Here is a 55546-nt window from a genome sequence, read left to right as displayed (position 1 = left end):
TCGCCACCGAACATCTGTGGCGCATGGGGCGGGTGCAGTTGTTCGGCATTGATGTTGCGTTCCTGGCCTTTACGGATCCCGGCCTGCGAGGCCATTGCCGGCACTGACCAACCTCCCGGATAACGTGGCTCTCCCTCCGCGCGCGTGAGGTCTGGTTGTGGCGCCTTGCCGACCAGCACCGGCTCACTGTCGCGCAGGCGCCTGGTCCACAGGCGCTGGTAAAAACCCATGGATTGCAACGTGGTCATGGCCGGCTCGCCATTGGGCAGCGCGTCCGGCACGCCGTAAGTGCCGATACCTTGCACATCATCCAGCGCCACGGTGGTGTCGTCCGGGCAGAAATACAGGTAGACCTTGCCGCGATTATCTCGCTCGGGAAACACCACGGTCTTACCGTCTGCACCCAAACGCTGGCCTTGTTCGGGTGACCAGCGCGGGCCGGTACGACCACCATACCCCGGCACGCCACAGCGTGCGGCGTCGAGGGGTGGTTGCGTATGGGGTGATTGGGTGATGTGTTGGACGATGTCGATCAGGGTTTGCAGTGTCCGCAAATGTTTCGGTGTTGCGCCGGGCAGTACCGAATAGGGCGAGGCGACCATGATTGCGCAGTCGGCGCAGCGCTCGCCGCGATCCACCAGCATGGCCTGGGCGAGCAAGGTAATCAGCGTGCCCTGGCTGTGCCCCATGATGGTGATGGTTTCATTGGGGGAGACGCGGCGAATCTCGCTGACCAGCATCGCCAGTCGGGTCGCGGCCAGTACAAAATAGCGCCGGTTCGGCGCCTTGCCCATGTACAACGAGCTATGCATCGTCGGCTGAACCAAATGACGCAGCCATTTGGCGAAGCCCTCTTCGTACATCTCCAGCAGATTGTTGGTGGCGTTGGCGAAAAAACCGCCGCCCTTGGCGAAGTGACGGTCCAGACGATTGCCGAACGTATCCTGGAATTGATCGCGCAGCCTGGCAGGGTCGCCATTCTCATCCCGCTTTATTTCTCCGGGTTCGGCGCTGTAGCCCCAATAGAACGGGATTAAAAGACTGCGCGTTTTGGGGTCGTCGGTATCGCGTTGATAAAGGTAGGTATCGGGATCGTCGAGTATTCGCCCCTCCTTGTCTTTCCACGCTTCCTTGGGCGTGCTTTTAGCCTCGTTGTACTTGGCCCCATACCGACCCGCCCTCAAATCCGGCCGATCCAGCCGCTCATTAACCCCCTGACACAACCCCGTTTCCACCGACTCATACGCCGCCCCCGGATCATTGACACCGTGCAGGAAAATCACCACACCGGGCAAGTCACCAGGCACTTCCATCTTGCGATCGGTGTTGCAGTTGGGAATCAAGCGGGTGGTGCGCTGTGCCACCGTGTAAAAGCTGGAGTCGCTCATTGGTTGTCTCCCCCCGGGCGCTTGGCGGTTGCCCGAGCCTGATGCATCACCTCTCGCTCCACCCTCTGCGTTGAACCGGTCGCATCCGTTAAACCCTGCACCACACTGCCATCCTCAAGTTCGATCCGGTACGGATGGTCCGCGGCCCTTCGAGAGCCCTCGGCTTCGTCGCCCGGGTAGTGAAAGGCCAGGCGTTGCGCCGCTGGGTCACGGCTGAAGGTGGGTACGGAAACACTGTCGGTTTTCGGCCCGACCCAGTCATGATCGCTGGCATGCACAATGGCCTTGCCTTGCGTGCCCATCTCGATACCGCCCCCGATCTTGATGTAGCTGCCATCGTCGGCCACCAGGCGGATGGTAGGGGCGGTCACGATCAGTTCGCCTTCGCCGGCTGACAGGTGCAGGTTCTTAAGCGCATTGAGTACAAGGTCATCGTTCTGTGCTTGCACCAGCACCTTGCCGCGATTGGCGATAGCACAGATGCCTTCATCCTGGGCGAAGGCCGAGATCCCCTTACCGGCGTTCATTCGCAGGGCCGCACCGCTGGTCAAATGCAGATGATCCTGAGCGGTGGTGTCATGATTCTCACCGGCGTAGTGCACCTGCGAACGTGGGGTGGCACTGACGATGCCCGCCTCGGCGGCCACCGCGACAACAGGCTGACCCGAACTGTCACTGGCGGGGGCAGGCCATTGATTCAACGCCTGGCGCAGCGCTTCAATGCCTTGGGTATCGACCTGCTGGCCGCCACGAGAGGCGGCAGTCTGACCAAGCGATTGAAACAGCTCGCCGCACTCCGCCAGCAACCTGAGCAATTCGTCGCGATCCAGCTGCGAGCCCTGCGCGCCGTGGCGAGCGTAGGTGGTCAATAACATGCCCTGGGCTGCCCGAAGGGCAATCGCGGCATCGGTACGCAGTTCTGCGCCATCGCCTCGTGCCTGGGCTTGCCCATCGGTTCTCGGGGTGGTCAGCTTTCCCAGGTTCAGCGCTGTGGCGTGATGACTCGTGGCCAGGCGGGCGCGCAATGCACCGGGTGTATCGTCGAAAAGCAACTCGTTGAAGCCGTTGCCCTTGTGTTCCCGGGTCTGGATCCCCGACAACGTTCGATTGCCCGGCAACCCCGTCGCATGGCTGAAGCGTGGCGGAAAGTGATTCGCGTTATAGATCACCGAGGTGACAAGAGGGCGGTCGATGTCGCCCCCAAGAAAGGTCACCAGGACTTCCTGGCCGATGCGCGGTAAAAATTGATGACCAAAACCTTCGCCGGCGCTGGGCATGGCGACCCTCAGCCAGGTGGTGCCTTGGGCAGGATCCTGCTCGCGCTGCCAATGAAAGCGGACTTGCACACGCGCCAACGCATCGGTAAAGACTTCTTCACCTTCAGGGCCGACCACAATGGCGGTGAGCGGGCCGGAAATCGTCGGGCGCGGCGTAACGATCGGGGGGCGATACGCAATCTTGTGGCGGATGCACACAAAACGATTGTCGTAATCCGCCGGTTGATCAGACAGATAGTTGTTGCAGCCACGGTGCTCCACTGTCAGCAACAGAAAATGGCGATCTGCAATGGGGTCACGGTCGTGATCGAAGTGCTGAGTCAACTCGAAGGTGTAACCCGGCAGCATGGCGCGACAGTTGCTGGTGCCCTGAAAGGTCTTGCCCTGTACCTCCATGGCTTCCAGGCGATGACGGACCAGCGTTTCGCCCTCCTCAGGCATACCGTGGCTGTAATGACCGGGAAAGTCGTAGATCTCGTAGGACGGGACTTCACCCTGGACGTTGAGGCTAGGCATGCTGACCCGTAGTGGATTGTTCGGTTGCTTGTAGTCGAATGTCTGAATGGCCATGCGGCCGGGCTGCAGGGTTCTGTTGCTGCTCCATTGCGTAATCGAGTCGGCTGCTTCGGTGACCGACGCGCTGTGGTAGCGGATCTGCGGTTGCTGCGCCAGCGGCTCGAGCTTGCGGGAGTGATCGGTGATGATCAGTTGGTGTCCTTCCTTCGTGTGATCGAAGTAGAAGAACAATCCATCGCCTTCCAGCAGACGCAAGACGAAATCCAGATCGCTTTCGCGGTATTGCGTGATGTAGCTGTAGGACTTGAGCGACTGGCTCAGACGGAACTCAAAACGGGGCAGTGCTTCATAGTGGGCAAACACCGCGCGAATGATGTCTTCGATCGTTTGCTCTTGAAATATCCGTGAGTCATGGCGTCGCGATAGCATCCACAGCCAGGGACTTAATGTCGCCGAATAGTGCGCCAGGCCACCGTCACTTTTTTGCAGGCTGAAACGGCTGATGTAGCCGTGAACGTAACGAGCACCGCCGGTCGCCAGTTCAATGTCGAGTAACGCGGGTTGCCCCATCAGTGACTTGAGTTCGAGTCGCGCATCCTGGCTGATCAGCGACAACTCGAAACTGAACAGTGTCGACAAACCCTCGACACCGGAAAATCGTTCAAGCAGTAGCTCTTGCTGGTTTTCGAGCGGGGAGGTGAACTTCACCAGTCGTCGGTTCTGTGGCGAGATTTTTTTTGTTAGTTCCATTAACAAGTTTCCTACGGCATAAGCGACAGGCGATGGACCCAAAAGCGGTGCATGTCCGTACCTGCCCATGGCGAAAATGAGCAGGCGAATTAAGTCGCATATGAAATAGCTTGTATGTAGGACGCTTCTTGTTTTACAAAAAAACGGGAATGAATTGCAGGTGGCATTAACCTGTGAAACAGGATTGCCCCTCGTTCACAGGCAGGCAGGAGTTGCGGGCGCACGCCGCAGGGAGGCTTGTTCGGGATGGGGCTGGCATGGAATCCATGCACGATCAAGGCAAATAACGGACAAACAAAAACGCCCGGCATAAGCCGGGCGTCTTGTATTGACTTGATTAACGAGCGCGGTAAGTGATGCGCCCTTTGCTCAAGTCATAGGGCGTCAGCTCGACGCGCACTTTGTCACCGGTAAGAATACGGATGTAGTTCTTGCGCATCTTGCCGGAAATATGCGCGGTTACGACGTGCCCATTTTCCAACTCCACACGAAACATGGTGTTGGGCAGGGTGTCGACGACAGTGCCTTCCATTTCGAAGCTGTCTTCTTTCGACATGCAGTAAAGCCCTCGGTGTCCAATGAATGGCCCGGTGCAACTGCGCCAGGCAAAAGCGGCGTGCATTGTGCCCGAAAAATGGGGTTTAAGCCAAGGGGTTTAGGGCTTGCTCTAGTTCAGGATGACCCAGCGCTGATTAATCAGCAGTTCGATGGGGCGATATTGCGTCTTGTAGCTCATTTTTTTGCAGTTTTTGATCCAATAGCCCAGATAGACCGCTTCCAGCCGCAGGCGCCGGGCCTCGGCGATTTGCCAGAGGATTGCGTAACGTCCCAGGCTGCGGCGTTCTTCCGCGGGTTCGTAGAAGGTGTAGACCGCCGACAGACCGTTCGGCAGCAAGTCGGTCACGGCCACGGCCAGCAGCCGTCCGTCGAGGCGGAATTCGTAGAAGCGCGAAAACGGCAGATCACGCACCAGGAAAGTGGCGAACTGATCGCGACTCGGCGGGTACATGTCGCCATCGGCGTGACGCTGCTCGATGTAGCGCTGGTACAGGTCGAAATATTCTTCACTGAACCCGGGTTTGGCCGGGCGCACTTGCAAGTCAACGTTGCGCTTGAAGATGCGTTTCTGCTGACGATTGGGCGTAAATTGCGCCACAGGGATACGGGCCGGCACGCACGCATTGCAGTTCTGGCAATGCGGCCGGTAGAGATGGTCGCCACTGCGACGAAAACCCATCTCTGACAGGTCTGCATAGACATGCACATCCATGGGCTGACTAGGGTCGAGGAACAGGGTAGTGGCCTGCTCCTCGGGCAGATAACTGCAAGAGTGCGGCTGAGTGGCATAGAACTTCAAACGCGCCAACTCGGTCATGATCAACCCTCGGGGGTAAACTTTAAATAAGTGTAAGCCAAGCGCGCGAAAGTCGCTCAGCAAACCCAGGTTGCGCGACTGGGTTGGTCCAGATGCTGAGCAAGGTAGCGGGCAAATTCGCGGCGCGGAATGGCCCGGGCGCCGAGACTGTGCAAATGGTCAGTGGGCATCTGACAGTCGATCAGCACAAAGCCTGAGTCTTTCAGATGTCGGACCAGTGTGGCAAAGCCATATTTGGAGGCGTTGTCGGCGCGGCTGAACATCGACTCGCCGAAAAACAGCTGCCCCATGGCCAGGCCATACAGCCCGCCGACCAGCTCGCCCTGGTCCCAGACTTCCACCGAGTGCGCGTAACCCCGCCGGTGCAGTTCGAGGTAGGCGTTCTGCATCGCTTCGGTGATCCAGGTGCCGTCGGCGTAGTCCCGCGGCGCGGCGCAGGCGCGAATGACCGCGGCAAAATCCTGATCGAAGGTCACTTGATAACGTTGTTGGCGCAGCAACTTGTTCAGGCTGCGCGAGACATGCAGTTCGTCGGGAAATAGCACCGTGCGCGGATCCGGCGACCACCAGAGAATCGGCTGGCCTTCCGAAAACCATGGAAAACAACCGTGGCGATAGGCTTGAACCAGACGATCGGCGGAAAGATCCCCGCCCGCAGCCAGCAGTCCGTTGGGATCGCGCATGGCTTTTTCCAGCGGCGGGAAGGTCAAGGTGTTGCGTTGTAACCAAGTCAGCATGGCATCCGGGCTTGCAGAAGGGGAGGGCGGTGGCGGGCTGGTCGGCCCGCCGTGAAGTGTGCCGTCATACGGTCGGAATGTCGTCGAGGTATTTTTCGGCGTCCAGGGCGGCCATGCAACCGGCGCCGGCAGACGTGACGGCCTGGCGGTAAACGTGGTCGGCCACATCGCCGGCGGCAAACACGCCTTCAATGGCGGTGGCGGTGGCATCGCCTTCGCTGCCGCCCTTGACCAGCAGATAGCCGTCACGCATCTCCAGTTGGCCCTGAAACAGGTCGGTGTTGGGCTTGTGGCCGATGGCGATGAACACGCCGGTCAGCGGCAATTCCGTGGTTTCACCCGTGTGGCTGTCACGCAGGCGGGCGCCGGTCACGCCGCTGGCATCGCCCAGCACTTCGTCGAGGTTCTGGTTCCAGTGCAGGCGGATATTGCCGTTGGCGGCTCTTTCGAAGAGTTTGTCCTGAAGGATTTTCTCCGAACGCAACTTGTCGCGCCGGTGGACGAGGTGGACTTCCTTGGCGATATTCGACAGGTACAGGGCTTCTTCAACCGCCGTGTTGCCGCCACCGATCACCGCGACCACCTGATTGCGATAGAAGAAGCCGTCGCACGTGGCGCAGGCCGAAACCCCTTTGCCGGCAAACGTCTCTTCCGAGGGCAGGCCCAGGTATTGCGCCGAGGCGCCGGTGGCGATAATCAGCGCATCACAGGTGTAGGTGCCGCTGTCGCCGGTGAGTTCGAACGGGCGCTGCTGCAACTTGGCGGTGTGGATATGGTCGTAGACGATCTCTGTGTCAAAGCGCTCGGCGTGTTTTTGCATGCGTTCCATCAGCACCGGGCCGGTGAGGCCTTCGACGTCGCCGGGCCAGTTATCGACTTCAACGGTGGTGGTCAACTGGCCACCTGCCTGTATGCCGGTAATGACAACGGGTTTGAGGTTGGCGCGGGCGGCATAAACGGCTGCGCTGTAACCGGCAGGGCCGGAACCCAGAATGATCAGGCGGGAATGCTTCGCGTCGCTCATAAAAACACCTCATAAGCCTTTGTCACAAAAGAGAATGCATGCTCAAATTGAACCGCGCGCAATGGGCTTTTGGCTATGCTACACCCAAGGGTCACAAGCATGGCATCGGACGAACAAACCCGTACAATGCCTGTCTGTAACTGTGCTTGTAACAAAATAAGCAGTACGCGCCATGTTTATAAAAACCGGGGTGCAGTGTTAAAAGTAGTCCCAGTTGCGCCTGTTAACTTTTTTACCTGCCTGGATTGGGCAGTTTTTTATAGTCATTCAACAGATGGACGCGCCACTGGCGCAGGAAAAGAAGCGTTTTGAAGAAATCCACCGCAGCACCTAAACCAGCCGTCGTTCCGCTCTGGCGCCAGCATTTGCACTACCGACTCAAGGAAGGTGCATTGATCGCCATCGGCGCCTTGTGCCTGTTCCTGATGATGGCCTTGTTGACCTATGGCAAGGACGATCCGGGCTGGAGCCATAACAGCAAGATCGACGATGTACAGAACTTCGGCGGGCCGGCCGGCTCCTACAGCGCCGATATCCTGTTCATGGTGCTGGGTTACTTCGCCTACATCTTCCCGCTGTTGCTGGCGGTCAAGACTTACCAGATCTTTCGCCAACGCCATGAGCCGTGGCAGTGGAGCGGCTGGCTGTTTTCCTGGCGCCTGATCGGTCTGGTGTTCCTGGTGCTGTCGGGCGCGGCCTTGGCGCATATCCATTTTCATGCGGCGACCGGTTTGCCGGCCGGCGCTGGCGGTGCCTTGGGCGAAAGCCTCGGTGACCTGGCCAAGAATGCCCTGAACATCCAGGGCAGCACGCTGCTGTTCATCGCGCTGTTCCTGTTCGGCCTGACGGTGTTCACCGACCTGTCGTGGTTCAAGGTGATGGACCTCACCGGCAAAATCACCCTCGACCTGTTCGAACTGTTCCAGGGCGCGGCCAATCGCTGGTGGGCCGCCCGTGTCGAGCGCAAGCAGCTGGTTGCGCAGTTGCGTGAAGTCGATGACCGCGTGCATGACGTGGTGGCGCCGACCGTCACCGACAAGCGCGAACAGGCCAAGGTCAAGGAACGCCTGATCGAACGTGAGCAGGCCCTGAGCAAGCACATGTCCGAACGCGAGAAGCAGGTGCCGCCGGTGATTGCCCCGGCACCGCCGAAACCGGCAGCGCCGAGCAAACGCGTGGAAAAAGAGAAACAGGCGCATTTGTTCGTCGACAGCGCCGTCGAAGGCACCTTGCCGCCGATCTCGATTCTCGACCCGGCGGAAAAGAAACAACTCAATTACTCGCCTGAATCTTTGGCTGCGGTTGGCCACTTGCTGGAAATCAAGCTCAAGGAATTCGGTGTCGAAGTCTCGGTGGATTCGATTCACCCGGGCCCGGTGATTACCCGTTACGAAATCCAGCCCGCTGCCGGCGTCAAAGTCAGCCGCATCTCCAACCTGGCGAAAGACCTCGCGCGCTCCCTGGCCGTGACCAGCGTACGCGTTGTGGAAGTGATTCCGGGCAAGACCACCGTCGGTATCGAGATCCCGAACGAAGACCGCCAGATCGTGCGGTTCTCGGAAGTGCTGTCGACCCCTGAGTACGACAACTTCAAGTCGCCGGTCACGCTGGCGTTGGGCCACGACATCGGCGGCAAGCCGGTCATCACCGACCTGGCGAAAATGCCGCACTTGCTGGTGGCCGGTACGACCGGTTCCGGTAAGTCGGTGGGCGTGAACGCCATGATCCTGTCGATCCTGTTCAAGTCCGGCCCGGAAGACGCCAAGCTGATCATGATCGACCCGAAAATGCTTGAACTGTCGATCTACGAAGGCATTCCGCACTTGCTGTGCCCGGTCGTCACCGACATGAAAGACGCGGCCAACGCCCTGCGCTGGAGCGTGGCGGAGATGGAGCGTCGCTACAAACTGATGGCGAAGATGGGCGTGCGAAACCTGTCGGGCTTCAACGCCAAGGTCAAGGAAGCCCAGGACGCTGGTGAGCCGTTGACCGATCCGCTGTACAAGCGCGAAAGCATTCACGACGAAGCGCCGCTGCTGACCAAGCTGCCGACCATCGTCGTGGTGGTCGACGAATTCGCCGACATGATGATGATCGTCGGCAAGAAGGTTGAAGAACTGATCGCCCGTATCGCCCAGAAGGCCCGTGCTGCCGGTATCCACTTGATCCTCGCGACCCAGCGTCCGTCGGTAGACGTGATCACCGGTCTGATCAAGGCCAACATTCCAACGCGTATGGCCTTCCAGGTATCGAGCAAGATCGATTCGCGGACCATCATCGACCAGGGCGGCGCCGAACAATTGCTCGGCCACGGTGACATGCTCTACATGCCGCCGGGCACCAGCCTGCCGATCCGTGTTCACGGTGCCTTTGTTTCCGATGACGAAGTTCACCGGGTGGTTGAAGCCTGGAAACTGCGTGGCGCGCCGGAATACAACGACGAGATTCTCGCCGGTGTCGAAGAGCCCGGTAGCGGCTTTGACGGCGGCAGCGGCGGTGGCGACGATGATGCTGAAACCGACGCGCTCTACGACGAAGCGGTGCAGTTCGTTCTGGAAAGCCGTCGCGCGTCCATCTCCGCGGTTCAGCGCAAGCTGAAAATCGGCTACAACCGCGCCGCGCGCATGATCGAAGCCATGGAAATGGCCGGAGTCGTGACGTCCATGAATACCAACGGTTCGCGTGAAGTCCTGGCGCCTGGCCCGGTGCGCGACTGATTTGAATTGAACAGCGGTGGCGCAGTGATGCGCCGCCACTCTCCCCACGAATGTTATGAGGACTCCCATGCGTCTTATCCGCATGCTGTTGCTGCCGGTACTGGCTTTGACCACGCTTTCGGCCCACGCCGATGACAAGGACGTGGCGCGTCTGACCCAATTGCTGGAAAAATCCCAGACCCTGACCGCACGTTTCTCCCAGCTGACCCTCGATGGCAGCGGCACCCAGTTGCAGGAAACCGCCGGTCAAATGTCCCTGCAGCGTCCTGGCCTGTTCTACTGGCACACCGATGCGCCGCAAGAGCAGTTGATGGTGTCCGATGGCAAGAAGGTTTCCCTGTGGGACCCGGACCTGGAACAAGTCACCATCAAGAACCTCGACCAGCGCCTGACCCAGACCCCGGCACTGTTGCTGTCCGGTGACGTATCGAAGATCAGCCAGAGCTTCGACATCAGCGCCAAGGAAGCCGGCGGCGTGATCGACTTCACCTTGAAGCCGAAAACCAAGGACACCCTGTTCGACAGCCTGCGCCTGTCGTTCCGCAATGGCCTGGTCAATGACATGCAACTGATTGACAGCGTCGGTCAGCGCACCAATATCCTGTTCACCGGCGTGAAGGCCAACGAGCCAATCCCGGCCTCCAAGTTCAAGTTCGACATCCCCAAGGGTGCTGATGTGATCCAGGAATAAAACGCAGAACCTCTGTAGGAGCGAGCCTGCTCGCGATGAACTCAAGGACACCGCTGGGTGTCAGGCAGCCAGCGTTATCGTTAACGTCCATCGCGAGCAGGCTCGCTCCTACAGGGGATAGAGAATCAGTGAGGTTTGATAAGCAGTGATGGACCTGTTTCGCAGTGCCCCGATAGCTCAGCCCTTGGCCGCGCGTTTGCGTGCGGCCAATCTGGACGAGTACGTCGGTCAGGAACACCTGCTCGCTCGCGGCAAGCCGTTGCGCGAAGCCCTGGAGCAGGGCGCCCTGCATTCGATGATTTTCTGGGGCCCGCCGGGCGTGGGCAAAACCACCCTGGCGCGACTGCTGGCGGAAGTCTCGGATGCGCACTTCGAAACGGTCTCGGCAGTCTTGGCCGGCGTGAAGGAAATCCGTCAGGCGGTGGAAATCGCCAAGCAACAGGCCGGGCAGTACGGCAAGCGCACCATCCTGTTCGTCGATGAAGTGCACCGTTTCAACAAGTCCCAGCAGGATGCGTTCCTGCCCTACGTTGAAGACGGCACGCTGATTTTCATCGGCGCGACCACCGAAAACCCTTCGTTCGAACTCAACAATGCGCTGCTGTCCCGGGCCCGCGTCTACGTGCTCAAAAGCCTCGACGAAGCGGCCCTGCGCAAACTGGTGCATCGCGCACTGACCGAAGAGCGTGGCCTGGGCAAACGGCAACTGACCCTCAATGATGAAGGCTTTCAGATGCTGCTGTCCGCCGCCGATGGCGATGGCCGGCGTTTGCTCAACCTGCTGGAAAACGCCTCGGACCTGGCCGAGGACAACAGCGAGATCGGCGTCGATCTGCTGCAAAGCCTGCTCGGCGATACCCGGCGGCGTTTCGACAAGGGCGGCGAAGCGTTCTACGACCAGATTTCCGCGCTGCATAAATCGGTGCGCGGCTCCAACCCCGACGGCGCGTTGTACTGGTTTGCGCGCATGATCGATGGCGGTTGCGATCCGCTGTACCTGGCCCGGCGCGTGGTGCGCATGGCCAGCGAAGACATTGGCAACGCTGACCCGCGCGCGCTGAGCCTGTGCCTGGCGGCGTGGGAAGTGCAGGAGCGTCTCGGCAGCCCCGAAGGCGAATTGGCGGTGGCCCAGGCCATTACGTACCTGGCCTGTGCGCCGAAAAGCAACGCGGTGTACATGGGCTTCAAAGCGGCGATGCGCAGTGCCACCGAACACGGTTCGCTGGAAGTGCCGCTGCACTTGCGTAACGCGCCGACCAAGCTGATGAAGCAGCTGGGTTATGGCGACGAATACCGTTATGCCCACGATGAGCCGGACGCCTACGCCGCCGGCGAAGACTACTTCCCGGAAGAACTCGAGCCACAACCGTTCTATCAGCCGGTGCCACGCGGCCTGGAGCTGAAGATCGGCGAGAAGCTCAATCACCTCGCACAACTTGACCGTCTCAGCCCCCGGCAGCGGAGAAAAAAATAGTGATTCCCTTGATCGTTGCTGTCTCTGTCGGTGGTATCGCCGGCACGCTACTGCGCTTCGCCACCGGCAACTGGATCAACGCTAATTGGCCGCGGCACTTCTATACCGCGACGCTGGCCGTTAATATCGTCGGCTGTTTGCTGATCGGCGTTCTATACGGTCTGTTTTTGATACGCCCGGAGGTGCCGATTGAGGTACGCGCCGGGTTGATGGTTGGCTTCCTCGGGGGGCTGACGACTTTTTCATCCTTTTCACTGGATACGGTGCGCCTGCTGGAAACCGGGCAAATGCCGCTGGCCGTGGGCTATGCTGCCATCAGCGTATTCGGCGGGCTGCTCGCCACCTGGGCAGGCCTGTCCTTGACCAAACTTTGATAACGAGAGACCGACATGCTCGATTCCAAACTGTTACGTAGCAACCTTCAGGACGTAGCGGACCGCTTGGCATCCCGTGGCTTTGCCCTGGATGTTGCGCGCATCGAAGCGCTGGAAGAACAGCGCAAGACCGTCCAGACCCGCACCGAAGCACTGCAGGCTGACCGTAATGCGCGCTCCAAATCCATCGGCCAGGCCAAGCAGCGCGGTGAAGACATCGCGCCACTGATGGCGGACGTCGAGCGCATGGCGAGCGAATTGAGCGCCGGTAAAGTCGAACTGGACGCGATCCAGACCGATCTGGACTCGATCCTGCTCGGCATTCCGAACCTGCCACACGAATCCGTGCCGGTCGGTAAGGACGAAGAAGACAACGTCGAAGTGCGCCGCTGGGGCACCCCGAAGGCATTCGATTTCCCGGTTCAGGACCACGTCGCCCTGGGTGAGAAGTTCGGCTGGCTGGACTTCGAAACCGCCGCCAAGCTGTCCGGCGCCCGTTTTTCCCTGTTGCGCGGCCCGATCGCCCGTCTGCACCGCGCCCTCGCGCAGTTCATGATCAACCTGCACACCAGCGAACACGGTTACGAAGAGGCTTACACGCCTTATCTGGTTCAAGCCCCGGCGCTGCAAGGCACCGGCCAGTTGCCGAAGTTCGAAGAAGACCTGTTCAAGATCGCGCGCGAAGGCGAAGCCGATCTGTACCTGATCCCGACCGCCGAAGTGTCGCTGACCAACATCGTGGCCGGCGAGATCGTCGATTCGAAACTGTTGCCGATCAAGTTCGTCGCCCACACGCCGTGCTTCCGCAGTGAGGCCGGTGCGTCGGGTCGCGACACCCGCGGCATGATCCGCCAGCACCAGTTCGACAAGGTCGAGATGGTCCAGATCGTTGAACCGTCGACGTCGATGGAAGCGCTGGAAGGCCTGACCGCCAACGCCGAGAAAGTCCTGCAATTGCTCGAACTGCCTTACCGCACCATCGCGCTGTGCACCGGCGACATGGGCTTCAGCGCGGTCAAGACCTACGACCTGGAAGTGTGGATCCCGAGCCAGGACAAGTACCGCGAGATTTCGTCGTGCTCCAACTGCGGCGACTTCCAGGCCCGTCGTATGCAAGCGCGTTTCCGCAACGCGGAAACCGGCAAGCCTGAACTGGTTCACACCCTCAACGGTTCCGGCCTGGCGGTCGGTCGTACGTTGGTGGCGGTGCTGGAAAACTACCAGCAGGCCGACGGTTCGATCCGTGTGCCTGACGTATTGAAACCGTACATGGGTGGCCTTGAGGTCATCGGCTAAATGGACTATCTGCCGCTGTTCCATAACCTGCGCGGCAGTCGAGTATTGGTCGTCGGCGGCGGGGAAATTGCCTTGCGCAAATCCCGCCTGCTGGCCGATGCCGGTGCGCTGCTGCGGGTGGTCGCACCTGAAATCGAACCGCAACTGCGCGAACTGGTTGCCGGCAGCGGTGGCGAGTGCCTGTTGCGTGGCTACGTCGAAGCGGATCTGGACGGTTGCGGGCTGATCATTGCCGCCACCGACGACGAACCGCTGAACGCGCAAGTCTCCGCCGATGCCCATCGGCGTTGTGTGCCGGTCAATGTGGTGGACGCGCCTTCGTTGTGCAGCGTGATCTTTCCGGCGATCGTCGACCGTTCGCCGCTGATCATCGCAGTCTCCAGCGGCGGCGATGCGCCGGTGCTGGCCCGCTTGATCCGTGCCAAGATCGAAACCTGGATTCCGTCCACCTACGGTCAACTGGCCGGTCTGGCGGCGCGTTTCCGCAGCCAGGTCAAGCGCCTGTTTCCGGACGTGCAGCAACGCCGGGCATTCTGGGAAGACGTGTTCCAGGGCCCGATTGCCGATCGGCAACTGGCCGGGCAGGGTGCTGAAGCCGAGCGTCTGCTGCAAGCGAAAATCGATGGTGAAGCGCCCGTGGCCACCGGCGAAGTGTATCTGGTGGGTGCAGGGCCGGGTGATCCCGACCTGCTGACCTTCCGCGCATTGCGCCTGATGCAGCAAGCCGATGTGGTGCTGTATGACCGCTTGGTAGCACCGGCGATTCTGGAATTGTGCCGTCGCGATGCCGAGCGGATTTACGTCGGCAAGCGTCGCGCCGATCACGCCGTGCCGCAGGATCAGATCAACCAGCAATTGGTCGATCTGGCCAGGCAAGGCAAGCGTGTGGTGCGGTTGAAGGGCGGTGATCCGTTTATCTTCGGCCGTGGCGGTGAAGAGATCGAAGAACTGGCGGCTCAAGGCATTCCGTTCCAGGTGGTGCCGGGTATTACGGCGGCCAGTGGTTGCGCGGCGTATGCCGGGATTCCGCTGACGCACCGTGATTACGCGCAGTCGGTGCGTTTTGTCACCGGGCACTTGAAGGATGGTTCCACCGATTTGCCGTGGGCGGATCTGGTCGCGCCGGCGCAAACCCTGGTGTTTTACATGGGGCTGGTGGGATTGCCGATCATCTGCGAGCAGTTGATCAAGTACGGTCGCGCGGCGGATACCCCGGCGGCGTTGATTCAGCAGGGCACGACGGTTAATCAGCGGGTGTTTACTGGCACGTTGGCGGACCTTCCGCAACTGGTGGCGGAGCATGAAGTGCATGCGCCGACGCTGGTGATTGTCGGGGAAGTGGTGCAGCTGCGCGAGAAACTGGCGTGGTTTGAAGGGGCTCAGGCGCAAGTCTGAACACCGAGTCGCCTTAATCGCTAGCAGGCTAGCTCCCACATTGGATCTCTGTTGTTCACAAATCCCTTGTGGGAGCTAGCCTGCTAGCGATGGGGCCCTCAAAAACTAAACAACATCAACCCCTGCGCCAAACCCCTTTCCCACTCAACCGCTCCCGATCATGGGCGGCGGTGAAGTCCTGCGCCGGCCCCTTCGGCACAATCGCCGTCGGATTGATGGTCTTGTGGCTTCCGTAGTAATGATTTTTGATGTGCTCAAAACTCACCGTCTCGGCAATCCCCGGCCACTGATAAATCTCCCGCAGCCAGTTCGACAGATTCGGATAGTCGGCAATCCGCCGCAGGTTGCATTTGAAGTGCCCGTAGTACACCGCATCAAAGCGAATCAACGTCGTAAACAACCGGATATCCGCTTCGGTCAGGTATTCGCCGGTCAGGTAGCGATTCGCGCCAAGCAACAACTCCAGCCGATCCAATTCGCCAAACACATCATCGAACGCTTCTTCATAAGCCTTCTGCGACGTAGCAAACCCGGCGCGGTACACGCCGTTGTTCACTGCCGGATAAATCCGCTCGTTCAGCGCATCGATCTCACTGCGAAGCGGCGCCGGGTAGAAATCCAGCTCATTGCCGGTCAATTCATCGAACGCACTGTTGAACATGCGGATGATCTCCGCCGATTCATTGTTGACGATACGATTCTGCTGTTTGTCCCAGAGCACCGGCACGGTGACGCGGCCGGTGTAGTCGGCGGCATCGGCGGTGTAGCGCTGGTGCATGAAGGTGAAGTGGTCGAGTTTGTCGCCCGTCGAACCCAGGTTCTGGTCGAAGGTCCAGCCGTTTTCCAGCATCAGCCAACTGACCACTGACACGTCGATCAGGCTGTCGAGGCTTTTGAGTTTGCGCAGGATCAGCGTGCGATGAGCCCACGGACAGGCCAGCGATACGTAGAGATGATAGCGACCGGCCTCGGCGGCAAAGCCACCGACACCGCTCGGACCGGGCTTGCCATCGACGGTCACCCAGTTGCGACGTTGCGCCTGTTCACGCTGGAATGCACCGTCCTTGCTGCTTTCGTACCACTGATCATGCCAGCGACCTTCGACTAACAAACCCATGTTCAAGACTCCTCAATCCGATAAGCGTTGGAGAGGAGTCTATGCCCATGAGTTCGAACAAATAGCGCAAAGGTTGAAGGGTTATGATCGGTTAAATCGATCTGTCCCGCGCATCCCAATACTGCTGGGCGGTTTCGAAGGCTTGCTCACGCGTCTGGCCGAGGCCGCGCAAGGCCAGGGCCATGGTCGAAATCAGCGCCATTTGCGGGTAGCTGTCGACCACGTCGCCGCGCCACACGGCTTTCATATGCTCAGGTTCAAGCGAGGCGGGTTTGACGTGACGTTGGCTCGACAGTTGCGGCCATTCCTCGTCCCAGCTTTCGCCGCCGGTGGTGCCGTACAGGTGACTGTCGGCGTCGGGGTTGATCTCGATCTCGCCGCCATCGCCCTTGACCACAATCGCGGTGTCGCCAAGCAGGCCGCTGGCATCGCGATGCACCGCCTGGTAGCCAGGATGGAAAATGCTTTGCAGGCCGCAGCGCGCGCCCAGGGGATTGAGAATCCGCGTCAGGGAGTGGATCGGCGAGCGCAGACCGAGGGTGTTGCGCAGGTCGATCATTCGTTGCAACTGCGGCGCCCAGTCCACCAGCGGCATGAACGCCAGGCCGCCGTTATCCAGCGCCTCGCCGACCTGTTGCCAGTTGCGGCACAGCGGGATGTTCAACGCGTCCAACAGTTGTTCGCTGTACAGGCGACCGGCCGTGTGGGCGCCGCCGCCGTGCATGAAGACGCGCACGCCGTTCTGCGCCAGGCACTTGGCCGCCAGCAAGTACCACGGCAAATGACGCTTCTTGCCGGCATAGGTTGGCCAGTCGAGATCAACGGCCATTGCAGGAGGATTCAACCGTTCACGCAAGGCTTCGGTAAACCCGGCCATTTCCTCGGCGCTTTCTTCCTTATGGCGCAACAGCATCAGGAACGCGCCGAGCTGGGTGTCCTCGACCTTGTCGTCGAGCACCATGCCCATGGCTTCGCGGGCTTCGACCCGGGTCAGGTCGCGGGCACCGCGTTTGCCTTTGCCGAGTATCCGCACGAATTGGGCGAACGGGTGCTCGGCGGGCGTTTCGAGGGTCAGCGCTGGGAAATCGGTCATAAGCAATTCGTCGGTTTGGGCAGGCCCGCCAGTTTTGCGGCGAGTTTGGCAGGGGTGCCTTTGAACAGTCGGTTCAGGTGCAGGCTGTTGCCCTTGTCCGGGCCCAGCTTCAATGCGGTGTACTTGATCAGCGGACGGGTGGCCGGCGACAACTGGAACTCGTCGTAGAAGCTGCGCAACAGTTCGAGGATCTCCCAGTGTTCGGGGCTCAACTCGATGTCTTCGGCGGCGGCCAGGGCGCTGGCCACGTCGGCAGACCAGTCGCTCAGTTCGACCAGAAAACCGTCCTTGTCCAACTCGATGGCGCGGGCGCCGACAGTCAGGGAATTCATAGCCAGCTGTTGACCTTGTCATAGTGAATCGACAGCTCGACGAAGGCCGGGTAATCGATGGCGCTGGCCCAGTCCGGAACGACCAGCGCCCGGGCCTGAGCGTCTTCGACCAGCACGAACAGCTTTAAGCTGCGTGCATTCAGGGTACTGAACGGCGCGGTGCCCGGCTGCAAGGCATACGCCGCGTCGCCGGACAGCAGCAGCGCATCGTCAGCGCCGATCACGCGCAGGCAACTGGTCAGGCGATCGTCGCCGAACGGGGAATGAGACAACACATGCAAAGTCGACATCAGAGGGTGATCACCTGGTCGTAACGGTCAATAAGTGCGGTGATTTCGTCGGCGGCCAGCACTTGGGCTTCTTCCAGCGCTAGACCGGCCGGGTCCAGACCGCGTTGTGCAGCGCTGTCACCACAGACGAACAGGTCTTCGACACCGAACATCGGCAGAGCTTGCAGGTTGGCGCTCAGGTCTTTCTGTTGCAGGGCCTTGGCGTCCTGTCTGGCGGCAAGCTGGAACACCCCGTCATCGAGAAACAGCAGGCCGATCGGCAGATCGAAGGCGCCGCCCGCCAGGACGATGTCCAGGGCTTCCCGCGCGTTCGGCCCGGACCAGGGCGCCTGACGGCTGATAATCAGCAAGGATTTGGGCATCTCACGCGCCTCCGAAACAGATCAGGCGGTCGGCATCCTGCACCGCGTCATGCAACTGGCCGAGGCCGGACAATTCCCACGGTGCGCCGACGGCCACGGCTTCACGCTGATAGCGTTTGGCTTCTTCTTCGTTCAACACCCCGCGACGCAGGGCGGCGGCGATGCAGACGACGCCATCGAGTCGATGCTCGGACACAAAGGCGCGCCATTGCTTGGGCACGTCCTGTTCATCCTGAGGCGTGACCACGCTGCCGGAGGCGTTATAGACGCCGTCCTGATAGAAAAACAGCCGGACAATCTCATGCCCACCGGCCAACGCAGCCTGGGCAAACAGCAAGGCGCGGCGCGAGGAGGGCGCATGAGCGGCGGAAAACAGCGCGATGGCGAACTTCATGACGGACTCGATCAGCGAAACTGCGGCCATGATAAAGCTTTATCGGCGAGGCGGCTAAATCGATGTTGTCTGTGCGGGCCTCATCGCGGGCAAGCCCGCTCCCACAGGGATTTGTGCGATACCCAAGATCGTAGCTTCACAGTAAAACCTGTGGGAGCGGGCTTGCCCGCGATGAGGCCCGAGCAGGCCACACAAGATTCAGCGAGGCATATACCCCAACTGCCAACGCCGCGGAATCTTCAGCGACAGCACCCCCAGCGCTCCGGCCAGCAGCCCGCTGACAAACAGCGCCTTGAGCCCAAGGTGATGTTCCAGCACGGCGCCGAGCACCGCGCCGGCAAACATGCCGGTCCAGGGGATCAGTTGCACGCGCCAGCCATTGCGCCGCTCGCCGAGCATCCAGCGCCCCAGGCCACGGCCGAAGCGCGACAGGGCGCCGGTGACGTAGGTCAGGCCGACCGGCAAGCCATTCACTTCTTCCACGGCGGCATTGAGCATGCCCATGGCAATGATCGCCGCCAGCAGCGCCGGCAATTGTTCGTCATAGGGCCACGCGGCGGAACCACAGAGCAGCGTGGCGATGCACAGCAGCAAGGGCAGCGCCCGACGTCCGCCAAGGCGGCTGACGACGATGCCCAAGGCATTGCCGATGATAAACGTGGCGACGAGGATCAGCAGGCGCAGGGTCAGCCCCAGATCGCCATCGCTGATGGCCACCGCGAGGCGGGTGGTGTTGCCGCTCATGAACGAAACGAAATCGCCGCTGGCCATGAAGCCGATAGCGTCGGTCATGCCGGCGAGCACCGAGAGACTGGCCACCATCGACATGCCGATGCGTCCCCGCCATTTGCGGGCATGCAGATGGCCCGGGCTGGCGCGATCAGTTGAGAGGGATGGCAACATCGGCGAAGGTCTTCCTCAGGTAGCGACTAAAACAGTCACTTACTCAATCCATATAACTCGCAATACTCCAGCCAGTCCATACCGGCCATCTCGGCGACTTCCTTGTGCACTTCCATACGCTGGGCCTGGTAGTCCTCAGGCGTCGCGGCCGTCAGTTGCAGCGTCAGCTCCCAGGCGAACAACCCCAGGCGCTCGGCTTCAGCCTCGAAGGCTTCATGCAGGCGCTCATCGCGAAACTGTGCGGCGGTCTCGCCCTTGGCCTGGGCCAGCAGCGGGTTGAGGTGGTCGAGTTCGTCGCGCAGTTCAGGGCGCTCATCGAGAAACCGCTTTAGCGCTTGCTCGTGTTGCTGTTCGGTTGCCGCCATGGTCGCTCCTTGAGAATGGGTTACGAAGACTGCTTTTTGCTGGCCTTGGCCGCGGCGGCCAGGCATTCGAGGGCAAACTGCTCGGGGTAGGTCATCTGGATCGGCGTGGTTTCGCCTTTGACGGTTCTTTCGCCGTCGAGGATGTAGCGAATCCGCTTGTCGGTGACGCCGATGCGCTTGGCGATCCAGGAAGGCGTCTGACCGATCTGGCTGATCAGCTTGTCGGCATATTCAGCGGTCGGTTTGTAGTATTCGGCGTTAGGTGTCATGTGCGTTCCAAAAAAATGCGTGTTGCGCTGTGAATGGCGCGACAGGGTGCGCGAATCGTCACGCGGTGTCGCGGTATAAATGAAGTAAAGCAGAACGATACGCCGTGCCACGGTGATACAGTCCGCTTTTTCTTGATGAGCGAACGCAATGCGAATTCTGATGGTGGCGCTGGCCGTGACGTTGCTGGCGGGATGTGCCGGTTCGGCGATGAACGATGCGCGCGGCAAAGCCCCGTATAAAACCCTGAACTCGGACAAACCGGAAAAAGTCGTCGCCCAGTGCGTGCAGTTTTCCTGGCAGGACGAGGCGGTGTTCGGTGTTGATGCCGGGGCCTACCTGCAAGCAGGTGAAAAGAGTGGAACCACCGTTTACACGCGCTCGGCGGAATCCTTTGTGGACGTGACCACCGATGCCTCTGGAACCGTGTTGAGTTATTACGCGCAGCAGGACGATTTTGTCGCCAAGCGCCGGTTGGCGGCGCTCGCGACCTGCCTCTGAATTGATGAGGAATTCTCCCCTGTGGGAGCGAGCCTGCTCGCGATGGAGTGTCAGTCGACGTCAATGTGGCTGACACACCATCGCGAGCAGGCTCGCTCCCACAGGGTTATGCGTCGTTCATCAGGCGCTTCTGGAAGAAGAAGCGCTTGTGCCCCGGCGGGTAGTCAGCGATCTGACCCAACTCGCTGTAGCCCAGCTTCTGGTAGAACCCCGGCGCCTGGAAATCGAAGGTGTCGAGCCAGACGCCGATGCATCCCTTCTCCCGCGCCAGGTCTTCGGCCATGTGCATCAGCTTCGAGCCCATGCCCTGGCCCCGGGCCTGTTCCGGCACCGAGAGCAACTCGACGTACAGCCATTGATAAAAAACCCGGCCATACAGACCGCCGAGAATTTCGTCGTGTTCGTCGCGGATCAGCAAGGCAATCGGCTCCGGCGTCGTGGCACCAGCCTTCGAGGCGTTATAGGCACGCAACGGCAGCACGATGGCATGTTCCTCGGCATCCGTGGGGTTTAGCGACAGTTCGATTCGCAGGGTCATCAGCTATTTCCTTATGGCTTGAGTGGCAACAGTCCCAAGCCTATCGCGGTCAGCGGTCGATGTTCCAGCCCCGCGGGTGGAACCGTCGATCGCGCGCAGGTGTCTAGCCTAAACAGCGTCATTCCAGAACGCGGCCGATGAGGACACCCCGTGAATATTTTTGAAGCACTGCGCGAAAGCCACGACCGCCAACGCACCTATGCCGATGCGCTGATCCAGACCAGCGGCGACACCCCGGAGCGGGTCGAGGCTTACAAGCAACTCAAGTCTGAACTCCAGGCCCACGAAACCGCTGAAGAGCGGCACTTCTACATCCCGCTGATGGAGTTCGACAACGGCGTCGACCTTAGCCGTCACGCAATTTCCGAGCATCATGAGATGGACGAAATGATGGAGGAACTGGACGAGACCGAGATGTCCAGCCCGGCCTGGCTGGCGACCGCGAAGAAGCTCGCCGAGAAAGTCCATCACCACCTCAAGGAAGAAGAGCAGAAGTTCTTCCAGATGGCCGGCAAGTTGCTCGACGACGAACAGAAAGAGACGCTGGCCGGGCAGTATGTGAAGGAGTACAAGGCCCAGCTTCAGTGAGCGTGTTTTCGTCTACGATGTGAGCCCTCTGACGAAAAAAGGATGGATTGTCATGTCGAACACCGCCGAGCGGGTCAACATCATCGAGTCTCAGGTGTTGTCCCATGACTGGTACCTGCTGAAGAAAATCACCTTCGATTACCAGCGCAACAACGGCGAATGGCAACGCCAGACCCGTGAAGTCTACGACCGTGGCAATGGTGCGGCGATCCTGCTTTACAACCGGGAAAAGAAAACCGTCGTATTGACCCGGCAATTCAGGTTGCCGGTGTTCGTCAACGGACACGATGGCTTGCTGATCGAAGTGGCGGCGGGGCTGCTCGAAGGAGTGGCGCCTGAAGAGCGCATCCGCGAAGAAGCTGAGGAAGAAACCGGTTATCGCGTGCACCATGTGCAGAAGGTGTTCGAGGCCTACATGAGCCCCGGTTCGGTGACTGAAAAGCTGCACTTTTTCATCGCCGAATACGACGCTTCATCGAAGGTCAGCGAGGGCGGCGGGCTGGAGGAAGAGACTGAGGAACTGGAAGTGCTGGAGTGGACATTCGACGACGCGCTGGCGGCGTTTGAACGTGGCGAGATCTGCGACGCAAAGACCATCATGCTGTTGCAATATGCAGCGATGAAAAACATCTTCTAAACCACGAAACAAATCCCTGTGTAGCCGCTGGCGCAGCCGAACGCAGGCTGCGCCAGCTGCTACAGGTCCCCGTCAACTTGGAAATAAATCATCCATCCTGCTGGCGCCCGACCATTCGCAGCCTTCCAGCGTCAGCAGCAATTCCTTCGCTTCAAGCCCCCCTGCAAACCCCGTCAATTTCCCCGATGCACCAATCACCCGATGACACGGCGCAATAATCGAAATCGGATTCTTGCCATTCGCCGCACCCACCGCCCGAACCGCGCTGGGATTGCCGATCTGCTCGGCAATCTGGCTATAGCTGCGCGTCTCGCCGAATGGAATGGTCAGCAGCGCCGCCCAGACTTTCTTCTGAAATGCTGTCCCGGAAAAATCCAGCTCCAGCTCGAAGTGATCGCGGGTGCCGGCGAAGTATTCCCGTAACTGCTGCGCGGTGCGCACAAGGATCGGATTATCCGGCGCCGCACTCATCGGTCCTAGCCGCACCCGGCCGGGTTTGTCGTTTTCCCAGAGGATGGCCGCCAGTCGCGTGCCGTTCGCGACCAGCGTCAACTCGCCGACCGGGGACGCCAGGGTGGTGCAGGTGTACGTCATGCCGGCGAACTCCGCGGATGGGCTGGACAAGCGGCAAGCATACTGCCTCGGCGGGGAGGCGCAAAACGTAATCCCAGCCATACTTGCCTCTGCTCTTGAAGCGCGTTCCTCTGTTTATGTGCAGAGCCTAAAAACAATAAAGAGACCGACTCATGAAGTTCGAACCTTTTGCCAAATCGCTGATGGCGACCTCATTGGCGCTCAGCTGCCTCAGTGCTTACGCAGCCTCCGTGGCCCCGGTCGCGGCCGAAAACGGCATGGTGGTCACGGCCCAGCATCTGGCCAGTCACGTCGGCGTCGATGTGCTCAAGAACGGTGGCAACGCCGTCGATGCCGCGGTCGCGGTGGGTTATGCGCTGGCGGTGGTGTATCCCGCGGCGGGCAACCTGGGTGGCGGCGGTTTCATGACCATTCAACTGGCGGACGGGCGCAAGACCTTCCTCGACTTCCGCGAAAAAGCCCCGCTGGCGGCCACGGCCAACATGTACCTCGACAAAGAGGGCAATGTCGTTCCGGACCTGAGTACCCGTGGCCACCTGGCGGTCGGCGTGCCCGGGACGGTCTCCGGCATGGAGTTGGCACTGTCGAAATACGGCACCAAGCCGCGCAAGGAAGTGATCGCCCCGGCGATCAAGCTCGCCGAAGACGGTTTTGTGCTGGAGCAGGGCGATGTCGATTTGCTGGACTACGCCACCGACGTGTTCAAGAAGGACATCAAGGACTCGGGCGCGATCTTCCTGAGCAACGGCGAACCGATGCAAGTCGGCCAGACGCTGGTGCAAAAAGACCTCGGCAAAACCCTGCGGGAAATTTCCGAAAAGGGTGCCGACGGCTTCTATAAAGGCTGGGTGGCCGACGCCATCGTCACCTCCAGCCAGGCCAACAAGGGCATCATCACCCAGGCCGACCTGGACAAATACAAGACCCGCGAACTGGCCCCGATCGAGTGCGACTACCGTGGCTACCACGTGGTCTCGGCACCGCCGCCAAGCTCCGGAGGCGTGGTGATCTGCGAGATCATGAACATCCTCGACGGCTACCCGATGAAAGACCTCGGTTACCACTCGGCCCAGGGCATGCACTATCAGATCGAAGCGATGCGCCACGCTTATGTGGACCGCAACAGCTACCTCGGTGATCCGGACTTCGTGAAAAACCCGATCGCCCATTTGCTGGACAAAAACTACGCGACCAAAATCCGCGCCGCCATCGACCCGAAAAAGGCTGGCGTGTCCCGCGAGCTCAAACCCGGCGTAGCGCCGCACGAAGGCAGCAACACCACGCACTACTCCATTGTCGATAAATGGGGCAACGCGGTGTCGGTGACTTACACCCTGAACGACTGGTTCGGCGCCGGGGTCATGGCCAGTAAAACCGGGGTCATCCTCAACGATGAAATGGACGACTTCACCTCGAAAATCGGCGTGCCGAACATGTACGGTCTGGTGCAGGGCGAAGCCAACGCCATCGCGCCCGGCAAGGCGCCGCTGTCGTCCATGAGCCCGACCATCGTCACCAAGGACGGCAAAGTGGTGATGGTGGTGGGTACGCCTGGCGGCAGCCGCATCATCACCGCGACCTTGTTGACCATGCTGAACGTGATCGATTACGGCATGAACATCCAGGAAGCGGTCGATGCGCCGCGTTTCCACCAGCAGTGGTTGCCGGAAGAGACCAACCTGGAAGCCTTCACCACCAGTCCGGATACGGTAAAGCTGCTCGAAAGCTGGGGCCACAAGTTTGCAGGTCCCCAGGACGCCAACCACCTGGCCGCAATTCTCGTCGGCGCGCCGTCGCTTGGGGGTAAACCGGTGGGCAAGAACCGCTTCTACGGCGCGAACGACCCGCGCCGCAATACCGGGTTGTCACTCGGTTACTGAGGCCCGAGGCCATCCCGCTTTACCGGGATGGCCCCGATTTTGTAGCCGCTGTCGAGCTTGCGAGGCTGCGTTCGGCTGCGAAGCAGTCGTGAATTCAAACGCTGCGGTGTTTCAGGAAAACCGCATGCACAGGATTGACGACTGCTGCGCAGCCGAACGCAGCCTCGCAGGCTCGACAGCTGCTACAAGCTGCTACACGTTGAAGGGGGAGCGGATTCGAGTCCGTTTCCGATCTATCGACCGATCAAGGAAGGAACTCCATGACCACCGCACTGTTAGTCATCGACGTCCAACGCGCTTTGTGCAGCGGCGAATATGAGTGCTTCGATATCCAACGCGTCATTGAAAACATCAATGGCCTGACCGCGAAGGCCCGTGATGCCGGCATTCCCGTCATTTTCATACAGCACGAAGAGGGCGACCTGCTGAAACACGGTTCCGAAGGCTGGCAACTGGCCGAAGGGCTGGAAACATCACCGCATGACTCACGTGTACGCAAAACCACCCCGGATTCGTTCTACCGGACCAACCTGCAAAAGCTGTTGCCGAAGGAGGATTTCGAACGCCTGATCATCTGTGGCCTGCAAACCGACTATTGCATCAATGCCACCGTGCGTGAGGCGCTGAAACAGGGGTATGACGTAGTCCTTGCTGCCGACGCCCATTCCACCATCGACAACGGTAATCTCACCGCCGAAGACATCATTGCAGAGCACAATAAGGACCTGGCGCACCTGACCGGTTCGGTCGCACGGATCGACGTCATCCCGAGCAGCAAAGTCAGCGTTTAAGAAGCGAAAATCTCGATCAGCTCAGTCAGGAACGCACTGACCAGATCCCGTTGCCGCGCCGAGTGCCGAACCGCCGCGTGAAAGCCGACCTCATAGCGCAGCAGCTCGGGATTCAATGGGTGCAGCTGCCCAAGCTGTTCATGCTTGTCCGCGTAGTGCTGCGGCAGAAAGCCCAGGTGCTGGCCGGACAGGATGAGCAGGGCGGCGCCGTCCATGCTGTCGGTGAGCACGGTCAAACGCTCGATCGAGGCGGGTGCCGGCATTTCCGGCAACGGGTGGCTGGGCCATACCCAGTCGTATTCGCTGACATCCTCCCGGGTCAGCGCGCCGACGTGCTCGAACAGCGGGTGCGAGGGCGCGCAATAGGCGATCTGGGTTTCCGGGAACAACGGGAAGTAATCGATGTTGGGCAAGCGGTGCCAGAAATAACCGATCGCCAGATCGATATGGCTGTTGATGATTTTCTCTTCCAGCAGCGATGACGACAGCTCGGTGAAGTGAAAATACAGCCCCTCATGCCGGGAGCGTAAGCGCGCAATGGCCAGGGCGATTTTCTTGTTGGCCACGGGGTCGATTTGACCGAGCAGGCCGATGTTGATGTTGCCCGAGACCTTGCGATTGATGTGCTGGACTTCAACCCGGAAGCCTTCGGCAGCCGCCAGCAACCGGCGCGCGGCCTCGACAAACTGGCCACCCTTGGGGGTCACCGAAAATCCGCCGCGCCCGCGTTCGCACAGTCGAAACCCCACTCGCGCTTCCAGCGTTGCCAACTGCGCGCTGATGGTCGGTTGCGTGGTGTTGAGGGCGGTTTGCGCCGCCGAGATCCCGCCCGCCTCAACAACGGTCAAAAATACCCGGATCAAGCGCAGATCCAGCTCCGATACAGTCCCCAGCATGCCTTTCCCCATTTCTCATTCACATAGACGCTAATCTATGTAAACAGTGTGCCTGCGATATTTTATAGGCCTGAACAACGCCATACATTGCAGTGAAACCGGCGATCTGCCCATAAAAACAACAATTCACTGCATAGGAACAATCATATGTCAGGGTCCCCACAGTCTGCCCACGCCATCGAGGCGAATAGCGGGTTGGCCATCGAAGGCCACTCGATCGATTACATTCCGCAAAACGAACGTCACGCCAAGCTCAGCAGCCAGGGACCTTTCTGGTTTTTGGGCAACTTCCACTTCTTCACCATCTCCATCGGTTTTGTCGGCCCGAGCCTCGGCTTGTCAGCGCTGTGGACCATGCTGGCCGGTGCGCTGGGCATTATGTTCGGCACCATTTTCATGGCGTTTCACGGTTCGCAAGGGCCTGAAATGGGCCTGCCGCAAATGATCCAGTCCCGTGCGCAATTTGGTTATCGCGGGGTGATCCTGGCGCTGATGGCGACGATGTTTGTGTTCGTCGGCTTCAACGTGGTGAACATCTCGCTGATCATGAACGGCCTGGAGCATGTGTTCGGCATCGACCCGACCATTGTCGCCGTGGCCGTGGTGTTGATCGGCGCGCTGCTGTCGATCTACGGCCATGACCTGATGCACAAAGCCTTCAAATGGGCGTTGCTGGCCACGTTGCCGCTGTACGCGCTGGTCACCATCGCCTTGATGTTCGGCGCGGGGCAGGAGGGCGTCACCCCGGCGACCGACCTGGGTTTCAACTGGGTGGCCTTTGCCACGCTGTTTGCCATCGGCGCGAGCTACAACATTTCCTATGCGCCGTATGTCTCCGACTATTCCCGTTACCTGCCGAAAAATACCAGCCGGCCAAAACTGATCGCCGCGGTGTTCATCGGCGCCTCGTTGTCCGGTAGCTGGATGATCGGACTCGGTGCCTGGTTGGCCCAGCAGTTGAAAGCGGCGGATGCGCTGGTCGCGCTGAACCAGGTCGGCTCATCGATGATTCCAGGCTTGGGCAACGTGTTGGTGATCGTCTCGGTCGCGGGCTTCCTGCCGATCATTGCGCTCAACACTTACAGTGCGATGCTGACGTTGTTGACCGGCGTCGACTCGATCAAAAAAATCTCCCCGACACCCCGCGCCCGAGTGCTGTCGATTTCGGTGATCAGCGTCATTCTGTTGACCTGTGTGCTGTCGATCAAAGGTGACGGCATTGCGCTGTTGAACACCTTCCTGGTGTTGCTCCTGTACTTCCTCGTGCCTTGGACCGCGGTCAATCTGGTGGACTACTTTTTCGTGCGCAAGGGCCGCTACGCGATCCCGCATTTCTTCACGCCCAAGGGCATCTACGGCGCCTGGCAATTTCGCGGCATCGTCGCCTACCTGATCGGCTTCGCCGCGATGGTGCCGTTTTTCTACATCTACGATGCCGCCGCGGGCAAAGAAGTGTTCGTAGGGCCGCTGGCGCGCATGCTCGAAGGCGTGGACATCGCCTGGCTGGTGGGCCTGGTGGTGTCGGGCCTGACGTATTACCTCCTCAGTCGGTCGATCGACCTGGCGTACGAAGGCCGGATCATCGACGCGATTACCGAGAGCGACATTGTCGCCATGGCCCATCAATCCGTGGAGGAGGGGCGTTGAACAGCGCAAAAAATACCGTGGTTGCCTGCTGCCAACTGGCACCGAAAATAGGCGACCTCGCTTACAACCGCACACTCACCGAACGGGCGATTCGCTCGGCGGCGTATCAGGGCGCGCAGGTGGTGGTGCTGCCCGAATTGGTGCAGAGCGGCTACCTGTTTACCGATCGAGACGAGGCGTTGTCCTTGTCCGAAACGGTCGACGGGCCAATCGTGCGGCTGTGGATGACGTTGGCGAAGGAACTGAACATCGTCGTGGTCGGCGGTTTCTGCGAGCGGCTGACCGGTGATCAACTGGCCAACAGCGCAGCGATGATCGATGCCCGAGGGCTGCGCGCCGTGTACCGCAAGGCGCACCTGTGGGATGGCGAGAATGAAATTTTCAGCGCCGGCAATGACGCGCCACCAGTGATAGACACGGTGCATGGACGCATCGGCATGCTGATTTGCTACGACCTGGAATTCCCCGAATGGGTGCGCCTGCCGGCACTGGCCGGCGCCGATCTGCTCTGCGCGCCGGTCAATTGGCCCGATGGACCCCGGCCGCTGACCGAGCGTCCGGCGGAAGTGGTACGAGTCCAGGCCAATGCGTCAGTGAACCGGATGTTCATTGCCGCGTGTGACCGACATGGTCATGAGCGCGGCGTCGGTTGGGTACAGGGTTCGGTCATTGTCGATGCCGATGGCTATCCGTTGGCCGGGCCGGCAGAGCAGGGCGGCGAGCAGATTTTGCTGGCGACGTTGAATCTGGCTGAGGCGCAGAACAAACGCATCAGTGCGCGCAACGACTTGCATCGGGATCGCCGGCCGCCGTTGTATGGGTTGAGTCGTCAAGAACCCAATGTGGGAGCGAGCCTGCTCGAGAAGGCGAACTGACAGTCGACATCATCGTTGAATGTGAAACCGCTATCGCGAGCAGGCTCGCTCCCACACTAAGGTGTGGTTATCGAACTGGACGCCGTCGCTGCGCCTATGGCATGGTCAAAAAAATAATACGTCATGTAGTCGCGAACAGGATCAGCACAATGGAGGAGGGTGATGAGGTTGGCGCCGAGGCGTCGATGGCCACGCTAAAGGCGTTCAATCAGTGCGTGTTGCACTTGGGACGTCTGGCTCGGGATCGTGGCGCGTCTCAGTTCATCGCCGACGGCTTGCAGGCCTTTAGCCCATTGGTGCCTTTCACATCGGCGTGGTGGGGCGAAATGTCCCCGTCGCCCGTTCAAAGCTGGATGCACGGGCGGATCAACCTGCCCGAGTCGTTTGCCGTCGAGTGGCACAAGGTTGCCGTCAGCGACCGATTTTCCCAGGAGACCTTGAGTCAGCCCGGGGAAGTCGTGCGCGACAGTGGCTTTACCGACCCTTGCGAGGACGTGAACGACTTTGCGCGGCGTCACGACCTCTACCACCTGATGTGCATCACCTTCGAATTGCCCGAAAGCGGGTTGGTGTTTTTTGTGTGTTTGTACCGTGGCCAACAGGCATCGGCTTTCAACGAGCGTGAAGCCGGTTTGTTTTCGGCCTTCTGCGATCACCTGTTGCAGCTGTGGCGATTCCAGGTGCAGGACATGATCCGTGTCGACACGGGCAATGCCGCGAGCGACTTCGGGGTCGCGCGTCTGGACGGCAGTCTGCTTTATGTGGGGGCAAGTCTGTGCGCTGCCATTCAGCGAGAGTTGCCTGGGTGGAGCGGCTCGATGCTTCCGCCCGAGGTGATCGAGCAACTGCAAAAAGCGCCCTGCGTCATACGCCTGGGTCGCTGTGCATTGACCCTGAGTCCTAACGCCGAGCATGTGATCCTGTCGCTTGAAACACAGTCCCGCGGGGCCGTGCTCGCACCTCGCGAGCGGACCGCAGCGATGCTGTTCGCTGCCGGCCACTCCTACAAGGAAATCGCCAAAATTCTGGTGCTGAGTCCTGCAACCGTGCGCACCTACCTGCGCAACTGCTACTTGCAGCTCGGCGTCAAAAGCAAGGTGGAACTGGGCTCGGCCCTGCGTTCGCCGAACACCACACCCTAAGAGAACGCGACCCGTATAGCCGCTGTCGAAGCCTGCGCCGGCTTCGACAGCTGTATCCAGTCGGTATTTGCCTCACCCCTCCTCATTTGTGGAGGTCCGTATTTGCGCTGCGCTCTATATCGTGTGCCCTGCATTCAGGGCTTGCACGGCAGTCTGTTCGGGCCACTTCAAAACTATAAAAACAGAGGTGAGGCAGGTGAAACTTTCCAGGCTATTTATCGCCGTTTCCACCGCAACGGCATTGTCCTGCGTGGCGCTGGTGGGGTGTCAGACACACGCGTCGACCGCCGCCGACATGGTGATGCGCAACGGCTACGTCTACACCGTCGACGGCAAGAATTCCGTGCAGCAGGCGATCGCCATCACCGACGGCAAGATCGTCTATGTGGGCAGCGATGCAGGCGTTGCCTCGTACATCGGCACGCAGACACAGCTGATCGACCTGGCCGGGCGCATGCTGATGCCGGGCTTCATCGATGCGCACATGCACCCGGGCGACGGTGGGCGCGCCATGACGTTGTGCGACCTGAAATACCAGACGATGACCCGCAAGGTGTTCCAACAAACCATTCAGGCCTGTCTCGATGCGGACAAGGACAAGGGCGACGACGTCTGGCTCGAAGTCGGCAGTTGGGACCGCATGGGCATGACCGGCCTCGATGGCGATCCCGACAAATCCACCCTCGACGCCTTGAAAACCAAGCGGCCGATTCAGGTGCGCTCCACCGACTTCCACACTGTACTGACCAACTCTCGCGGCCTGGCGGTGGCAGGCATCAACCAGCACACGCCCAACCCCAGTGATGGCAAGTACGCCCGCGACAGCGCCGGCAACCCGACCGGCATCTGCGAAGACGGCGCGGCAGAAACCATGGCCGCCGTGGTGCCGCCCGCGACCGACGCCGAAAAACTCAACCAGACCCGCGCGGCGCTCGACGCCATGCGCCAGCAAGGCATCACCAGTTTCTTCGATGCCTTGTCGGGGCCGGAGAGTGGCAAAGCGTTCACCAGCCTGCAGCAGTCGGGCGAGTTGACCGCGCGGGCGTTGCTGGCGATCAAACTCGATCCGGCCGCCGCGGCTGCCGACCCGGACAAAACCATCGCCGAAGCGAAGGCACTGGCCACCACCTACGACCAGGGCGAAGAAAAAGTCGCGCCGGGTGTGAGCATGCGTCACGTCAAATTGTTCATGGACGGCATCATCAATGCGCCGGCCGACACCGGCGCCATGTTGACACCGTACCTGCACAATGCCGGCACCGATAAGGCGCCACACTGGGCGCCAGGCAAGAACAAAGGTGAGCTGTACTTCCCGCCGCAAGTGCTCAATCCGCTGCTGCTCAAAGCCGTGCAGGCCGGCCTCGACCCGCACCTGCATGCCACCGGCGACCGCGCGGTGCGTGATTCGCTGAACGGCATTGAATACGTGCGCCAGCAACTGCCCGGCAATGGCTTTCGCCCAGCCATTACGCACAACGAGTCTGTCGACCCCGCCGACTACCCGCGCTTTAAGGCCCTCGACGTCACCGCCAACATGTCTTTCCAGTGGGCGCAGCAGGCACCGTCCACGGTCGACGGCACCAGCGATCATCTCGGGCCTGCGCGGTTTGCCCGCATGGAACCGTCGGGCAGCATCGCCCGCGCCGGCGGCCGGGTGGCGTATGGCAGCGACTGGCCGGTCGATCCGCTGGATGAATTCCTCGCCCTCAAGGTCGGCGTCACCCGCTCGGGCGATCCGCTGAACCCGCACAGCTATGGCCCCAAGTACGCCGGCAGGCTGAACGCCGACCCGGCGCTGTCACGTACCGAGGTACTGCGCACCATCACCCTGAACGCCGCCGAGCAACTGAAACTCGACGCGGTGGTCGGCTCGGTCGAGGTCGGCAAGTTCGCCGACCTGATCGTCCTCGACAAGAACTTCATGCAGGTTCCCGAGCAAGAGCTGGCGCGAAATGAAGTGCTGCTGACGGTGGTGGGCGGCAAGGTCGTGTGGGCCAAGGCACCGTTCATTGGCCTTCAAGCATCCGCTTCCCGCCCAGCCCAATAAAAACAAGAGAGCCTTCTGATGCAGCGATTTATCCCCAACCTGTTGGCCGCCGCCCTGGCGTTATCTTCCATGCACGCCATGGCCGCCGCTGACCTGGTGTTGTTCAACGGCAAAGTCTTCACCGCCGAGCCCGGCCAAGGCCTGGTGCAAGCGGTGGCGGTGCAAGACGGCAAGATTCTCAAAGTGGGCAGCAACGCCGACATCAATGCGCTGGCCGACGCCCAGACGCAACGGATCGATCTGGCCGGAAAAGTATTGATGCCGGGCATGATCGATAGCCACAGCCACCCGGTGGTGGCGGCGTTCGACAGCATGAGGGCCAATCTGCTGGATGAGGTCAAGCCGCTGCCGGAGCTTGAGCAGTGGATCATCGAGCAGGATCAGGCGGGCGTTGCGCGGGCCGGTGACGTGATCAGCATTGCCGGGGCGAGTTCGGCCTATTGGGACAAAAGCCGTGAACTTGGCCAGCGCTTCAATCAGGGCCGCTGGGCCGAGCAACCGGTGGTGCTCAGCGGCATTGACGGGCACACCGGCTGGGCCAACAACGCCATGCTCAAGCGTTTGAAGATCGACGCGGCACTGGTCAAAGGTCTGTCGGAACAGGATCGCAGCTACGTGGGGCACGACAAGGATTTCACCCCCAACGGCTATTTCGCCGAGTCGCGCTGGGACCAGGTGCGCAGCCAGATCCCCGCGCCCAGCGAAGAGGTGATGCTGAAAGCCGCCCGTGAAGCCGTGAAGGTCAACAATCAATACGGTGTCACTGCGTGGATGGACGCGGCGGCGAATGCCGGCAGCGGCGATTCGCTGTTCGATTTCAAAGCCACCGAGCAGAGCTATGGCGTGCTGCCGCTGTACCGCGAACTGGCCGAGAAGGGTGAACTCAGCGCCCACGTCGCTGCGCTGTTGCTGGCCAACCCGAAAAGCCGACCGGCCGATCTTGAAGTGCTGGCCAAGGTCATGAAGACATTCGAAGGCGTTCCCAACCTGAGCTTTCCCGGAATCAAGGTATTCGCTGACGGCGTTCTGGAGTTTCCAGGGCAGACCGCCGCAGTCATCGTGCCTTTCAAGAACAGCCATAAAAACGGTCAACTGCTGATCGACCCGGCGCACTTCGGTGAACTGGTGGTGGCGGCGGAGAAGCGCGACTGGATCGTACACATGCACGCGGTCGGCGACCGCGCGGTGCGTGAGTCGCTCAATGGTTTTGCCTACGCGCGCAAGCTCAACCCGACACCCGTGACTCACAGCATCAGCCACCTGCAACTGGTCAACCCGAAGGAGTTTCCACGCTTCAAGCAGTTGGGCGTGATCGCCTCCATGCAGCTGCTGTGGGCCACTGGCGAGACGTACACCGTCGAACTGGTCAAACCCTATATCAGCGCGTTTGCCTACGGTTACCAGTACCCCGCGAGGTCGCTGCATAACGCCGGCGCGGCCATCGCCGGTGGCAGCGACTGGCCGGTGTCCAGTCCCAATCCGTGGAACGCCATTGCTCAGGCCAGCACCCGCAAAGGGCCGCTGGGCGTGTTGAATGCCAAGGAAAGCATCGACCGCCAGAGCATGTTCTACGCCTACACCTTGAACGCCGCCAAAGCCCTGCGCCTGGAGCAGCAGATCGGCTCGCTGGCACCGGGCAAACAGGCCGACCTGATCATCCTCGACCGCGATGTGTTCAAGGTCAGCGACGACGAACTGTTCGACACCAAAGTCCTGAAAACCTATTTCGCCGGCAAAGAGGTCTACGCGCCCGCGTCCTGACGATTACCCCCGCAGCACCCGAAAAAATGCCCGGCTCCTCGTACCGCGAGGGGCTCGGCATCGCCATGCCCGACTTTCCCCCTCGCACCTCCATAACAATAAGAGATTGGTATGAACACACGCGCAATTTTCACCCTGGCCACGCTGGTATTGGCCCCTTTGACCACCCAAGCATTACCCCTCAACGACGACTTCAGCCTGGACATGAGCCTGGCCGCGGTCAGCGACTATCGCACTCGCGGCATCTCGCAAACCCTCGGTGATCCGGCGGTTCAGGCCAGCGCCACCCTGGTGCACAGCAGCGGCCTGTACATCGGCGCCTGGACCTCGAATGTCGATTTCGGCGGCGAATTCAAGACCCGCCAGGAGCTTGAGTACTACGCGGGCTACTACTGGCAGGCGACCGACGCGATCAGCCTCGACCTGGGCTACATCAAGTACAGCTATCCCAAAGAAAGCCAGTTCAACCTGAGTGAGGTCTACGCCATCCTTGACGTGTATGGCGTCAAGCTCGGCGCGTATTACTCGAACGATACGCCGAACGTTTTCGGCGAAGACCAGGACACCCTCTACACCTACCTCAGCTACAAGATCGCCTTGCCGGCCGAACTCGGCCTCGACCTGCGCGTGGGGCGCGGCGATGTGAAGGATCCGGCGTACTGGTCCACCAACGGCGATAACCGCGAGTCTTACTATGAGTGGGAGGCCAGGCTGAGCCGTGATTTCGTGGGCGTGACCTGGGGCCTCAGCTACATCGATACCGACCTGTCGAAAAACGAATGCGCCGGCTGGTACGGCTACGGTGATCTGTGCACGGCAACCGTGGTTGCCAGCGCCACCAAGACCTTCTAAGCGTTCAAACCCACACAAAAAAATCAGCTCCTCACAGGAAAACAACGCAATGACCCAGGTCAGCGATAGTCCGCAACGCAGTTCCCTGATCGAGACTCGTTCGATCGATTACATTCCCGAGGCCGAGCGTCATGGCAGCCTCTACAGCCAGTTCACCCTGTGGCTTGGCGCCAACCTGCAGATCACCGCGATTGTCACCGGGGCGCTGGCCGTGGTGCTGGGCGGTGATGTGTTCTGGTCGCTGATTGGCTTGCTGATCGGCCAGGTGCTCGGCGGCGCGGTGGTTGCCCTGCACGCGGCGCAAGGGCCGAAGCTAGGCTTGCCGCAGATGATCTCCAGCCGTGTGCAATTCGGGGTGTACGGCGCGGCGATCCCGATTGTGCTGGTGTGCCTGATGTACCTCGGTTTCAGTGCCACCGGCGCAGTCCTGTCGGGGCAGGCGATTGCGCAGCTGATCCACGTCAGCGACAGCACGGGTATCCTGATTTTCGCGGCCTGCATCGCGTTTCTGACGATCTTCGGTTATCGGGTGATTCACCTGGTGGGCAAGGTGGCCAGCGTGTTGGGGATCATTGCCTTTGCCTATCTGTTTACCCGGCTGATGACCCTCAACGACATCGGCCTGTTGCTGGAAAATCGCCACTTCGGCTGGAGCACGTTCCTGCTGGCGGTGTCGTTGTCCGCGTCCTGGCAGATCGCCTTTGGTCCTTACGTCGCCGACTACTCACGCTACTTGCCGAGCAAGACCTCGTCGTGGAAAACCTTCACTGCCGTTGGCCTCGGCACGGTGCTGGGCGCCCAGGCGTCGATGGTGCTCGGGGTGTTCGCCGCTGCACTGGCGGGGGCGAATTTTCGCGGTCACGAGGTGGCGACGATTGTCGGCTTGGGCAGTACCGGCGTGATGGCCTCGTTGCTGTACTTGAGTGTGGTGTTCGGCAAGGTCACGGTGTCAACGCTTAACGCCTATGGCAGCTTCATGTGCATGGCCACGATTATCAGCGGCTTCCGCAGTCGCCTGGAGATTACCGCCAGGCAGCGCATGCTGTTTGTGCTGCTGATTGTCGCGGCATCGACCACGCTGGCGCTGTTGGGGCAGTACTCGTTTTTGAACAGCTTCAAGTACTTCATCCTGTTCCTGCTGACGTTCTTCACACCGTGGAGCGCAATCAATCTGGTGGATTACTACTTCATCAACAAGGAGCGCTACGACATCCCGGCGCTGTCCGATCCGGCCGGTCGTTACGGTCGCTGGAACGTCCTGGGGATCAGCGTGTATGTCATCGGCGTGTTGATCCAGTTGCCTTTTGTCGACACGCATTTCTACTCCGGGCCGATGGTCGCGCAGCTGGGCGGTGTGGATATTTCGTGGATCGTCGGGTTGGTGGTACCGGGCATTCTCTATTACTGCCTGGCGAGGAATTCCGCGCTTGCGGTGTCGGTTGAGCGGGGTTCAAAGGCCTGAAGTGGCTCACGTTATCAACGTTCGGGGAGGTGCCAGCTTTCGCGCAGTTGTTCGTATTGCTCCTCGGGCATTTGAATCAGCAAGGGGGATTGGCGCGGGTCGAGCCAACTGAACAAGTGGGTGATATCCGCTTGATCCATGGCGGTGCAGCCGAGCGTCGGGGACGTGGGGCTGCGCCAGATGTGCAAGAAAATGCACGAGCCTGAAGCGGGAGAGGCCGGGGTGTTGTGTTCGATGACAATGCCTTTTCGATACAGCTCATCCATGCTGCGCATGTGTTCGGAGCTGTTCCAGTCCTTCGCTGTTATCGCCCCGTCGACCAGCTCGTTGTAGCGTTTCGACTGGCTGTCATCCACGCATTCGAGGGTGGGTGTCAGTGCAAGGTAGGGCAGTTTGGTGTCGGCCGAATTGTCGTAACCGAACGCCGTTCCCAGTTTGAAGATCCCGGCCGGCGCCTTGCCATCGCCTTCACGTTTGACCGGGCCTTCGCGTTGATCAACTTGGGTCAGACCCTTGCCCCAGGCCAGGCCGCTTTTGCCCAGGACTACCGGAAACGACGCTTGGTATTTTTCAAAGCTGTTCCCTTGGCGCACATAGCGCTGTGCGGTTCCTTGGGTGTCCGTCCAGTTTTTGCTGGTGACCACGATCAATTGGTTACTGCTGTCGAGAACGCCGTTGAATGCCAGCGGTGTGATGGGGAAATCCATGACGTTGTTCAACGTCTCGTCCCGGGTGTAGGTGAAGTGCCACCACTCCTTTGAGTACCCGACAAACCCTTCTTTTTCCAGGGCACTGGTGAGTATCTGGCGATTTTTCCGGGCAGCCGCGTTGATCGTCGGGTTGTCGGTATGCGCCGGCTCGTCGAAGCAATCGAAGCCTGTGCCCATGTCGAGTGCGCCGTCGTGCCAGCGCTGGCCGTAAGGCGCAGTGCAATCGACTGATTTGGCGGACGGCGTCCAGGTGTCGGCGGGCAGGGCGTGCGGACCGGTCAATGTCAGGTCGACGGTGCCACCCTTGGAGTGATTGGAAACCCGCGCCACATACCCCAGGCGCCAGAAGTCTTTCTTGTCCAGGCGCGGATAAAACTCGGCCTTCAGCGGGTCACCCGGCTCGGTCGCGAAACGTCCCATGTCCGCAACGGCGCGACTGGGTCGATAGCAGTCGAACACCTTCAAACCGTAGCCTTCGCGACGCAGTGCGGTTTGTACCCGAGCGAGGGCCTTGGCGGCCTCCTGCGACAACAGACATTCCGGCGCCGCGTAACCGTCGAGTGGGTGCCCGGTGAAGTTGTGGGCACCGGCATAGCGGATGTCTTGCTCGATGCTCGGATCAACCGTACGCAAATACACCATGTGCGCGGGCCGTGGCTCGGCACTGGCGAGGCACGGCACGATCAGGCTCAGATAGAGGAGTTTGCACAGCAGGCGCATGCGAGGCTTCCTGAAAAGACGAATGCCTCATCATGGCTTCAAACCTGATTCGCTGCCATGCAGTTGTTGGTCGGCATGGCAGGACGAGCGCTGTAGCAGCTGTCGAGTGAAACGAGGCTGCGATCTTTTGATCTTTTGCTAGGCTGTAGATCCTTGAGACCGCAATGGAGCACCCTCATGGCTATCCAGGCCCTGCGCGCCGACGCCTCCCACCTCGACAAAATCGCCAGCCTGTTCGACGCCTATCGCGGCTTCTACGGCCAGCCATCGAACCTGCCACAGTCCCGCGACTTTATCGCCGAGCGCATTGCCCGGGACGAATCGGTGATCTTCTATGCCGAGGACGCCAGCGGCGAAGCACTGGGTTTCGTGCAGTTGTTCCCGACCTTTTCCTCCATCGACGCGCACCGCACCTGGCTGCTCGGCGACCTGTTCACCACGCCGGCCGCCCGAGGCAAAGGGGTCGGGACGCTGCTGATGAACACCGCCCGCGACTTTGCGCTGTTGACCGGCGCGAAGGGCATGACGCTGGAAACGGCCACCGATAACGTTGTGGCGCAACGCTTGTACGAGTCCTTGGGGTACGTGCGCGATCCGGGTTACTACACCTACTGCCTGGATTTGAAACAAGGCTGAGCCAGTGCTCAAATCGTCTGATTTCCGGAGGCACCGAACACCGGCCGGAAGAAGCTGCGCTCATAGCTGAGGATGCAGCGAGTCTCTTCCGCGTATTTGAAGGCGGCAATGCACTCCGGGTCGTTCTCCGACTGTTGCCGATAGCTTTCGTAGGCCGCCAGGCTGGGGAAGGTAAACATCGCCAGCGCAATGTTGTTGGCACCCTCGGACGGCAGGAAGTAGCCGTGGTGCTGGCCGCCAAATTTTTCCACGAGTGGAATCCACAACTTGCCGTAATGTTCAAACGCTTCAAGTTTGAATGGGTCGAGTACGTATTTCAGGTAGCAAGTGACCATCGCTTATCGCTCCGACAGGGTTACAGGTTTTTCGGTGGTTGAATCGTCTGGCAAATCTCGCAGTACCCGCGCCGTCAGTTGAGGAACCTCTTCACCGCTGGCGTTGCGCTTGAGCCATTCGGTCGGCGGCGAGCCCACCACATTGAGGAAGGTTCGGCGGGTAAAGACGCTGTACGTCCTGGCAAAAGTCGAGCAGGGCGCGGCCATAGGATGAAGTGCTCGCCGATGGTAGACAACGTTCCTTCAGGGCGCGATGACGTAGCGCGATATTTCTTGTAAGCGACCGGAGTCCACGGTCATGAGCCACGATTCAAGTCGCACCGCCGCCCAGTATGCCGAAGCGGCAGAGCCATGGATGGCCGATGGCACCGAATGGAGGGGAAAAAGCCCTTGGTTACTTGGGGCTTTTCCACGTCAATCGCTGTAGGAACGAAACCGCCAGCCGCCGCTCCCGCAACAATAGATAGGCCCTCAATCTCAATCCACTTCTTATCGCCCCTCCACACTCCGAGGCAACCCCAACGCATTATCTTCACGCAACGCCTCAGGCAACAGCGCATCAGGAAACCCCTGATAAGCCACCGGCCGCAAAAAACGCTCAATCGACGTCATGCCAACCGAAGTAAAGCGGCTGTCCGACGTTGCCGGAAACGGCCCGCCGTGAACGGTGGCAAAAGTCACCTCCTGCGGATGGGCAAAGGCGTTGACGACAATGCGTCCGGTGCGCCGCTCCAGAATCGGCAGCAAGCGATGCGCCAATGGCATATCACCCGCTTCAAGATGCATCGCCGCAGAGAGTTGGCCGCGCAGCGAGCGCGCCACCGCGAGCATTTCATCCTCGTTCTCGACCTTCACCAGCAGCGCTGACGGACCGAAGACTTCTTCAGCCAGCGCGGCGTCCCGCAGAAAGTCTCGACCATCGACCTCAAGCAACGCCGATTGACCCTCAGAGTCCGCAGCCGCTGCCGAGCCTTCGGCAACACGACGTGCACCGGCATTCTCCATACCGGCGAGGCCGCGGATGTACGACGCATGAATCCCCGGCGTCAGCATCGTGCGCGCCGATGCCTCGGTCACACGCTTCACCATCGCGGCGCGCAACGCCTCAAAACCATCCCCTTCGATCGCAAACAGAATGGCGGGCTTGAGGCAGGCTTGCCCGACATTCACCAGCATGCGCTCGGCAAAACCATCGCCGATCTGTGCGCCACGCGCGGCCAGCGCCTGGGGCAGGATGAACGTGGGGTTGACGCTGGTCATCTCGGTAAACACCGGAATCGGGTCGGGGCGTAGTTGCGCACGCCGATACAGCGCCATGCCACCTTGCTCCGAGCCGGTGAACGTCACAGCCTTGACCAAGGGATGATCGACCAGCGCTTCGCCGATCGCGTTGCCGCTGCCGCGCACCATCGAAAAAACACCCTCGGGCAGTTCGTTCTCTTGCACAGCCTTGCGAATGGCCGCCGCTTGAATTTCCGAAGCACCGGGATGGGCGTTATGCGCCTTGAGTATGACGGTCGCGCCTGCCGCCAGCGCCGACGCGGTGTCACCACCCGCCACCGAATAGGAAATCGGAAAGTTGCTCGCGCCGAAAATAGCCACCGGACCGATAGCCATCTTCTGCAGTCGATGATCCATGCGCGGACGTGGCTGACGATCAGGCTGTGCCGGGTCGATGGCTAATTGCAGAAAACGCCCTTTGCGCACGACCTCGGCGAATTGGCGGAACTGGGTCGCGGCTCTTGTCACCTCGCCCTCAAGCTGCGCCTCGGGCAGACCCGTTTCCAGCGCAGCCCGTGCGGCCAGTTCCTTGCGGACCGCGTCGAGATTGTCCGCAATGCTCTCAAGGAACGTTGCACGCCGGGCGAGCGAGGTATGGCTGTAATCATCAAACGCCGCGTCGGCGAGTGTCGCAACCCGGTCGACATCGGCCACGCCACCCAAGGCGAAATCCGGTTCGATCAGTTGATGGGTGGCAGGATTGAGCGCCTTCATAGTCCCTTCGGTACCAGGGACATCGTCTGCGCCGATAAACAGGTTTCCAGTCAATTTCATCGTCCGTTACCCCTGCTGCGCCAGAGCCGCGACGAGTTCGTCCGTCGTGACAATCGCGTGGGCGAAGGTCGGACCGTTCAGCTCGTGCGCGGAATGCATCATTTCCGGTTTGAAGGCGGCGGTCGCATCACGCACCAGCGTGACGTGGTAGCCGAGTTCCACAGCGTAACGGGCTGTCGCTTCGATGCAGGTATTGGCCAGCAGGCCCACGATGATGACGTGGGTGATGCTCTTTTGCTTGAGGCGAAAATCCAGGTCGGTGTTGGCAAACCCGCTCGACCCCCAATGTTCCTGAACGACGATGTCGCCGTCCTTCGGCGCGAAATCGGGGTGCCAGTCGCCGCCCCATTCACCGCGTGCGAAGTGATGCATGTGCATGACCTTGCACTGGGTGGGGCTTGGATGATCCCAGCCTTCGTAGTCGCCTTTCTCCCAACGGCGGTGCGGTACGATAACCACCTGCAGGCCACTGGCACGGACGGCGCGGTCGAGGGTGCGCAAGTTGTCGAGCAAGCCGACCTGATTGGCGATGGGCTCGATCAAGGGATAAACCTTACCGCCTTCCGAGAGAAAATCGTTGTAGGGATCGACCAGCAGATAGGCGGTCCGATCGAGAGGGTAGCTGGCGTTTGGCATGGCACTTTCTCCGCAGGTTTTAGATGATCGGTGCCGTGGACTTGCCTTGGCATCGTGTTGATATGATAATCATAGTATGTGTGAAAGAGGCAACTCCTGATGTCGGAAAACAAAAAAGCTGCTGAAACCCTGTGCCCGATTTCACGGGCCGAGGCCGTGGTGGGCGATCGCTGGACCGTGGTGGTTCTGCGCGAGTTGTTCATGGGCAGTCATCGCTTTGATGAGATCCAGGCGCAGACCGGCGGTACCCCGCAAATGGTTGCTGCACGCTTGAAGAGTATGGAAGGCGATGGGCTCGTTGCACGTCGTCCCTACCGCGAGCGGCCGCTGCGTTACGAGTACCACCTGACCGCGAAAGGGCAGGCTTTCTATTCAGTGGTGCTCGCTTTACGCGCCTGGGGCGAAACCTGGTGCAAGTCGGAGGAGGAGGGTTTGGCGGTCGTTTACACCCACAAAAGCTGCGGCCACACCGCCGGGCTTGGGCCGCTTTGTGAGCATTGCGGCGAACTGTTGCGCCGTGACGAATTGATCAGTGAGCCCAGCGCAGCCTATGCCGCCGAGCGAGCTGCACGACGTGAAGCCTTCAAGGGTAATCGCGGGGCGGGGCCGGTCGATCAGGACCTCTAGCGCCAATCCAGGCAGGGCAGTTTGTATCTGTACGTATCTACCGCGCCGGCAGCTACCTTCACATACAAAACCCTGTGTTGCGGGACACGTGCGCGATACACCGCGACTTCCTAATGGGGACCACCGCATCCGCGGCACTCACTGGAGAAAATGCGATGTCCCGTATCAACATTCGTAAGACCGCTGGCGTGTTTGGCGTCGTACTGGCGACTGCCGCGGCACTCACCGCCTTCACCGGCCTCGCTCAGGCTCAAGAGAGCAAAGGCTGGCAGGCAGGGCTGCACCGCACCGATCTGTTGCGCAAGGATCTGGACGTCGCCGGGCGTGAGGTCATTCAGGTTCGCGTTGATTTCGCACCGGGTGTGACATCGCCCAAGCATTCCCATCCTGGGGTGGAAGTCGCTTTCGTGATCGAGGGTACGTTTGAGTATCAGCTCGATGGGCAGCCACCGGTCACGCTCAAAACCGGCGATTCGTTGTACATCCCCGCCGGCACCGCGCACATCGCGAAGAATATCGGTACGGGTAACGGCGCGGAATTGGCCACGTACATCGTGAAGAAAGACACGCCGCTGGTGGTGCTGGAGAAGTAAGCGAGGGCGATAGAGTTTTTCCATCCTGCCGGGTTTCCCCTTGGGTAGAAACGTTCTAAAAATGCCCCTTCCGCAGTGCGCGCCTTTTGCTATTCTTCAACCTGTAGGTGAAGACGCAGACTGATGCGCAAGAGGATAGCGAGGAAGCGTGGGGCGCGCTCCGAAGGGTACACGGTTAGAAAGATCTCCGCGCTGAGATCCAGCCCTTATGCCGTGTGAAGCAGGACAGCACAAAACTGTTCTGTCAGAAGCCTGATAAACCTTGTAAGCCGGAGACCAGCACCGGCCACCTACTCACTTTCACAACCCCGAGCCCGCCCAGTGCGGGCTTTTTAATGCCTTGGATTTGCGATCTCACTGCGCCATCGACTAATATACGATTCATATGCATTTCATATTGGATGAGTCTGTGGGAATCGTAAAAATTTCAGAAGACATGCACGAGAATCTGCGTGTCGCCAGCAATGCGCTGAGCCGCTCGATCAATGCCCAGGCCGAGCACTGGATGCGCATCGGCATGTTGACGGAGTTGCACCCCAACCTTGACCACAGCGACATTTGCCGCTTGCTGATTCGTGCCGAACTGGCTGGCGGTCTTGACGTTAAACAGGTGTGCGCACTCGCCGAGGTTGCGCATCACACGGACGTTGATGCGGTCTCGGGAGCCAAGCAATGAAGGCTAACGTCAAAATCAACACCCCGGAACACATCGCCCAGTCGCGCGTGGCGGGCACCTTGGCCGCCGAGGTGCTGGCGATGATCACGCCCCACGTCAAGGCTGGGGTGACCACCGACGAAATCGACCGGATCTGCCACGACTATATCGTCAACGTGCAGAAAGCCATTCCGGGCAATGTCGGTTATCACGGCTTCCCGAAAACCGTGTGTGCGTCTGTCAACCAGGTGGTCTGCCATGGCATTCCGTCGGCCAGGCCGCTCGAAAATGGCGACATCGTCAACATCGACATTGCCGTGGTCAAGGACGGTTGGTACGGCGACACCAGCCGCATGTACTTCGTCGGCGAACCGTCGCCGGACGCCAGGCATCTGGTCAAGACCACCTATGAAGCCATGTGTGCCGGCATCCGGGTGGTCCGGCCCGGCGCTACCTTGGGCGACATTGGTCATGCGATTCAGAGCGCCGCCGAAAAGGAGGGTTTCAGCGTCGTGCGCGAATACTGCGGCCACGGTATCGGCAAGGTGTATCACGACGAACCGCAGGTCCTGCATTACGGCTATCCGGGCCAGGGCCTTCAGCTGAAAACCGGCATGATCTTCACCATCGAGCCGATGTTGAACGCCGGCAAACGCCACGTGAAAACCCTCAGTGACGGCTGGACGGTCGTCACCAAGGATCATTCATTGTCGGCCCAGTGGGAGCACATGGTGGCGGTCACTGACGACGGCTTCCAGGTGTTGACGCCCTGGCCGGACAGTGTCGATGAGTATCCCGCCATCGTTTAGGTGCAATGCCCGGCACCGTCACGCGCGTTTGGGTAGCTTCCAGTCCGGTCGAATGAAGTGGCAGGTGTAGCCGTTGGGGTAGTGTTCGAGGTAATCCTGATGCTCAGGCTCTGCCTCCCAGAACGGGCCGGCGGGGCTGATTTCAGTGACGACCTTATCGGGCCAGAGGCCGGAGGCATCGGCGTCGGCCACGGCGTCCTCGGCTACGCGTTTCTGCTCATCGTCGAGATAGAAGAGCGCCGAGCGGTAGCTCAAACCAATGTCGTTGCCCTGACGGTTCTTTGTTGTCGGATCGTGGATCTGGAAGAAAAACTCGAGGATCCGGCGATAGCTGGTTTGCTCCGGATCGAACACGATCTCGATCGCTTCCGCGTGGGTGCCGTGGTTGCGGTACGTCGCGTTTGGTACGTCGCCGCCGGTATAGCCCACCCGCGTGGACAGCACGCCGGGCTGGCGCCTGATCAGATCCTGCATACCCCAGAAGCAGCCGCCGGCCAGAATGGCCGTTTCAGTTCGTGTCGTCATAATACGGTCCTTCCTATCAGTGAACGTGCCCACTGAGTGAGCCAGGTATCGATCTTGCTCATGATGATCTCATGAACGTTTGGATGCGCCCTGTTTCGGATGACTGCCGGAAAGACAGGCTGCGCCGGCGGGCAGCTCCGGTCAAACCAGATTGATCGTGATGTCGATGTTGCCACTCAGCGCCTTGGAGTACGGGCAACGCAGGTGTGCGTCGTCGACCACGGTTCGTGCAACGGCGGGGTCCAGGCCCGGAAGGCTGACATTGAGGCGCGCCTGGAGGAAAAAGGCGTCTTCGGTCTTGCCCAGGTCCACTTCGGCATCGACAGCGAGGTCGGTCGGCAGGGTCACTTTCATCGCGGCAGCCGCCTTGCCCATGGCGCCGATGAAGCAGGCGGACCAGCCGGCCGCCAGCAGCTGTTCGGGGTTGGTGCCGCTGCCCGACGAGCCCGGAGGTGAAAGCTTGATCTCCAGACGACCATCGGAGCTACGCGACGCGCCGTCACGGCCGCCGGTGGTGTGGGTTTTACCGGTATACAACACGGTGTCGATTTTATTGATCATGGACGGGCTCCTGCTAGAAGGTTTAAGGGCGATGCCAATCCTGTAGGAGCAAGCTCGCTCCTACCAGGGGCAGCGACGTGCCTACTTTTTCACCTTCATGTAGTGCCTGTGTGTCCTGATCCGGCGGTTGTGTAACGCTGTGTAAGATCACCCGCATAAATACACTGCGATACAAATCACCACGCTCGTCGGCCTGGTTGATCCACACATCCTGCGCTCCGGCGCCGAAGTCGATAGAAGCGAGGCGCGTGCGGCTGCGCCTCGCGTAAAACGATGCCCCGTGATCAGGCTTTACTGGCCGCCAAGTACGCGCCAAGACGTTGTCCCATTTGCTCGCCCAAGGCTTGTAAACCACTCAAGGGACGGACCATCACTTCAAACTCGACGATTTTTCCGTGTTCATTGAAGCGGATCATGTCGATTCCCTTTAACGCTTTTCCGCTGACATTGGCGCTGAATTCGAGGACGACGCTCAGCCCGTCTGCTGATACCAATTCCCGGTGGTAAACAAAATCTTCAAACACCTCGATGACCGTGTTGAGAATCATCGACACCACGGCTGCTCCGGGGTAAGGCGTGTGAGCCATCGGTGAGCGGAATACGGCCTGTGGGTCCAGCAACTCGGGCAGGGCCCGCAAGTCGCCTTTACTGATCATCGCGTGCCACTGGCTCAAGGACGCTGCGGCGTTGGGGTGCAGTTTCAGTTCGGACATGATCAACTCCTGTATTTTTGTTTTTCTGCGAGGCGGTGTGTCGAAGCACCGATAAAGGGCTCCGCCGCATCATCGGCCCACAGACACAACAGAATCAACAAGGTCCAACATGATCGGCGCGATAAAAGTGACGCAAAAAAGCCCGGCAGGGATTCTCCGTGCCGGGCTTTTTCGATTAGAGACCCCGGCTGCTCCTGATCAATTCATACGCCCGACGCACCAGCGGATTCACCGTGTTGGGGCGAATCCACAAGTGATAGGTCACGTCTGGCAGCCGTGGCAAGCCATCGTTCTCGCCCAGCACGCGCATGTCCGGGCCGAGCATTTCCATGCTTCGTGGCGTGACGCCCAGGCCGGCGCGAGTCGCCGCTTTGATGCCGATCAGATTCGACGCCAGATAGGCCTGGCGCCAGGGAATGTTGGCGCGTTCCAGAGCCTCCAGCGCATAGCGGCGATAGATGCTGGGTTCATCCACCAGGATCAGCGGCAACGGCTCGCCGGGGGTATGAATGTACTGCGCCGAACAGATCCACCACACCGGCGAGGTGCGCAGGGCAAAGCCTTCGAGGCTTGGGTCTGCGCGCGTGGAAATCACCATGTCGACCTTGCCACGGTGCAGGTCGTCCATCAGGAACGGGCTGCGGCCAACATCGATCTCCAGGCGCAATCGCGGTGCCGAGCGGGCAATGTGGCTGAGGATCGGCGGCAGGATGGTGTCGGCGATGTCATGGGGCGAACCGATGCGCAACACGCCGCTCAAGCTGCTTTCACGCAGAGAGTTCAGGGCGTCGTCGTTGAGCGAGAGCATCTGCCGCGCATGCCGCAGTAACTGCAACCCGGCTTCGGTGAGTTGCTTTTGCCGCCCGCGCTTCTCGAACAGGTTCACCCCGACGAGTTGTTCCAGGCGTTGCATGTGTTGGGTGACCGACGATTGCGTGCGGGCCAGTTGCGCGCCGGCCTCGGCAAAGCTGTGGTGATCCACCACGGCGATGAAGGTGCGCAGTAATTCGAGATCGAGGGTAGATGAGGTCGACATGGCCATTCCCGGCGGTGTTTTTATATCAGGGCTGCAAACATAAATATTACAGATCTTTATGTGTTGTGGGTGCTCATTTACTTTCCAGGAAAAAATCATCCGTAAAAATGGGCTTATCCAAGATTTCCTGTCAATTTTGATACTGGAAGTTATAACGATATTAGATATTTGAATTTCCGTTACTTCAGGACTGTACCTAGGATGCCCACACATCAGGTCGGGGTACGCCGATCATTCTTGAAGGGGGAAATCCATGTTGCTCGAGCGCTCGCCGGTTAAACGATTGTTGCCTGTCATGTTGGGGGCCTTGATCTCGATGGTTGCAATGACCAGCGCTCAAGCTGATGCCACCCTGGACAAAATCCAGCAACGCCATGTGCTGGTGGTCGGCGTGTTGTTGTCCGGCGGCCCCTTTGGCGGCATTGATCCCACCACGCAGAAACCCCGTGGTTTGAATGTTGATCTCGCGGAGGAATTGGGTCGGCAACTGGGGGCCGACGTGCAACTGGTGCCGGTGTTGCCCGCCAACCGTGTGCAGTTTCTGCAGCAGGGCAAAGTTGATTTATTGATCGCCAATATGGAATGGACCGCCGAACGCGGCGAGATCCTCGGCTTTGTGCCGACGCCGTTCTACCGTGTCGGCGGCACCGCAGCGGTGCTCAAGGACAGCAAGATCAGCCGTTGGGAAGACCTGAAAGGCCAACCGGTCTGCACCTCCCAGGGCAGCAGTTACGTCAAGCCACTCACCGAGTTGGGCGCCGAGATCAAGGCCTTCAAGAGTTCGTCGGAATCCCTGCTGGCGCTGCGTGGAAACAACTGCGTCGCTGCGGTGCATGACGCCACGCTGATCAATCCGCTGATCGCCGACACCGCCGAATGGCAGGGCTATCGCGCGCTCAGCCCGGAACTCAATCCAGCCCCTTCAGTGATCTGGACCCGTCGAGGTGAAAGCGATACCCAGGCCCGACTCGACCCGATCATCAAGGAACTGCATCGCAGCGGCTGGCTGATCGAGGCGCAGACCCGCAATCGCATCACCCCCGCATCACCGGCCTTGGTGGAGCTGCAAAAACAGTTCCGGGCCAACGGTGCCTGAGGGCGACGCATGAGTCATTGGCTGGAGCATTTCGTCCACTGGATCGCCGGGTTTGGCCTGAACTACAGCTTTCTGCTGGACGCCTATCAACGCGGCACCCTGGAACAGGGCGCGCTGACCACGGTGTTGCTGTGCCTGTTGACCATCGTCGGCAGCCTGCTGGCGGGTGTCGGGCTGGCGGCGATGCTGACGTCGGGCAAGCCCTGGCTGGCCAAACCCGCGCGGGTGTTCGTCGAAGTCACCCGCAACACGCCGACGCTGGTGCAGCTGTATTGCGCGTTCCTGGTGCTGAACATGTTGCTGACCCAAGCCGTCGGCACGGCCAATCCGCTGACGCCATTCGCCTGGGTGGTGATTGTGATCTCTCTGCACAAGGGCGCGTTCCATGCCGAAGCCTTGCGCGCCGGCATCGAGGCGGTGCCGGCGGTAACCCTTGAGGCCGCCAGTTCGCTGGCCTTCAGCAGTCGTCAGTTGTTGTGGAATGTGCAACTGCCGTTGGCCCTGCGCTTCGCCTTGCCATCGCTGATCAACAACCTGATCGACCTGGTGAAAATGACCGCCGTGGCCTCGGCCATTGCCGTGGGGGATATCACCTACGCCGCGATCATGATCTGGACCCAGAGCGATAACGTGCTGGAGTTGATGATCCTGATCCTGAGCTTTTTCGGCCTGCTGAGTTTTATCGTCAATTGCGTGGGGCGCTTGCTGGAAGCACGCCTGAGGATGCCTGGTTATGGCCATTGAGTCGTTCGTCAGCACACCGCTGACCGGGCCGCGCCGGCATGTCGGCAAGTTACTGTTGTTGGTGTGCGTCGTGCTCGGATTGCTGTACTTCGCCCCTCAGAGTCCGGTGTTCAGGGCCTTGCTGCAATGGTCGCCGGCCCTGGCCGTGGGCTTTGGCCAGAACATCCTCATCAGCCTGTTAGCGATCGGCTTGGGTTCGTTGTTGGGGGTGTTGGTGGGGGCATTGGTCGTGTCGCCCCTGCGGTTGTTGCGTTTGCCCGCGCAGATTTGGGTGCAGGTTTTCCGCAATGCGCCGTGGCTGGTGATGATCTATTTCACCACCTACGTGTTCCCGTTCGAGATCCACATCGGCAGCGCTTATGTTTCGTTCCCGGACTGGGTCAAGGTCACGATCGGCCTGGCCCTGCCGGCCAGTGCCAACGTCGCGGAAATCTTCCGTGGCGCCATCGCTTCCATTCCCGGTACCCAGTGGGAAGCCGCGCGTTCCCTGGCCTTCACGCGCGGGCAGATCTTCCGTTCGATCATCCTGCCGCAGTGCTTCAAGCGCATGTTGCCGCCGTGGATGAACCTGTATGCGGTGATCACCATGGGCACTGCGCTGGCGTCCCTGGTGGGTGTGCATGACGTGATCGACACCGCGCAAATCGCCAGCAACACCGTGAACATGACCGGTTTTACCGTGGTGATTTACCTGAGTTTGCTGGTGTTGTTTTTTGCTTATTGCTATCCGATTTCCCGACTCACCCAACGCCTGGAGCGACGTTATGCCTTCTATTGAAACCGTCGCCGAGCCTTTGGTCAGCCTGCGCGATCTGCACTTGTCCTTCGGCGGCAATCCGGTACTCAAGGGCATCGACCTCGACGTGCATCGCGGCCAGGCCGTGTCGATCATCGGTCCGTCCGGCTCGGGCAAGTCGACCCTCCTGCGTTGCATCACCGGCCTGTTGCAGCCCCAGCGCGGGAGCATTCGAGTCGGCGCCACCGAGGTTTGCTCACTGGCCAAGGAAGCCCAGCGCATCGAGTTGCGCAAGCGTGTGGGGTTCGTGTTCCAGCAGTACAACCTGTTCCCGCATCTGTCGGTGCTGGAAAACCTGGTGATTGCGCCACGCAAGGTGCTGGGTCGCAACCGCGTCGATGCCGAAAAAGATGCGCGGGCGCTGCTGGCCAAGGTGCGAATGGAGCACAAGGCCGATGCCTATCCGGGACAGCTGTCCGGTGGCCAGCAACAGCGGGTGGCGATTGCCCGGGCGCTGGCGATGCGCCCGGAGCTGATTCTGTTTGATGAAGTGACCTCGGCCCTCGACCCGGAAACCGTCGGCGAGGTGCTGACGGTGATTCGCGAGCTGACGGAAGAGGGCATGACGTGCGTGTTGGTGACCCACGAGATGCGTTTCGCCGAAGAGATCAGCGACATCGTCTACTTCACCGAGAACGGCGTGATCGTCGAGCACGGCAGCGCCGAACACATTTTCCAACGCCCGACCAGCGAGCGCACTCAGGCATTCCTGCGTCATGCCTTGGGTGATCCGGGGCGCCGACCTGCGATCGCTCACGATCCCTACCTGCTGACCAACCTGGGTCGCTACAGCCTGTCCGTCTAATACTGAGGAGCCTGTTCATGAGTACCGTTAACCGTGCCGCTGTCATTGAGGATTTCCTGAAGAAAATCCGCGTCATCAATCAACGGGGCGTCGACCGCGCCGCGCTGGTGGAAATCGTCGCCTTGCTGGAAAACCTGGCCGAGCGCCGTGATCTGTTCAACTTCGACGAGTTCCCGGCACCGGTGCCGGGGCAGGGCAGCACGGCGTTTCGCTATCGCCTCAATGACGACGGCGATACGCCGACGCTGTACCTGAATTCGTTGTTGCCGGGCAAAAGCACAATCGCGCACAACCACGAAACCTGGGCCATCATCAGCGCGGTCGAAGGCCAGGAAATCAACTACGTCTACGCCCGTGAAGATGAAGGTCGCGAGCCGGGCTTCACCACCTTGCACCTGGAAAGGGAAGTGATCGTGCAGCCGGGTACATCGATCTCGTTTCTGGGTGAAGACCTGCACGGCATCCGTGTCGAAGGCGAGCAGGCGACCTTGCATTTCCACCTCTACGGTTTGCCGCTGGAATCCCTCAACGGCCGATACGGCGTCGAGGCCGACGGGCGCATTCTCAATTACAACGCCTCTCAAATGGCGCCGTCGATCAAGGCCTACGCATGATCGATTCCACGAGCCAGACCGTCACGCCCGGGCAACTGCAACAATGGCTGTTCGACGGGCAGGAAATCGCCCTGTTTGATGTGCGCGAACACGGCCAATATGGCGAGGCGCACCTGTTTTTCGGGGTGAACCTGCCTTATAGCCGACTGGAGTTGGAGGTCCGACGCCTGGCGCCGAATCTTCAAGTGCGGCTGGTGATTTATGACCAGAATGGCGGGGCAGTCGCGGCGCGCGCCGCACAGCGTTTACACGCATTGGGCTATGACAACGTGCAGGTGCTGGGCGGCGGTGCCGATGGCTGGAAGGCGGCCGGTTTTCAGCTGTTTGCCGGTGTGCATGTGCCTTCCAAGGCCTTTGGCGAACTGGTCGAGGAGGCCAGTCACACCCCGCACGTCACCGCGCAACAACTGGCCGAATGGCAGGCCCGGGGTGAGCCATTGGTGGTGCTGGACGGTCGGCCGTTCGATGAATACCGCAAGATGACCATTCCCGGTTCTGTGTGCTGCCCTAACGGCGAGTTGGGCTATCGCGTGCACGATCTGGTGCCGGACGAGCGCACGCCGATCGTGGTCAATTGCGCCGGCCGCACCCGCAGCATCATCGGCGCGCAGACGTTGATCAATCTTGGTCTGAAAAACCCGGTCTACGCCTTGGAAAATGGCACTCAGGGCTGGTACCTGGAAGACTTCCAGTTAGAGCATGGCAGCACTCGACGCTATGCCGACGAGGTGTCATCGAAGTCCTTGCCGGCTCAGCGTCTCGCCGCCGCGCAACTGGCGGCGCGGGCCGGGGTGGAAACCGTAGAAGCCGCTCAGGTTGAACAGTGGGGCAGGGAAGCGGGGCGCAGCCTGTTCCTGTGCGATGTGCGCACCGCCGAGGAATTTGCCGAGGGCAGTCTGCCGGGCGCTCAACACACGCCGGGCGGGCAGTTGATTCAATCCACCGATCTGTATGTCGGCGTGCGTCGGGCGCGGTTGGTGCTGATCGACAGTGATGGCGTGCGGGCGCCGATCATTGCCAGTTGGCTGCGGCAGTTGGGTCATGAGGCTTATGTTCTGGCGGGTGGGGTGAGCAGTGGGTTGGCGTTACCCGCGCTTGAGCTGACCGCTCACGAGGCGTTGCCGTTGATCACCGCACAGGCGCTGGCCGATGCGTTGAAGGATGATGCGGTTGTGCTGCTTGATCTGCGTCCGAGCACGGTCTATCGCAAAGGTCATATAGCCGGTTCGCGCTGGTCGATCCGCTCGGAATTGGCGGCCGAGGTTGCCGATGAGCAGCGGCCTTTGGTGTTGCTGGCCGATGATCCGCATCTGGCCGCTGTTGCAGCGCTGGAATTGCCCGACGCTCAACGCGCGCAAACCAGCCTTCTGGACGGTGGTCTCGGCGCCTGGCGCGCGGCGGGTTTTGCCGTGCAAGAGAATGCCCTTACGCCGCCCGATACGCAGTGCATTGATTTTCTGTTTTTCACCCACGATCGTCATTCCGGTAACAAAGAGGCGGCGCGTCAGTACCTGGCCTGGGAAATCGGCTTGCTGGCGCAAATGAGCGAGGACGAAATAGCCAGTCTCAAGCCGCTCCGACCCCAGGCACACAATGAGGCGCGGGTACGTACTCGCCTGGTCCATTCGGCGCGTACCGAAAAGGGCGGTGGCGGTCGGTCCGTCAACGTGCCGGTCACCCGCTTGAGTACCGTACTGTTCGACAACCTTGCGCAGATGCGCGACGCCCGTTCCCGTCGCGACAGCGAACGGGTCCTTAGCTATGGCGCCCGAGGCAACCCGACAGCTTTCGCCCTGGAAGACCTGGTCACTGAGTTGGAGGGCGGTTATCGCACTCGCTTGTTCGGCACCGGGTTGGCGGCGGTCGCGCAGACGTTCCTGGCCTACCTGCGCCCCGGCGATCATGTGCTGATCACTGACGCGGTTTATTCGCCGGTACGACGCCTGGCCAAGGAGTTTCTTGAGCCGTTCGGCATCCAGGTCGGCTATTTCGCGGCGGACGGCAGCGGCCTGCAAGCGCAACTGCAAGCCAATACCAAAATGGTTTACACCGAGGTGCCCGGTTCGTTGTTGTACGAGCTTTGCGACTTGCCGGCCATCGCCGCGCTCTGCAAGCCACGGGGCATCCTGCTCGCCGTGGACAACACCTGGGGCTCGGGCTATCTGTATCGGCCGCTGGCCTTGGGCGCGGACATCTCGATCATGGCGTTGACCAAATACCTGTGCGGCCACAGCGACGTGGTGATGGGCAGCGTCTGCACGCGGGAAGATGTCTGGCCGGCACTGGCCGCCATGAGCGACACCTTCGGCAGTACTGTCAGCCCGGACGATGCCTACCTGGTACTGCGCGGCGCACGTACCCTGGCGCCACGCCTGGAGGTGCACGAACGCCAGGCGCTGGAAGTCGCTCATTGGCTGCAAGCGCAACCGCAGGTGAAGCGGGTTTTCCATCCGGCCCTGTCCGATCATCCCGGTCATGCTCTGTGGCAACGTGATTTCAATGGCAGCAACGGCCTGCTGTCCTTCGAGCTGCACGACGCGAGTGCTACTTATGTCGAGCGATTTATCGATGCACTCCAGTTGTTTGGTTTGGGGGCTTCCTGGGGCGGCTACGAAAGCCTGATCACGGTGGCTGACACAACGGATCGTCACAGCGTCGCCGATCGCGCACTGAATCCGGTACTGCGATTGCATATCGGGCTCGAGGATGTCGAGGCGTTGATTGAGGATTTGCAGCGGGGATTCGCCGCAGCAACCTAGGTCTGGCGCTTTCGCTTAGCGGCTGGTGTGAAGCTTGTTATGCAAAAACTGCATGTTTGGATAATTAAATATTCTTTTATGAAATAAAAACTTTCGTTGATCATGCCTGTAGGCAGATAAATCCAAAGGTCTACAGGAGTTAATGAATGGGCAATGTCCAGAGCACCAGAAGTGCCCTAGAGGTATTTCGGCACCCGCTGCCTGGCGGCGAGCTGCTCGACCTTGGCCGGGTGTTTCGGCAGCCCTTGGCGGCGTCGCGGCTGCACAGCACGCCCAGGCGCGTGCTCAGTCGCCGCGAAGGCTTCCTGCTCGGGGTGTTTGCGCTGGTGTTGCATGGTGCGGTGATCGTCTGGGTTAACCAGAACCCACCGCTGGCACTGCCAGTGGTGCCGCCGGAAATTCCGCCGATGACCATCGAGTTTTCGCAGCCGGCGCCTCCGGTGGTGGAACCGCCACCACCCGAGCCGATTCCACAGCCGGTGGTCGAACCGCCACCGCCGGTTGAAGATGAGTTGGCGGTGAAGCCACCGCCACCCAAACCTGTTCCGAAACCCAAGCCTGTGGTCAAACCGGTACCCAAACCTGTGGCCAAGCCGGTGGAGCAGCCACCGGCCCCGCGTGCGCCGCCACAACCGGTCGCCGCCCCCGCGCCTCCGGCACCGCCCGCACCGAAACCGGTGACCCCGGCGTCGGCCAGCGCCGGTTACCTGAAAAACCCGGCGCCGGAATACCCGTCACTGGCGATGCGTCGTGGCTGGGAAGGCACGGTGTTGTTGCGGGTGCACGTCCTGGCCAGCGGCAAGCCCGGTGAGATTCAGATCCAGAAAAGCAGTGGCCGCGACCAACTCGACGACGCCGCGCTGGCGGCGGTCAAGCGCTGGAGTTTCGTCCCGGCCAAGCAGGGCGATGTCGCCCAGGACGGCTGGGTCAGCGTGCCCATCGATTTCAAAATCAAGTAACTCAACCTAACGACCTACACCGCGGGCCACCTGACAAAAGGCGCATCGCTACAACCGACTCAATGCCTTGTTGGAGAGCCTGACCATGAATCTGATTGCATCCCCCTTCGAATCCATCGAACACACCGTCATCTGGCTGTTGATCCTGTTTTCCGTGGCCACCTGGGGCCTGGCCTTGCTCAAGGGTGTGCAGTTCACTCGCCTGAAGACCCAGGACCGCAAATTCCATAAACACTTCTGGGCCGCCTCCAGTCTCGATTCCGCCGCTGAATTGGCCCATAGCCAGCCGGGTGCCGCCGCGCGTGTCGCCCTGGCCGGTTACGCCGCGATTCAGGTGCCGGAGGACGCACATGCCGCTGACTTGAGCCAGGCAATTAATCACCAGGACCGTCTTGAGCGCGCCCTGCGCCAGCAGATCGTGCGTGAACGGCGCTCACTGGAAAGCGGGCTGGCGATCCTCGCCAGTATCGGCAGCACCTCGCCCTTCATCGGCCTGTTCGGTACCGTCTGGGGGATCATGTCTGCCTTGAAAGGCATCAGCGCGGCGGGCTCGGCGAGCCTTGAAACCGTGGCCGGGCCTATCGGTGCCGCCCTCGTGGCTACCGGCGTCGGTATCGCCGTCGCGGTGCCGGCGGTGCTGGTCTACAACTACTTCCTGCGTCGCCTGAAACTGACCGCCGCCGACCTCGATGACTTCGCCCACGACTTCTACAGCCTGGCGCAGAAAAACGCGTTCCGCGTGCTGCTGCATCCGGTGCTGAGCAAATCCGCCGTGACCGTCGCTGGGCAGAAAATCAAGGAGGCGTCCTGATAT

58 protein-coding genes and 1 pseudogene (2 of these 59 running past the window's edge) are annotated in these 55546 nt (G+C 60.4%); 32 read left to right on the top strand and 27 right to left on the bottom strand.

Features of this window, described 5'->3' with window-relative positions:
* The 6 genes and pseudogenes from ACA057_RS20845 to trxB form a co-directional block, all read right to left on the bottom strand.
* Positions 1–1388: pseudogene (locus ACA057_RS20845) on the bottom strand (T6SS effector phospholipase Tle3 domain-containing protein); it reaches 646 nt to the left of the window's first position.
* Positions 1385–3931, bottom strand: coding sequence for a type VI secretion system Vgr family protein (locus tag ACA057_RS20840; RefSeq protein WP_497341938.1), 2547 nt, complete (start codon positions 3929–3931; stop codon positions 1385–1387). The pseudogene ACA057_RS20845 and the gene ACA057_RS20840 overlap by 4 nt, the downstream one beginning before the upstream one ends.
* Positions 3932–4268: 337 nt before the next feature.
* Complete coding sequence (gene infA / locus ACA057_RS20835) at positions 4269–4487, bottom strand: translation initiation factor IF-1 (RefSeq protein WP_002553999.1); 219 nt, start codon at positions 4485–4487, stop codon at positions 4269–4271.
* A gap of 111 nt (positions 4488–4598) precedes the next feature.
* Positions 4599–5306 carry an arginyltransferase gene (locus ACA057_RS20830; RefSeq protein ID WP_401363266.1) on the bottom strand — a complete coding sequence of 236 codons (708 nt, stop codon included), beginning with the start codon at positions 5304–5306 and terminating at the stop codon, positions 4599–4601.
* 56 nt (positions 5307–5362) lie between these two features.
* A complete protein-coding gene (gene aat / locus ACA057_RS20825; protein ID WP_497341935.1) occupies positions 5363–6043 on the bottom strand; it encodes a leucyl/phenylalanyl-tRNA--protein transferase in 681 nt (226 codons plus the stop codon).
* 64 nt (positions 6044–6107) lie between these two features.
* Positions 6108–7067, bottom strand: coding sequence for a thioredoxin-disulfide reductase (trxB, locus tag ACA057_RS20820; protein WP_497341933.1), 960 nt, complete (start codon positions 7065–7067; stop codon positions 6108–6110).
* Between the two features lie 308 nt (positions 7068–7375).
* On the opposite strand from trxB, the gene ACA057_RS20815 reads away from it, so the two are divergent.
* From ACA057_RS20815 to cysG, 6 genes are all read left to right on the top strand, one after another.
* The gene (locus tag ACA057_RS20815; RefSeq protein WP_401363274.1) at positions 7376–9784 is read left to right on the top strand and encodes a DNA translocase FtsK; all 2409 of its coding nucleotides are present in this window, start codon (positions 7376–7378) and stop codon (positions 9782–9784) included.
* Positions 9785–9851: 67 nt separating this feature from the next.
* Positions 9852–10475 (top strand): outer membrane lipoprotein periplasmic chaperone LolA, encoded by a 624-nt coding sequence (gene lolA, locus ACA057_RS20810; protein WP_059406617.1) that lies wholly within the window; start codon positions 9852–9854, stop codon positions 10473–10475.
* A gap of 148 nt (positions 10476–10623) precedes the next feature.
* A complete protein-coding gene (locus ACA057_RS20805; RefSeq protein WP_497341930.1) occupies positions 10624–11949 on the top strand; it encodes a replication-associated recombination protein A in 1326 nt (441 codons plus the stop codon).
* Entirely contained in the window at positions 11949–12323 is a 375-nt protein-coding gene (gene crcB, locus ACA057_RS20800) for a fluoride efflux transporter CrcB (protein ID WP_059406619.1), read from the top strand. The genes ACA057_RS20805 and crcB overlap by 1 nt, the downstream gene beginning before the upstream one ends.
* 15 nt (positions 12324–12338) lie before the next feature.
* Entirely contained in the window at positions 12339–13619 is a 1281-nt protein-coding gene (gene serS / locus ACA057_RS20795; protein WP_497341928.1) for a serine--tRNA ligase, read from the top strand.
* Positions 13620–15014, top strand: a complete 1395-nt coding sequence (cysG, locus tag ACA057_RS20790; RefSeq protein ID WP_497341926.1) for a siroheme synthase CysG — start codon at positions 13620–13622, stop codon at positions 15012–15014.
* Between the two features lie 115 nt (positions 15015–15129).
* Here the strand turns inward: cysG and ACA057_RS20785 are convergent, their stop codons facing one another.
* The 9 genes from ACA057_RS20785 to ACA057_RS20745 form a co-directional block, all read right to left on the bottom strand.
* A complete protein-coding gene (locus ACA057_RS20785) occupies positions 15130–16131 on the bottom strand; it encodes a glutathione S-transferase family protein (protein WP_497341924.1) in 1002 nt (333 codons plus the stop codon).
* 91 nt (positions 16132–16222) lie between these two features.
* Positions 16223–17224, bottom strand: a complete 1002-nt coding sequence (locus ACA057_RS20780; RefSeq protein WP_497341922.1) for a glycosyl transferase family protein — start codon at positions 17222–17224, stop codon at positions 16223–16225.
* Positions 17221–17556, bottom strand: coding sequence for a TusE/DsrC/DsvC family sulfur relay protein (locus ACA057_RS20775; protein ID WP_497341920.1), 336 nt, complete (start codon positions 17554–17556; stop codon positions 17221–17223). The genes ACA057_RS20780 and ACA057_RS20775 overlap by 4 nt, the downstream gene beginning before the upstream one ends.
* On the bottom strand, positions 17553–17846 hold the full coding sequence (gene tusB, locus ACA057_RS20770) for a sulfurtransferase complex subunit TusB (RefSeq protein WP_497341918.1): 294 nt from the start codon (positions 17844–17846) through the stop codon (positions 17553–17555). Before tusB ends, ACA057_RS20775 begins: the two co-directional genes overlap by 4 nt.
* A complete protein-coding gene (gene tusC / locus ACA057_RS20765) occupies positions 17846–18208 on the bottom strand; it encodes a sulfurtransferase complex subunit TusC (protein WP_497341916.1) in 363 nt (120 codons plus the stop codon). The genes tusB and tusC overlap by 1 nt, the downstream gene beginning before the upstream one ends.
* A 1-nt stretch (position 18209) precedes the next feature.
* Positions 18210–18602 carry a sulfurtransferase complex subunit TusD gene (tusD, locus tag ACA057_RS20760; RefSeq protein WP_497341914.1) on the bottom strand — a complete coding sequence of 131 codons (393 nt, stop codon included), beginning with the start codon at positions 18600–18602 and terminating at the stop codon, positions 18210–18212.
* A 198-nt stretch (positions 18603–18800) separates the two neighbouring features.
* Positions 18801–19505: a YoaK family protein gene (locus ACA057_RS20755; RefSeq protein ID WP_497341912.1), complete on the bottom strand. Its 705-nt coding sequence runs from the start codon at positions 19503–19505 to the stop codon at positions 18801–18803.
* Between the two features lie 35 nt (positions 19506–19540).
* A complete protein-coding gene (locus ACA057_RS20750; protein ID WP_497341910.1) occupies positions 19541–19870 on the bottom strand; it encodes a DUF6388 family protein in 330 nt (109 codons plus the stop codon).
* A 20-nt stretch (positions 19871–19890) separates the two neighbouring features.
* On the bottom strand, positions 19891–20139 hold the full coding sequence (locus ACA057_RS20745) for a hypothetical protein (protein ID WP_008154823.1): 249 nt from the start codon (positions 20137–20139) through the stop codon (positions 19891–19893).
* A gap of 148 nt (positions 20140–20287) precedes the next feature.
* Here ACA057_RS20745 and ACA057_RS20740 point away from each other — a divergent pair, with 148 nt between their 5' ends.
* Positions 20288–20638 (top strand): hypothetical protein, encoded by a 351-nt coding sequence (locus ACA057_RS20740; RefSeq protein ID WP_497341908.1) that lies wholly within the window; start codon positions 20288–20290, stop codon positions 20636–20638.
* Between the two features lie 106 nt (positions 20639–20744).
* Here the strand turns inward: ACA057_RS20740 and ACA057_RS20735 are convergent, their stop codons facing one another.
* Positions 20745–21176 (bottom strand): GNAT family N-acetyltransferase, encoded by a 432-nt coding sequence (locus ACA057_RS20735; RefSeq protein ID WP_497341906.1) that lies wholly within the window; start codon positions 21174–21176, stop codon positions 20745–20747.
* Between the two features lie 150 nt (positions 21177–21326).
* Here ACA057_RS20735 and ACA057_RS20730 point away from each other — a divergent pair, with 150 nt between their 5' ends.
* Both ACA057_RS20730 and ACA057_RS20725 read left to right on the top strand, forming a co-directional pair.
* Complete coding sequence (locus ACA057_RS20730) at positions 21327–21764, top strand: hemerythrin domain-containing protein (RefSeq protein WP_497341904.1); 438 nt, start codon at positions 21327–21329, stop codon at positions 21762–21764.
* A 52-nt stretch (positions 21765–21816) separates the two neighbouring features.
* Entirely contained in the window at positions 21817–22401 is a 585-nt protein-coding gene (locus tag ACA057_RS20725) for an NUDIX domain-containing protein (protein ID WP_497341902.1), read from the top strand.
* A 72-nt stretch (positions 22402–22473) separates the two neighbouring features.
* Here the strand turns inward: ACA057_RS20725 and ACA057_RS20720 are convergent, their stop codons facing one another.
* Positions 22474–22995 carry a methylated-DNA--[protein]-cysteine S-methyltransferase gene (locus ACA057_RS20720; protein ID WP_497341900.1) on the bottom strand — a complete coding sequence of 174 codons (522 nt, stop codon included), beginning with the start codon at positions 22993–22995 and terminating at the stop codon, positions 22474–22476.
* 152 nt (positions 22996–23147) lie between these two features.
* On the opposite strand from ACA057_RS20720, the gene ggt reads away from it, so the two are divergent.
* Positions 23148–24875: a gamma-glutamyltransferase gene (gene ggt / locus ACA057_RS20715; RefSeq protein ID WP_497341898.1), complete on the top strand. Its 1728-nt coding sequence runs from the start codon at positions 23148–23150 to the stop codon at positions 24873–24875.
* Positions 24876–25135: 260 nt separating this feature from the next.
* Positions 25136–25666 (top strand): cysteine hydrolase family protein, encoded by a 531-nt coding sequence (locus ACA057_RS20710; RefSeq protein ID WP_497341896.1) that lies wholly within the window; start codon positions 25136–25138, stop codon positions 25664–25666.
* On the opposite strand, the gene ACA057_RS20705 is transcribed toward ACA057_RS20710, so the two are convergent.
* Complete coding sequence (locus tag ACA057_RS20705) at positions 25663–26562, bottom strand: LysR family transcriptional regulator (protein WP_497341894.1); 900 nt, start codon at positions 26560–26562, stop codon at positions 25663–25665. The two genes, ACA057_RS20710 and ACA057_RS20705, sit on opposite strands and share 4 nt — an antisense overlap.
* Before the next feature lie 147 nt (positions 26563–26709).
* On the opposite strand from ACA057_RS20705, the gene ACA057_RS20700 reads away from it, so the two are divergent.
* From ACA057_RS20700 to ACA057_RS20670, 7 genes are all read left to right on the top strand, one after another.
* The gene (locus tag ACA057_RS20700) at positions 26710–28209 is read left to right on the top strand and encodes a purine-cytosine permease family protein (protein WP_497341892.1); all 1500 of its coding nucleotides are present in this window, start codon (positions 26710–26712) and stop codon (positions 28207–28209) included.
* The gene (locus tag ACA057_RS20695; RefSeq protein WP_497341890.1) at positions 28206–29084 is read left to right on the top strand and encodes a nitrilase family protein; all 879 of its coding nucleotides are present in this window, start codon (positions 28206–28208) and stop codon (positions 29082–29084) included. Before ACA057_RS20700 ends, ACA057_RS20695 begins: the two co-directional genes overlap by 4 nt.
* A gap of 149 nt (positions 29085–29233) precedes the next feature.
* A complete protein-coding gene (locus tag ACA057_RS20690; protein WP_497341888.1) occupies positions 29234–30226 on the top strand; it encodes a helix-turn-helix transcriptional regulator in 993 nt (330 codons plus the stop codon).
* A gap of 196 nt (positions 30227–30422) precedes the next feature.
* Positions 30423–32273, top strand: coding sequence for an amidohydrolase (locus tag ACA057_RS20685; protein WP_497341886.1), 1851 nt, complete (start codon positions 30423–30425; stop codon positions 32271–32273).
* Positions 32274–32291: 18 nt separating this feature from the next.
* The gene (locus ACA057_RS20680) at positions 32292–34034 is read left to right on the top strand and encodes an amidohydrolase (protein ID WP_497341884.1); all 1743 of its coding nucleotides are present in this window, start codon (positions 32292–32294) and stop codon (positions 34032–34034) included.
* 111 nt (positions 34035–34145) lie between these two features.
* Positions 34146–34886 (top strand): TorF family putative porin, encoded by a 741-nt coding sequence (locus ACA057_RS20675; protein ID WP_497341882.1) that lies wholly within the window; start codon positions 34146–34148, stop codon positions 34884–34886.
* Positions 34887–34935: 49 nt separating this feature from the next.
* Positions 34936–36348, top strand: a complete 1413-nt coding sequence (locus ACA057_RS20670) for a purine-cytosine permease family protein (protein ID WP_497341880.1) — start codon at positions 34936–34938, stop codon at positions 36346–36348.
* Between the two features lie 14 nt (positions 36349–36362).
* Here the strand turns inward: ACA057_RS20670 and ACA057_RS20665 are convergent, their stop codons facing one another.
* Positions 36363–37778, bottom strand: a complete 1416-nt coding sequence (locus tag ACA057_RS20665) for a M15 family metallopeptidase (RefSeq protein ID WP_497341878.1) — start codon at positions 37776–37778, stop codon at positions 36363–36365.
* A 177-nt stretch (positions 37779–37955) separates the two neighbouring features.
* Between ACA057_RS20665 and ACA057_RS20660 the strand changes: the two genes are divergently transcribed.
* Positions 37956–38414 carry a GNAT family N-acetyltransferase gene (locus ACA057_RS20660; protein ID WP_497341876.1) on the top strand — a complete coding sequence of 153 codons (459 nt, stop codon included), beginning with the start codon at positions 37956–37958 and terminating at the stop codon, positions 38412–38414.
* An 8-nt stretch (positions 38415–38422) separates the two neighbouring features.
* Here the strand turns inward: ACA057_RS20660 and ACA057_RS20655 are convergent, their stop codons facing one another.
* The 4 genes from ACA057_RS20655 to ACA057_RS20640 all read right to left on the bottom strand — a co-directional run bounded on the left by ACA057_RS20655 (position 38423) and on the right by ACA057_RS20640 (position 41440).
* Positions 38423–38749: an NIPSNAP family protein gene (locus ACA057_RS20655; protein ID WP_497341874.1), complete on the bottom strand. Its 327-nt coding sequence runs from the start codon at positions 38747–38749 to the stop codon at positions 38423–38425.
* A gap of 3 nt (positions 38750–38752) precedes the next feature.
* On the bottom strand, positions 38753–38956 hold the full coding sequence (locus tag ACA057_RS20650; RefSeq protein WP_497341872.1) for a hypothetical protein: 204 nt from the start codon (positions 38954–38956) through the stop codon (positions 38753–38755).
* Between the two features lie 282 nt (positions 38957–39238).
* Positions 39239–40804, bottom strand: coding sequence for an aldehyde dehydrogenase (NADP(+)) (locus ACA057_RS20645; RefSeq protein WP_497341870.1), 1566 nt, complete (start codon positions 40802–40804; stop codon positions 39239–39241).
* 6 nt (positions 40805–40810) lie between these two features.
* On the bottom strand, positions 40811–41440 hold the full coding sequence (locus tag ACA057_RS20640) for a cysteine hydrolase family protein (RefSeq protein ID WP_497341868.1): 630 nt from the start codon (positions 41438–41440) through the stop codon (positions 40811–40813).
* Between the two features lie 99 nt (positions 41441–41539).
* On the opposite strand from ACA057_RS20640, the gene ACA057_RS20635 reads away from it, so the two are divergent.
* The 4 genes from ACA057_RS20635 (at position 41540) to map (ending at position 44124) form a co-directional block, all read left to right on the top strand.
* On the top strand, positions 41540–42067 hold the full coding sequence (locus ACA057_RS20635) for a winged helix-turn-helix transcriptional regulator (RefSeq protein ID WP_497341866.1): 528 nt from the start codon (positions 41540–41542) through the stop codon (positions 42065–42067).
* 155 nt (positions 42068–42222) lie between these two features.
* Complete coding sequence (locus ACA057_RS20630; protein ID WP_497341864.1) at positions 42223–42660, top strand: cupin domain-containing protein; 438 nt, start codon at positions 42223–42225, stop codon at positions 42658–42660.
* Positions 42661–43069: 409 nt separating this feature from the next.
* Complete coding sequence (locus ACA057_RS20625) at positions 43070–43336, top strand: ParD-like family protein (protein ID WP_497341862.1); 267 nt, start codon at positions 43070–43072, stop codon at positions 43334–43336.
* Positions 43333–44124: a type I methionyl aminopeptidase gene (map, locus tag ACA057_RS20620; protein WP_497341860.1), complete on the top strand. Its 792-nt coding sequence runs from the start codon at positions 43333–43335 to the stop codon at positions 44122–44124. The genes ACA057_RS20625 and map overlap by 4 nt, the downstream gene beginning before the upstream one ends.
* Before the next feature lie 18 nt (positions 44125–44142).
* Here map and msrA read toward each other — a convergent pair whose 3' ends face one another.
* The 4 genes from msrA to ACA057_RS20600 all read right to left on the bottom strand — a co-directional run bounded on the left by msrA (position 44143) and on the right by ACA057_RS20600 (position 46959).
* Complete coding sequence (msrA, locus tag ACA057_RS20615) at positions 44143–44649, bottom strand: peptide-methionine (S)-S-oxide reductase MsrA (RefSeq protein ID WP_497341858.1); 507 nt, start codon at positions 44647–44649, stop codon at positions 44143–44145.
* Between the two features lie 141 nt (positions 44650–44790).
* On the bottom strand, positions 44791–45210 hold the full coding sequence (locus ACA057_RS20610) for an organic hydroperoxide resistance protein (protein ID WP_497341856.1): 420 nt from the start codon (positions 45208–45210) through the stop codon (positions 44791–44793).
* Positions 45211–45494: 284 nt separating this feature from the next.
* The gene (locus ACA057_RS20605) at positions 45495–45923 is read right to left on the bottom strand and encodes a nuclear transport factor 2 family protein (RefSeq protein WP_497341854.1); all 429 of its coding nucleotides are present in this window, start codon (positions 45921–45923) and stop codon (positions 45495–45497) included.
* A 175-nt stretch (positions 45924–46098) separates the two neighbouring features.
* Entirely contained in the window at positions 46099–46959 is an 861-nt protein-coding gene (locus tag ACA057_RS20600; RefSeq protein ID WP_401365005.1) for a LysR substrate-binding domain-containing protein, read from the bottom strand.
* A gap of 253 nt (positions 46960–47212) precedes the next feature.
* Here ACA057_RS20600 and ACA057_RS20595 point away from each other — a divergent pair, with 253 nt between their 5' ends.
* From ACA057_RS20595 to ACA057_RS20555, 9 genes are all read left to right on the top strand, one after another.
* Positions 47213–48055, top strand: coding sequence for a transporter substrate-binding domain-containing protein (locus tag ACA057_RS20595; RefSeq protein WP_497341852.1), 843 nt, complete (start codon positions 47213–47215; stop codon positions 48053–48055).
* Between the two features lie 9 nt (positions 48056–48064).
* The gene (locus ACA057_RS20590; RefSeq protein WP_497341850.1) at positions 48065–48799 is read left to right on the top strand and encodes an amino acid ABC transporter permease; all 735 of its coding nucleotides are present in this window, start codon (positions 48065–48067) and stop codon (positions 48797–48799) included.
* Positions 48789–49577, top strand: coding sequence for an amino acid ABC transporter permease (locus tag ACA057_RS20585; protein WP_497341848.1), 789 nt, complete (start codon positions 48789–48791; stop codon positions 49575–49577). Before ACA057_RS20590 ends, ACA057_RS20585 begins: the two co-directional genes overlap by 11 nt.
* Positions 49564–50400, top strand: coding sequence for an amino acid ABC transporter ATP-binding protein (locus ACA057_RS20580; protein ID WP_497341846.1), 837 nt, complete (start codon positions 49564–49566; stop codon positions 50398–50400). The genes ACA057_RS20585 and ACA057_RS20580 overlap by 14 nt, the downstream gene beginning before the upstream one ends.
* A gap of 17 nt (positions 50401–50417) precedes the next feature.
* Complete coding sequence (locus tag ACA057_RS20575) at positions 50418–51014, top strand: cysteine dioxygenase family protein (protein WP_497341844.1); 597 nt, start codon at positions 50418–50420, stop codon at positions 51012–51014.
* Positions 51011–53773, top strand: coding sequence for a cystathionine beta-lyase (metC, locus tag ACA057_RS20570; protein ID WP_497341842.1), 2763 nt, complete (start codon positions 51011–51013; stop codon positions 53771–53773). The genes ACA057_RS20575 and metC overlap by 4 nt, the downstream gene beginning before the upstream one ends.
* Before the next feature lie 146 nt (positions 53774–53919).
* Positions 53920–54732 carry an energy transducer TonB gene (locus ACA057_RS20565; protein ID WP_497341840.1) on the top strand — a complete coding sequence of 271 codons (813 nt, stop codon included), beginning with the start codon at positions 53920–53922 and terminating at the stop codon, positions 54730–54732.
* An 85-nt stretch (positions 54733–54817) separates the two neighbouring features.
* Positions 54818–55543: a MotA/TolQ/ExbB proton channel family protein gene (locus ACA057_RS20560; protein WP_497341838.1), complete on the top strand. Its 726-nt coding sequence runs from the start codon at positions 54818–54820 to the stop codon at positions 55541–55543.
* 1 nt (position 55544) lies between these two features.
* On the top strand, positions 55545–55546 hold a 2-nt sliver of the coding sequence (locus ACA057_RS20555; RefSeq protein ID WP_019578566.1) for an ExbD/TolR family protein. 400 nt of this gene lie beyond the right edge of the window; only 2 of the gene's 402 nt are visible here; only part of the start codon is in view: it crosses the right edge, with 2 bases visible at positions 55545–55546; its stop codon lies off the right edge, out of view.

This window comes from Pseudomonas sp. LBUM1661 (genome assembly GCF_059695925.1).
Note: the sequence above shows the minus strand (reverse complement) of the source record. Positions and strands in the feature narration are given on the sequence as shown.

Excerpts from the sequence above, each read along its gene's own strand:
- ACA057_RS20610 (WP_497341856.1), bottom strand. The coding sequence starts at position 45,210 with ATGATCAATAAAATCGACACCGTGTTGTATACCGGTAAAACCCACACC.
- ACA057_RS20785 (WP_497341924.1), bottom strand. The coding sequence starts at position 16,131 with ATGGGTTTGTTAGTCGAAGGTCGCTGGCATGATCAGTGGTACGAAAGC.
- ACA057_RS20600 (WP_401365005.1), bottom strand. The coding sequence starts at position 46,959 with ATGTCGACCTCATCTACCCTCGATCTCGAATTACTGCGCACCTTCATC.
- ggt (WP_497341898.1), top strand. The coding sequence starts at position 23,148 with ATGAAGTTCGAACCTTTTGCCAAATCGCTGATGGCGACCTCATTGGCG.
- ACA057_RS20745 (WP_008154823.1), bottom strand. The coding sequence starts at position 20,139 with ATGACACCTAACGCCGAATACTACAAACCGACCGCTGAATATGCCGAC.
- ACA057_RS20590 (WP_497341850.1), top strand. The coding sequence starts at position 48,065 with ATGAGTCATTGGCTGGAGCATTTCGTCCACTGGATCGCCGGGTTTGGC.
- ACA057_RS20775 (WP_497341920.1), bottom strand. The coding sequence starts at position 17,556 with ATGAATTCCCTGACTGTCGGCGCCCGCGCCATCGAGTTGGACAAGGAC.
- tusD (WP_497341914.1), bottom strand. The coding sequence starts at position 18,602 with ATGAAGTTCGCCATCGCGCTGTTTTCCGCCGCTCATGCGCCCTCCTCG.
- ACA057_RS20680 (WP_497341884.1), top strand. The coding sequence starts at position 32,292 with ATGCAGCGATTTATCCCCAACCTGTTGGCCGCCGCCCTGGCGTTATCT.
- ACA057_RS20735 (WP_497341906.1), bottom strand. The coding sequence starts at position 21,176 with ATGACCCTGCGAATCGAACTGTCGCTAAACCCCACGGATGCCGAGGAA.
- ACA057_RS20675 (WP_497341882.1), top strand. The coding sequence starts at position 34,146 with ATGAACACACGCGCAATTTTCACCCTGGCCACGCTGGTATTGGCCCCT.
- ACA057_RS20630 (WP_497341864.1), top strand. The coding sequence starts at position 42,223 with ATGTCCCGTATCAACATTCGTAAGACCGCTGGCGTGTTTGGCGTCGTA.
- ACA057_RS20670 (WP_497341880.1), top strand. The coding sequence starts at position 34,936 with ATGACCCAGGTCAGCGATAGTCCGCAACGCAGTTCCCTGATCGAGACT.
- ACA057_RS20710 (WP_497341896.1), top strand. The coding sequence starts at position 25,136 with ATGACCACCGCACTGTTAGTCATCGACGTCCAACGCGCTTTGTGCAGC.
- ACA057_RS20700 (WP_497341892.1), top strand. The coding sequence starts at position 26,710 with ATGTCAGGGTCCCCACAGTCTGCCCACGCCATCGAGGCGAATAGCGGG.
- ACA057_RS20830 (WP_401363266.1), bottom strand. The coding sequence starts at position 5,306 with ATGACCGAGTTGGCGCGTTTGAAGTTCTATGCCACTCAGCCGCACTCT.
- ACA057_RS20565 (WP_497341840.1), top strand. The coding sequence starts at position 53,920 with ATGGGCAATGTCCAGAGCACCAGAAGTGCCCTAGAGGTATTTCGGCAC.
- ACA057_RS20595 (WP_497341852.1), top strand. The coding sequence starts at position 47,213 with ATGTTGCTCGAGCGCTCGCCGGTTAAACGATTGTTGCCTGTCATGTTG.
- ACA057_RS20560 (WP_497341838.1), top strand. The coding sequence starts at position 54,818 with ATGAATCTGATTGCATCCCCCTTCGAATCCATCGAACACACCGTCATC.
- map (WP_497341860.1), top strand. The coding sequence starts at position 43,333 with ATGAAGGCTAACGTCAAAATCAACACCCCGGAACACATCGCCCAGTCG.
- cysG (WP_497341926.1), top strand. The coding sequence starts at position 13,620 with ATGGACTATCTGCCGCTGTTCCATAACCTGCGCGGCAGTCGAGTATTG.
- ACA057_RS20750 (WP_497341910.1), bottom strand. The coding sequence starts at position 19,870 with ATGGCGGCAACCGAACAGCAACACGAGCAAGCGCTAAAGCGGTTTCTC.
- ACA057_RS20650 (WP_497341872.1), bottom strand. The coding sequence starts at position 38,956 with ATGGCCGCGCCCTGCTCGACTTTTGCCAGGACGTACAGCGTCTTTACC.
- aat (WP_497341935.1), bottom strand. The coding sequence starts at position 6,043 with ATGCTGACTTGGTTACAACGCAACACCTTGACCTTCCCGCCGCTGGAA.
- ACA057_RS20720 (WP_497341900.1), bottom strand. The coding sequence starts at position 22,995 with ATGACGTACACCTGCACCACCCTGGCGTCCCCGGTCGGCGAGTTGACG.
- trxB (WP_497341933.1), bottom strand. The coding sequence starts at position 7,067 with ATGAGCGACGCGAAGCATTCCCGCCTGATCATTCTGGGTTCCGGCCCT.
- serS (WP_497341928.1), top strand. The coding sequence starts at position 12,339 with ATGCTCGATTCCAAACTGTTACGTAGCAACCTTCAGGACGTAGCGGAC.
- ACA057_RS20840 (WP_497341938.1), bottom strand. The coding sequence starts at position 3,931 with ATGGAACTAACAAAAAAAATCTCGCCACAGAACCGACGACTGGTGAAG.
- msrA (WP_497341858.1), bottom strand. The coding sequence starts at position 44,649 with ATGACGACACGAACTGAAACGGCCATTCTGGCCGGCGGCTGCTTCTGG.
- ACA057_RS20635 (WP_497341866.1), top strand. The coding sequence starts at position 41,540 with ATGTCGGAAAACAAAAAAGCTGCTGAAACCCTGTGCCCGATTTCACGG.
- ACA057_RS20805 (WP_497341930.1), top strand. The coding sequence starts at position 10,624 with ATGGACCTGTTTCGCAGTGCCCCGATAGCTCAGCCCTTGGCCGCGCGT.
- tusB (WP_497341918.1), bottom strand. The coding sequence starts at position 17,846 with ATGTCGACTTTGCATGTGTTGTCTCATTCCCCGTTCGGCGACGATCGC.
- ACA057_RS20740 (WP_497341908.1), top strand. The coding sequence starts at position 20,288 with ATGCGAATTCTGATGGTGGCGCTGGCCGTGACGTTGCTGGCGGGATGT.
- ACA057_RS20575 (WP_497341844.1), top strand. The coding sequence starts at position 50,418 with ATGAGTACCGTTAACCGTGCCGCTGTCATTGAGGATTTCCTGAAGAAA.
- ACA057_RS20585 (WP_497341848.1), top strand. The coding sequence starts at position 48,789 with ATGGCCATTGAGTCGTTCGTCAGCACACCGCTGACCGGGCCGCGCCGG.
- tusC (WP_497341916.1), bottom strand. The coding sequence starts at position 18,208 with ATGCCCAAATCCTTGCTGATTATCAGCCGTCAGGCGCCCTGGTCCGGG.
- metC (WP_497341842.1), top strand. The coding sequence starts at position 51,011 with ATGATCGATTCCACGAGCCAGACCGTCACGCCCGGGCAACTGCAACAA.
- ACA057_RS20780 (WP_497341922.1), bottom strand. The coding sequence starts at position 17,224 with ATGACCGATTTCCCAGCGCTGACCCTCGAAACGCCCGCCGAGCACCCG.
- ACA057_RS20645 (WP_497341870.1), bottom strand. The coding sequence starts at position 40,804 with ATGAAATTGACTGGAAACCTGTTTATCGGCGCAGACGATGTCCCTGGT.
- ACA057_RS20665 (WP_497341878.1), bottom strand. The coding sequence starts at position 37,778 with ATGCGCCTGCTGTGCAAACTCCTCTATCTGAGCCTGATCGTGCCGTGC.
- ACA057_RS20655 (WP_497341874.1), bottom strand. The coding sequence starts at position 38,749 with ATGGTCACTTGCTACCTGAAATACGTACTCGACCCATTCAAACTTGAA.
- infA (WP_002553999.1), bottom strand. The coding sequence starts at position 4,487 with ATGTCGAAAGAAGACAGCTTCGAAATGGAAGGCACTGTCGTCGACACC.
- ACA057_RS20640 (WP_497341868.1), bottom strand. The coding sequence starts at position 41,440 with ATGCCAAACGCCAGCTACCCTCTCGATCGGACCGCCTATCTGCTGGTC.
- ACA057_RS20755 (WP_497341912.1), bottom strand. The coding sequence starts at position 19,505 with ATGTTGCCATCCCTCTCAACTGATCGCGCCAGCCCGGGCCATCTGCAT.
- ACA057_RS20660 (WP_497341876.1), top strand. The coding sequence starts at position 37,956 with ATGGCTATCCAGGCCCTGCGCGCCGACGCCTCCCACCTCGACAAAATC.
- ACA057_RS20580 (WP_497341846.1), top strand. The coding sequence starts at position 49,564 with ATGCCTTCTATTGAAACCGTCGCCGAGCCTTTGGTCAGCCTGCGCGAT.
- ACA057_RS20705 (WP_497341894.1), bottom strand. The coding sequence starts at position 26,562 with ATGCTGGGGACTGTATCGGAGCTGGATCTGCGCTTGATCCGGGTATTT.
- ACA057_RS20605 (WP_497341854.1), bottom strand. The coding sequence starts at position 45,923 with ATGTCCGAACTGAAACTGCACCCCAACGCCGCAGCGTCCTTGAGCCAG.
- lolA (WP_059406617.1), top strand. The coding sequence starts at position 9,852 with ATGCGTCTTATCCGCATGCTGTTGCTGCCGGTACTGGCTTTGACCACG.
- ACA057_RS20690 (WP_497341888.1), top strand. The coding sequence starts at position 29,234 with ATGGAGGAGGGTGATGAGGTTGGCGCCGAGGCGTCGATGGCCACGCTA.
- ACA057_RS20725 (WP_497341902.1), top strand. The coding sequence starts at position 21,817 with ATGTCGAACACCGCCGAGCGGGTCAACATCATCGAGTCTCAGGTGTTG.